The sequence below is a fragment of the Streptomyces sp. NPDC029836 genome, from assembly GCF_055574495.1.
This window is the reverse complement of the sequence record NZ_JBVHZI010000006.1, coordinates 1-57,671: the sequence shown is the minus strand read 5'-3', so window position 1 is coordinate 57,671 and position 57,671 is coordinate 1. Positions and strand designations below refer to the sequence as shown.

The 57,671-nt window shown below is 73.2% G+C and carries 44 protein-coding genes (1 of these 44 running past the window's edge); 33 read left to right on the top strand and 11 right to left on the bottom strand.

Annotated features, from left to right (window positions below; translation table 11 throughout):
* The 11 genes from ACZ4XJ_RS18840 to ACZ4XJ_RS18790 form a co-directional block, all read left to right on the top strand.
* On the top strand, positions 1–675 hold the end of the coding sequence (locus ACZ4XJ_RS18840; RefSeq protein ID WP_468496782.1) for an ATP/GTP-binding protein. Its footprint begins 1,701 nt before the window's first position; 675 of the gene's 2,376 nt are visible here — the last part of the coding sequence; the start codon falls outside the window, past its left edge; its stop codon occupies positions 673–675.
* Between the two features lie 142 nt (positions 676–817).
* Entirely contained in the window at positions 818–2,398 is a 1,581-nt protein-coding gene (locus tag ACZ4XJ_RS18835) for a PucR family transcriptional regulator (protein ID WP_362875940.1), read from the top strand.
* Between the two features lie 206 nt (positions 2,399–2,604).
* Complete coding sequence (locus ACZ4XJ_RS18830) at positions 2,605–4,050, top strand: aldehyde dehydrogenase family protein (protein ID WP_362875941.1); 1,446 nt, start codon at positions 2,605–2,607, stop codon at positions 4,048–4,050.
* A 186-nt stretch (positions 4,051–4,236) separates the two neighbouring features.
* Positions 4,237–6,207 (top strand): acyl-CoA dehydrogenase family protein, encoded by a 1,971-nt coding sequence (locus tag ACZ4XJ_RS18825; RefSeq protein ID WP_468496781.1) that lies wholly within the window; start codon positions 4,237–4,239, stop codon positions 6,205–6,207.
* 75 nt (positions 6,208–6,282) lie between these two features.
* The gene (locus ACZ4XJ_RS18820; RefSeq protein ID WP_468496780.1) at positions 6,283–7,593 is read left to right on the top strand and encodes a hypothetical protein; all 1,311 of its coding nucleotides are present in this window, start codon (positions 6,283–6,285) and stop codon (positions 7,591–7,593) included.
* A gap of 12 nt (positions 7,594–7,605) precedes the next feature.
* Entirely contained in the window at positions 7,606–8,868 is a 1,263-nt protein-coding gene (dxr, locus tag ACZ4XJ_RS18815; protein ID WP_362875944.1) for a 1-deoxy-D-xylulose-5-phosphate reductoisomerase, read from the top strand.
* Positions 8,865–10,166, top strand: a complete 1,302-nt coding sequence (locus tag ACZ4XJ_RS18810) for a M50 family metallopeptidase (protein WP_362875945.1) — start codon at positions 8,865–8,867, stop codon at positions 10,164–10,166. Before dxr ends, ACZ4XJ_RS18810 begins: the two co-directional genes overlap by 4 nt.
* 174 nt (positions 10,167–10,340) lie before the next feature.
* Positions 10,341–11,498, top strand: a complete 1,158-nt coding sequence (gene ispG, locus ACZ4XJ_RS18805; protein ID WP_362875946.1) for a flavodoxin-dependent (E)-4-hydroxy-3-methylbut-2-enyl-diphosphate synthase — start codon at positions 10,341–10,343, stop codon at positions 11,496–11,498.
* Between the two features lie 138 nt (positions 11,499–11,636).
* Positions 11,637–12,482: a GNAT family N-acetyltransferase gene (locus ACZ4XJ_RS18800; protein WP_362875947.1), complete on the top strand. Its 846-nt coding sequence runs from the start codon at positions 11,637–11,639 to the stop codon at positions 12,480–12,482.
* Between the two features lie 83 nt (positions 12,483–12,565).
* Positions 12,566–13,150 carry a GNAT family N-acetyltransferase gene (locus ACZ4XJ_RS18795; protein WP_468496779.1) on the top strand — a complete coding sequence of 195 codons (585 nt, stop codon included), beginning with the start codon at positions 12,566–12,568 and terminating at the stop codon, positions 13,148–13,150.
* Between the two features lie 43 nt (positions 13,151–13,193).
* On the top strand, positions 13,194–14,894 hold the full coding sequence (locus tag ACZ4XJ_RS18790; protein WP_468496778.1) for a proline--tRNA ligase: 1,701 nt from the start codon (positions 13,194–13,196) through the stop codon (positions 14,892–14,894).
* Here ACZ4XJ_RS18790 and ACZ4XJ_RS18785 read toward each other — a convergent pair.
* From ACZ4XJ_RS18785 to ACZ4XJ_RS18770, 4 genes are read right to left on the bottom strand one after another with little or no spacing between them, the layout of a single operon-like run.
* Positions 14,891–15,751 (bottom strand): slipin family protein, encoded by an 861-nt coding sequence (locus ACZ4XJ_RS18785; RefSeq protein ID WP_468496968.1) that lies wholly within the window; start codon positions 15,749–15,751, stop codon positions 14,891–14,893. The two genes, ACZ4XJ_RS18790 and ACZ4XJ_RS18785, sit on opposite strands and share 4 nt — an antisense overlap.
* Positions 15,752–15,793: 42 nt before the next feature.
* Entirely contained in the window at positions 15,794–16,696 is a 903-nt protein-coding gene (locus ACZ4XJ_RS18780; protein ID WP_468496777.1) for an aminoglycoside phosphotransferase family protein, read from the bottom strand.
* A 45-nt stretch (positions 16,697–16,741) separates the two neighbouring features.
* Positions 16,742–17,182, bottom strand: coding sequence for a ferritin-like domain-containing protein (locus ACZ4XJ_RS18775; protein ID WP_362875951.1), 441 nt, complete (start codon positions 17,180–17,182; stop codon positions 16,742–16,744).
* Entirely contained in the window at positions 17,179–17,748 is a 570-nt protein-coding gene (locus tag ACZ4XJ_RS18770) for a hypothetical protein (protein WP_362875952.1), read from the bottom strand. The genes ACZ4XJ_RS18775 and ACZ4XJ_RS18770 overlap by 4 nt, the downstream gene beginning before the upstream one ends.
* 158 nt (positions 17,749–17,906) lie before the next feature.
* On the opposite strand from ACZ4XJ_RS18770, the gene rimP reads away from it, so the two are divergent.
* The 9 genes from rimP (at position 17,907) to ACZ4XJ_RS18725 (ending at position 31,001) form a co-directional block, all read left to right on the top strand.
* The gene (rimP, locus tag ACZ4XJ_RS18765; RefSeq protein WP_362875953.1) at positions 17,907–18,419 is read left to right on the top strand and encodes a ribosome maturation factor RimP; all 513 of its coding nucleotides are present in this window, start codon (positions 17,907–17,909) and stop codon (positions 18,417–18,419) included.
* Between the two features lie 2 nt (positions 18,420–18,421).
* On the top strand, positions 18,422–19,504 hold the full coding sequence (nusA, locus tag ACZ4XJ_RS18760) for a transcription termination factor NusA (protein ID WP_468496776.1): 1,083 nt from the start codon (positions 18,422–18,424) through the stop codon (positions 19,502–19,504).
* 134 nt (positions 19,505–19,638) lie between these two features.
* A complete protein-coding gene (locus ACZ4XJ_RS18755; protein WP_281209765.1) occupies positions 19,639–19,926 on the top strand; it encodes a YlxR family protein in 288 nt (95 codons plus the stop codon).
* Positions 19,927–20,080: 154 nt separating this feature from the next.
* Positions 20,081–23,212 (top strand): translation initiation factor IF-2, encoded by a 3,132-nt coding sequence (gene infB / locus ACZ4XJ_RS18750; protein ID WP_362875955.1) that lies wholly within the window; start codon positions 20,081–20,083, stop codon positions 23,210–23,212.
* Between the two features lie 228 nt (positions 23,213–23,440).
* Positions 23,441–23,734, top strand: a complete 294-nt coding sequence (locus ACZ4XJ_RS18745) for a DUF503 domain-containing protein (protein WP_362875956.1) — start codon at positions 23,441–23,443, stop codon at positions 23,732–23,734.
* A 41-nt stretch (positions 23,735–23,775) separates the two neighbouring features.
* The gene (gene rbfA, locus ACZ4XJ_RS18740; RefSeq protein ID WP_266842698.1) at positions 23,776–24,228 is read left to right on the top strand and encodes a 30S ribosome-binding factor RbfA; all 453 of its coding nucleotides are present in this window, start codon (positions 23,776–23,778) and stop codon (positions 24,226–24,228) included.
* Complete coding sequence (gene truB / locus ACZ4XJ_RS18735) at positions 24,225–25,136, top strand: tRNA pseudouridine(55) synthase TruB (protein WP_362875957.1); 912 nt, start codon at positions 24,225–24,227, stop codon at positions 25,134–25,136. The genes rbfA and truB overlap by 4 nt, the downstream gene beginning before the upstream one ends.
* Before the next feature lie 505 nt (positions 25,137–25,641).
* Positions 25,642–29,916: a hypothetical protein gene (locus ACZ4XJ_RS18730; protein ID WP_468496775.1), complete on the top strand. Its 4,275-nt coding sequence runs from the start codon at positions 25,642–25,644 to the stop codon at positions 29,914–29,916.
* 119 nt (positions 29,917–30,035) lie between these two features.
* The gene (locus ACZ4XJ_RS18725; RefSeq protein ID WP_468496774.1) at positions 30,036–31,001 is read left to right on the top strand and encodes a bifunctional riboflavin kinase/FAD synthetase; all 966 of its coding nucleotides are present in this window, start codon (positions 30,036–30,038) and stop codon (positions 30,999–31,001) included.
* Between the two features lie 103 nt (positions 31,002–31,104).
* On the opposite strand, the gene ACZ4XJ_RS18720 is transcribed toward ACZ4XJ_RS18725, so the two are convergent.
* From ACZ4XJ_RS18720 to eccE, 3 genes are all read right to left on the bottom strand, one after another.
* Positions 31,105–34,575 carry an SCO5717 family growth-regulating ATPase gene (locus tag ACZ4XJ_RS18720; RefSeq protein ID WP_468496773.1) on the bottom strand — a complete coding sequence of 1,157 codons (3,471 nt, stop codon included), beginning with the start codon at positions 34,573–34,575 and terminating at the stop codon, positions 31,105–31,107.
* A gap of 191 nt (positions 34,576–34,766) precedes the next feature.
* On the bottom strand, positions 34,767–35,498 hold the full coding sequence (locus ACZ4XJ_RS18715; RefSeq protein WP_362875961.1) for a hypothetical protein: 732 nt from the start codon (positions 35,496–35,498) through the stop codon (positions 34,767–34,769).
* A complete protein-coding gene (gene eccE / locus ACZ4XJ_RS18710) occupies positions 35,495–36,775 on the bottom strand; it encodes a type VII secretion protein EccE (RefSeq protein ID WP_468496967.1) in 1,281 nt (426 codons plus the stop codon). The genes ACZ4XJ_RS18715 and eccE overlap by 4 nt, the downstream gene beginning before the upstream one ends.
* Before the next feature lie 217 nt (positions 36,776–36,992).
* Here eccE and eccB point away from each other — a divergent pair, with 217 nt between their 5' ends.
* The 4 genes from eccB to ACZ4XJ_RS18690 all read left to right on the top strand — a co-directional run bounded on the left by eccB (position 36,993) and on the right by ACZ4XJ_RS18690 (position 40,647).
* Complete coding sequence (gene eccB / locus ACZ4XJ_RS18705) at positions 36,993–38,537, top strand: type VII secretion protein EccB (protein WP_468496772.1); 1,545 nt, start codon at positions 36,993–36,995, stop codon at positions 38,535–38,537.
* On the top strand, positions 38,534–39,838 hold the full coding sequence (mycP, locus tag ACZ4XJ_RS18700) for a type VII secretion-associated serine protease mycosin (RefSeq protein WP_468496771.1): 1,305 nt from the start codon (positions 38,534–38,536) through the stop codon (positions 39,836–39,838). The genes eccB and mycP overlap by 4 nt, the downstream gene beginning before the upstream one ends.
* Positions 39,839–39,962: 124 nt before the next feature.
* Complete coding sequence (locus tag ACZ4XJ_RS18695; RefSeq protein WP_362875963.1) at positions 39,963–40,289, top strand: WXG100 family type VII secretion target; 327 nt, start codon at positions 39,963–39,965, stop codon at positions 40,287–40,289.
* 49 nt (positions 40,290–40,338) lie between these two features.
* Complete coding sequence (locus tag ACZ4XJ_RS18690) at positions 40,339–40,647, top strand: WXG100 family type VII secretion target (RefSeq protein ID WP_362875964.1); 309 nt, start codon at positions 40,339–40,341, stop codon at positions 40,645–40,647.
* Positions 40,648–40,750: 103 nt separating this feature from the next.
* Here the strand turns inward: ACZ4XJ_RS18690 and ACZ4XJ_RS18685 are convergent, their stop codons facing one another.
* Together ACZ4XJ_RS18685 and eccCa are read right to left on the bottom strand one after the other, a co-directional pair.
* Entirely contained in the window at positions 40,751–40,984 is a 234-nt protein-coding gene (locus tag ACZ4XJ_RS18685) for a DUF397 domain-containing protein (RefSeq protein ID WP_266573624.1), read from the bottom strand.
* 200 nt (positions 40,985–41,184) lie between these two features.
* A complete protein-coding gene (gene eccCa / locus ACZ4XJ_RS18680; RefSeq protein WP_468496770.1) occupies positions 41,185–45,171 on the bottom strand; it encodes a type VII secretion protein EccCa in 3,987 nt (1,328 codons plus the stop codon).
* Positions 45,172–45,372: 201 nt separating this feature from the next.
* Here eccCa and eccD point away from each other — a divergent pair, with 201 nt between their 5' ends.
* The 6 genes from eccD to ACZ4XJ_RS18650 all read left to right on the top strand — a co-directional run bounded on the left by eccD (position 45,373) and on the right by ACZ4XJ_RS18650 (position 52,489).
* Positions 45,373–46,839, top strand: a complete 1,467-nt coding sequence (gene eccD / locus ACZ4XJ_RS18675) for a type VII secretion integral membrane protein EccD (RefSeq protein ID WP_468496769.1) — start codon at positions 45,373–45,375, stop codon at positions 46,837–46,839.
* A 184-nt stretch (positions 46,840–47,023) separates the two neighbouring features.
* Complete coding sequence (gene rpsO / locus ACZ4XJ_RS18670; RefSeq protein ID WP_267011887.1) at positions 47,024–47,311, top strand: 30S ribosomal protein S15; 288 nt, start codon at positions 47,024–47,026, stop codon at positions 47,309–47,311.
* A 284-nt stretch (positions 47,312–47,595) separates the two neighbouring features.
* A complete protein-coding gene (locus ACZ4XJ_RS18665; protein WP_362875987.1) occupies positions 47,596–49,818 on the top strand; it encodes a polyribonucleotide nucleotidyltransferase in 2,223 nt (740 codons plus the stop codon).
* Complete coding sequence (locus tag ACZ4XJ_RS18660; protein WP_468496768.1) at positions 49,815–51,194, top strand: M16 family metallopeptidase; 1,380 nt, start codon at positions 49,815–49,817, stop codon at positions 51,192–51,194. The genes ACZ4XJ_RS18665 and ACZ4XJ_RS18660 overlap by 4 nt, the downstream gene beginning before the upstream one ends.
* Before the next feature lie 74 nt (positions 51,195–51,268).
* Positions 51,269–52,021: a 4-hydroxy-tetrahydrodipicolinate reductase gene (dapB, locus tag ACZ4XJ_RS18655; protein WP_362875969.1), complete on the top strand. Its 753-nt coding sequence runs from the start codon at positions 51,269–51,271 to the stop codon at positions 52,019–52,021.
* A gap of 15 nt (positions 52,022–52,036) precedes the next feature.
* Complete coding sequence (locus ACZ4XJ_RS18650) at positions 52,037–52,489, top strand: tetratricopeptide repeat protein (RefSeq protein WP_388901780.1); 453 nt, start codon at positions 52,037–52,039, stop codon at positions 52,487–52,489.
* 37 nt (positions 52,490–52,526) lie between these two features.
* On the opposite strand, the gene ACZ4XJ_RS18645 is transcribed toward ACZ4XJ_RS18650, so the two are convergent.
* Together ACZ4XJ_RS18645 and ACZ4XJ_RS18640 are read right to left on the bottom strand one after the other, a co-directional pair.
* Positions 52,527–53,081: a PH domain-containing protein gene (locus ACZ4XJ_RS18645; protein ID WP_468496767.1), complete on the bottom strand. Its 555-nt coding sequence runs from the start codon at positions 53,079–53,081 to the stop codon at positions 52,527–52,529.
* 48 nt (positions 53,082–53,129) lie between these two features.
* Positions 53,130–53,369: a hypothetical protein gene (locus ACZ4XJ_RS18640; RefSeq protein ID WP_362875972.1), complete on the bottom strand. Its 240-nt coding sequence runs from the start codon at positions 53,367–53,369 to the stop codon at positions 53,130–53,132.
* A gap of 237 nt (positions 53,370–53,606) precedes the next feature.
* Between ACZ4XJ_RS18640 and thyX the strand changes: the two genes are divergently transcribed.
* The 3 genes from thyX to ACZ4XJ_RS18625 all read left to right on the top strand — a co-directional run bounded on the left by thyX (position 53,607) and on the right by ACZ4XJ_RS18625 (position 57,276).
* Positions 53,607–54,347 (top strand): FAD-dependent thymidylate synthase, encoded by a 741-nt coding sequence (gene thyX, locus ACZ4XJ_RS18635; protein WP_362875973.1) that lies wholly within the window; start codon positions 53,607–53,609, stop codon positions 54,345–54,347.
* Positions 54,348–54,575: 228 nt separating this feature from the next.
* On the top strand, positions 54,576–55,475 hold the full coding sequence (gene dapA / locus ACZ4XJ_RS18630) for a 4-hydroxy-tetrahydrodipicolinate synthase (protein ID WP_362875974.1): 900 nt from the start codon (positions 54,576–54,578) through the stop codon (positions 55,473–55,475).
* Positions 55,476–55,590: 115 nt separating this feature from the next.
* Positions 55,591–57,276: a ribonuclease J gene (locus ACZ4XJ_RS18625; RefSeq protein WP_362875975.1), complete on the top strand. Its 1,686-nt coding sequence runs from the start codon at positions 55,591–55,593 to the stop codon at positions 57,274–57,276.
* Positions 57,277–57,671 lie beyond the last annotated feature (395 nt).

Here is a 57,671-nt window from a genome sequence, read left to right as displayed (position 1 = left end):
TTCGCCGGGTTCTTCGACACCAGCGGCCAGAGCCGGCCCTTCTCCATGCGCGCCCTGGAGCACCCGGTCCGGGTCCGCGTCGACCTGCCCGAACGCGGGCACGCCGATGCCTCGCGAATGCTGTCCCGGCTGCTCCTCGCCCAGTTCAACGCGGCCGCCGCGGCCCGCGCCGACCGCTCGCTCTTCGCCTTCCTCGCCCTCGACGACGCCTCGCACACCCTGACCCCAGAGACCGTGCGCGGCGTCCAGCGGCTGCGGTCCGCGAACGCCGGGGTGCTGCTGACGCTGCGCACCCTGGACGACGTACCGGAGGCCCTGCGCACCCCGCTGCTCGGCGCCGTCGGCTGCCGGATGGCCTTCTCCGGGGTGACCACCTGGGACGGCAAGCGCTTCGCCGAGGCCTGGGGCACCGAGTGGGTCGAGACCCGCGACGTGACGCACCGGACGGTCTTCGCCGACCAGCCGCTGACCCGGGCCATCCACGCCTTCCGCAAGCTCGTCACCGGCAAGGCCGTCACCACGGACGCGGTGACCGTGCGCCATGTGGAGCGCGAACGCTGGTCGGCCTCCGACCTCGCGCACGCCGTACCGCCCGGCTGTGCGGTGCTGTCCTTGACCTCCGTACGCGGGGAACGGGCCGCTCCGTTGCTGCTGCGGTTGGCCGGGAGGGGCTGAGCGGACCCGTACGGGGTGGCAGAATCGAGTGGGGTGCTTCATACGACACGGCGAAAAACCCCGATGCCCGCCCCACCCCGCGGGCCCCGCTCCTCCCCCCGATCCCGCCCCTCCCCCTCCCGCGTAAGGCACCTGGTACCCGATGCCGCTCACCCTCGCCTCGCTCGTCCAGCACTCGGCGCTCAAGCTCAGCGTCCGGGCCGGGGAGACCCGTCTCGACACGCCCGTGCGCTGGGCCCACGTCAGCGAGCTGGCCGACCCCGTCCCCTACATGGAGGGCGGCGAGCTGCTGCTGGTCACCGCCATGAAGCTGGACGCGGACGACCCCGAGGAGATGCGCCGCTACGTACGCCGCCTCGCGGCCGCCGGCGTCGTCGGCATCGGCTTCGCCGTCGGGGTGAACTACGACGCCGTCCCCGACGCGCTCGTCGAGGCCGCCCGGGAAGAGGACCTGCCGCTGTTGGAGGTGCCGCGCCGGACCCCGTTCCTGGCCATCAGCAAGGCCGTCTCCGCCGCCCTCGCCGCCGACCAGTACCGGGCCGTCACCGCCGGCTTCGAGGCGCAGCGCGAACTGACCCGGGCCGCCCTGTCCGCCGACGGGCCCGCCGAACTGCTGACGAAGCTCGCCGCGCACGTCCACGGCTGGGCCGCGCTGTACGACACCTCCGGCGCGGTCGTGGCCGCCGCCCCCGACTGGGCCGCGCGCCGCGCCGCCCGGCTGACCCCCGACGTGGAGCGGCTGCGCGAGCGGCCCGCGCCCGCGAGCGCGGTCGTGGGCGGCTCCGACGACCGGGTGGAACTGCAGTCCCTGGGCACCGGACGCCGGGCCCGGGGCGCGCTCGCCGTCGGTACGGGCGCCCCGCTGGGCACCGCCGAGCGGTACGCGGTGCACTCCGCGGTCGCCCTGCTGACCCTGACCACGGAACGCTCCCGCTCGCTGCACGACGCGGAGTCCCGACTCGGCGCGGCCGTGCTGCGGATGCTGCTGGAGGGGCAGGCCGAGCACGCCCGGGCCGTGGCGGGGGACCTGTACGGGGCGCTGCTGGAAGCGCCGTTCCGGATCGTCACCGCCGAGCCGGCGCTGCCCGGGACCGCCCAGCCCGAGGGGCTCGCGCTGCTCGCCGACGCCGTGGAGTCGGCGGCGGCCCGGACCGGTGAGACGCTGCTCGTCGTTCCGGGGGACGGCCGCCTCGTGGTGCTCGCGGCCGACGGCGGATCCGCCGTACAGGCGTGCGTCGACCACGCGGAGGCGCTGGAGGCCCGGCGCGGCCGGGACACGACCGGCCCCGAGCCGGACGAGCTGGTGGTGGGCCTGTCCGCGCCGGCGGCCGCCACGGGCGTGGCCGCCGCCGTCAAGCAGGCCGACCAGGCCCTCGCCGTGGCCCGTCGCCGGGGACGGCCGATGGTGGAGCACGAGGACCTCGCGGCGGGCTCGGTCCTGCCGCTGCTCGCGGACGACGCCGTACGGGCCTTCGCGGACGGCATGCTGCGGGCCCTGCGGGAGCACGACGCGACCGGTCGCGGCGACCTGGTGGCCTCGCTCCAGGCGTGGCTCTCCCGGCACGGCCAGTGGGACGCCGCCGCGGCCGACCTGGGGGTCCACCGGCACACGCTGCGGTACCGGATGAAGCGGGTCGAGGAGATCCTCGGGCGCTCCCTGGACGACCCGGACGTCCGGATGGAACTCTGGCTCGCCCTGAAGGCGGCCACCCCGGCCGCCTGAGCCCGACCGACCTGCCCGACGACGGACCCGGCGCGCACGGGTCCGTCCGATCCGCGACACTGACAAACCGGCGAAGCCGGACAGGTCGCCGCTCCACGCCGGATAAACAACGAAACCCCGACGGCGTCCTACCGTGGTGGGGACAGGACCCGCCTCCGGCTGCCGCTGCGAGGTACCCCCCGCACAACCGAAGGGCCGGGATTCGCATGACCTCCACCCACGCCTTCTGGCTCGCCGGCCGCGAGGCCTCCGGCGAGGACAGCTTCGACGTCCACAACCCGTGGGACGGCCGGCTCGTCGGTACCGTCAGCGTGCCGACCGACGCCCAGGTCGAAGAGGCCGTGGCCGCGGCGCACGCCGTGACGGCGGAGTTCTCCGCCACCCCCGCCCACGTTCGCGCGGCGGCCCTGGACCACGTGTCGCGCCGGCTCGCCGAGCGCACCGAGGAGATCGCCCAGCTGATCTCCGCCGAGAACGGCAAGCCGGTCAAGTGGGCCCGCGGCGAGGTCGGCCGTGCGGTGTCCGTGTTCCGCTTCGCGGCCGAGGAAGCCCGTCGCTTCAACGGCGGAGAGGCCCAGCGCCTGGACACCGACGCCGGTGGCGTCGGCCGGCTGGCCCTGACCCGTCGCTTCGTCAAGGGTCCCGTCCTCGGCATCGCGCCGTTCAACTTCCCGCTGAACCTGTGCGCCCACAAGGTGGCCCCGGCCATCGCCGTCGGCGCGCCGATCATCCTGAAGCCGGCCCCGGCCACCCCGCTCTCCGGTCTGATCCTCGGCGAGCTGCTCGCCGAGACCGACCTGCCGGCCGGCTCCTGGTCGGTCCTGCCGGTCGCCAACGAGAAGATGCCGGCCCTGGTCAAGGACGAGCGGCTGCCCGTCATCTCCTTCACCGGTTCCGACACCGTCGGCTACGCCATCCAGCAGTCGGTGCCGCACAAGCACTGCACCCTGGAGCTCGGCGGCAACGCCGCGGCCGTCGTCCTCGCCGACTGGTCCTCCGAAGCCGACCTCGACTGGGCCGCGACCCGCATCGCGACCTTCTCGAACTACCAGGCCGGCCAGTCCTGCATCTCCGTGCAGCGCGTGATCGCCGACGCCTCCGTCTACGACCGCCTCGCCGAGAAGGTCGTCGCCAAGGTCCGCGAGCAGGTCACCGGTGACCCCTCCGACTCCGCCACCGACGTCGGCCCGCTGGTCTCCGAGGACGCCGCCAAGCGCGTCGAGACCTGGGTCGACGAGGCCGTCGCCGCCGGCGCGAAGCTGCTCACGGGCGGCAAGCGCGACGGCGCCACCGTCGAGCCGACCGTCATCGCGGACGTCCCGGCCGGCGTGAAGCTCGCCACCGAAGAGGTCTTCGGCCCCGTCCTGACCCTGCTGCGCGTCGAGAACACCGACGAGGCCTTCGCCGCCGTCAACGACTCGAAGTTCGGTCTCCAGACCGGCGTCTTCACCCGCGACATCCAGGTCGCCTTCCGCGCCCACCGCGAGCTGGAGGTCGGCGGCGTGATCATCGGCGACGCCCCCTCCTACCGGGCCGACCAGATGCCGTACGGCGGCGTCAAGCAGTCCGGCGTGGGCCGCGAGGGCGTCCGCTACGCGATGGACGACTACACCTACGAGCGCGTCCTGGTCCTCACCGGCCTCGACATCTGATCTCGTACGGTCCCAGACCGACGGCCGGAGCCTACTGTGCGGGGGCTCCGGCCGTCCCCTTTCTCCCGGGCGGCCCGCGCGGACGCCCGGACGGCCCACGCGGCCTTTTCCCCGGGCCCGGAACCGGGTACGACTCACAGGTAGCACCGATCGGTAGTGTCCCGATGCGGCGAGGTGAGTACCCGGATGTCCGCAACACAGCCCGTACAGCCCGTACAACCCGTACAGCCCAAGGTGACCGAGCGCGAGGCGCGGCGGGTCGCGGAAGCGGCCCGAGAGCAGGACTGGCGCAAGCCCAGTTTCGCCAAGGAGCTCTTCCTCGGCCGGTTCCGGATCGACCTGATCCACCCCCGTCCACTCCCCGCCGACGAGGACGTCCGGCGCGGCGAGGCCTTCCTGGCCCGGATGCGGGAGTTCTGCGAGGCGATGCTCGCCGACGGGACCGCCGCCCGCATCGAACGGGAGGCGCGGATCCCCGACGAGACGGTCCGCGGGCTCAAGGAGCTCGGCGCCCTCGGCATGAAGATCGACCCCCAGCACGGCGGCCTCGGCCTCACCCAGGTCTACTACAACAAGGCGCTCGCCCTCGTCGGTTCGGTCAGCCCGGCCATCGGGGCCCTGCTCTCCGCCCACCAGTCGATCGGCGTGCCCCAGCCGCTGAAGATGTTCGGGACGCGGGAGCAGAAGGACGCCTACCTGCCGCGCTGCGCCACCACCGCCATCAGCGCCTTCCTGCTCACCGAGCCCGACGTCGGCTCCGACCCGGCGCGCCTGGCCACCACGGCCGTCCCGGACGGGGAGGACGCGTACGTCCTCGACGGGGTGAAGCTGTGGACCACCAACGGGGTCGTCGCCGACCTGCTCGTGGTGATGGCCCGCGTCCCGAAGAGCGAGAACCACCGCGGCGGGATCACCGCCTTCGTCGTCGAGGCCGACTCGCCGGGCATCACCGTCGAGCACCGCAACGCCTTCATGGGCCTGCGCGGCCTGGAGAACGGCGTCACCCGGTTCCACGGCGTCCGGGTCCCGGCCGCCCAGCGGATCGGCGCCGAGGGCGCCGGCCTCAAGATCGCGCTGACCACGCTGAACACCGGCCGGCTGTCGCTGCCGGCGATGTGCGTCGGCGCCGGCAAGTGGTGCCTGAAGATCGCCCGGGAGTGGTCCGGGGTCCGTGAGCAGTGGGGCCGCCCGGTCGCCCGGCACGAGGCCGTCGGCGCCAAGATCTCCTTCATCGCCGCCACCACCTTCGCCCTCGAAGCGGTCGTCGACCTGGCCTCCCAAATGGCCGACGAGGACCGCAACGACATCCGCATCGAAGCGGCCCTCGCCAAGCTGTACGGATCCGAGATGGCCTGCCTGATGGCCGACGAACTCGTCCAGATCCGCGGCGGCCGCGGCTTCGAGACCGCCGAGTCGCTCGCCGCGCGCGGCGAACGCGCCGTCCCCGCCGAGCAGATGCTCCGCGACCTGCGGATCAACCGGATCTTCGAGGGCTCCACCGAGATCATGCACCTGCTCATCGCCCGCGAGGCCGTCGACGCCCACCTCGCCGTCGCGGGCGACATCATCGACCCCGAGAAGGACCTCGGCGACAAGGCCAGGGCGGGCGCCCGCGCGGCCGGCTTCTACGCCCGCTGGCTGCCCCAGCTGGCCACCGGCGCCGGTCAACTCCCGGGCACCTACCGCGCGTTCCATCCGCCCGGCCATCCCGACCTGGCGACCCACCTGCGGTACGTCGAACGCTGCTCCCGCAAACTCGCCCGCTCCACGTTCTGGGCGATGTCCCGCTGGCAGGGCCGGATGGAGACCAAGCAGAACTTCCTCGGCCGGATCGTCGACATCGGCGCCGAACTCTTCGCGATGAGCGCGGCCTGTGTGCGCGCCGAACACCTCAGGGCGGCCGACGAGCACGGCCGCGAGGCCTACCAGCTCGCCGACGCCTTCTGCCGGCAGTCCCGGATCCGCGTCGAGGAGCTCTTCGGCCGGCTCTGGTCCAACACCGACGACCTCGACCGCAAGGTCGTGGAGGGGGTCCTCGGCGGCGCCTACGCCTGGCTGGAGGAGGGCGTCCTCGACCCCTCCGGCGACGGACCCTGGATCGCGGATGCCACACCGGGCCCGTCGGTGCACGAAAACGTCCACCGCCCCCTACGCTGACCTGCCATCATCGGCAGTAGCCCGGACTGATGTGCGACCCCGGGCGCGGGTACGAGCGCGAGGCGGGCGAGGACGATGCCGACGGCCGAGGAGGACCGGGTCAGCAGACGGCTGGCCCGGTGCGTGGCGCACCTGGTGCGCCACGCACCGCAACAGGTGGTGGGCGAGCTGCTCGACCGGCTCGACGAACCCACGCGCAAGTACCTGTGCCGCGACCAGTGGCTGCCCGCCTCGGCCGTCACCCTGCTGTTGCGCGGGGGAGCCGAGGCGGACCGGCACTACATCGCCCGCAACCCCCACGTCGTCGGCCGCCCGCTGCCGGGTCTGCCCGGACCGGCCCGGTACGCCGCCCGCCCCGGCCCGTCCCCGGAACTGCTCCGGGCGGCAGGGCCGGGCCCCTTCGACTCCGCCGCGCTGATCGCCCTGCTGCGCCGGCACGCCCGCCGGCCCCGGGTCCCGCTCACCCTGCTCGGCATGCCGCACGAGCTCGACCCGGAGCAGCTGCTGCGCGAGCACGCCCGTGCTCCGCTGCCGCCGGGGGCCGTGGAGGCCCTGATGCTGGCGGCCGGGCTGCCCCGGGAGGCCTGCCGGGCGCTGCTCGACGCCCGCGCGGGGGACCCGTACGGGCGCCACTGGTACCGGCCCGCCGTGCGCGCGGTCCGGACCGGGCTGCTGACCTGCGACGAGCTCGTCGCCCATGTGGCCCCCGCCGCCCGGACGCTGCTGCTGGGGCACCTGCCCGTCACGCGCGGGCTGCGCTGGAGCCTGCCCGAGCAGGCCGAGATGCAGTCGGCGGTGCAGCGGGCCCTGCGGCCCGCGCTGGGGGAGGACCCGCGACTGTGGGCCGAACTGCCGCGCCGGGCCCCCGGATACCGCGGCACCCTGCCCGAGCTGGCGGCGGAGCTGGCCGCGAACTCACTGCCCCCGCTGGGCCTCGTACGGCACGACCCCGCGCTGGGCCGGGCCGTGCGCCGGCTCGCCCCCGACACGGCCACGTCCGAGCCGACCGGCGGTTGGGAGCGGGAGCTGGCCCTGGTGAGCCTGGCCGTCCCGATGGAGACCGTCGAGGAGGACGTCCGCTGGGTCCGGGACTGCCTGGACCGCGGCCTGATCACCGGCGCCGACGTGGTCCGGCACAAGGTCCCCGCCTGCTGGGCGCTGGACGAGGACCAGTGGCTCGGCGACATCGGCCACCCCGACCGTCACGACCGGCCCGCCGCCGTCCTCGCCGCCCGGGCGGAGGCCGACCGACTGTTCGACGCCGCGCTCGGAACCGACCCGCGGGCCTGGTGGCGGACGGCCCGGGCGCTCCCCGACTTCGCCGGGACGCTCCCCGAACTCCTCGCCCGCGTCACCGACGGGGACTCCGTGTCCAAGCGCTCCTGAGTTGCGGCCACAATGGGGGGCATGACCGACAGTCCAGCCCCCCTCGCCGACCCGCACCTCCTCTTCGACGCCTCGGCCGGCCGCCGGGACATCGTCATCCTCGGGTCGACCGGGTCCATCGGCACCCAGGCCATCGATCTCGCCCTGCGCCACCCGGACCGCTTCCGCGTCACGGCGCTGTCCGCCGCCGGTGGGCGCGTCGGGCTGCTCGCCGAGCAGGCGCGGCTGCTGCGGGTGCGGACGGTGGCCGTCGCCCGCGAGGACGTCGTACCGGCCCTGAAGGAGGCGCTCGGGGCCCAGTACGGACCGTCCGAGCCGCTGCCCGAAATCCTGGCCGGGCCCGACGCGGCCGCCGAGCTGGCCGCCTCGCCGTGCCACACCGTCCTCAACGGCATCACCGGATCCATCGGCCTCGCGCCCACCCTCGCCGCCCTGCGGGCGGGCCGGACCCTGGCCCTGGCCAACAAGGAGTCGCTGATCGTCGGCGGTCCGCTGGTCAAGGCCCTCGCGAAGCCCGGGCAGATCATCCCGGTGGACTCCGAGCACGCGGCGCTCTTCCAGGCCCTGGCCGGCGGCACCCGCGCCGACGTCCGCAAGCTCGTCGTCACCGCCTCCGGCGGCCCCTTCCGCGGCCGCACCCGCGCGGAACTGGCCGGGGTCACCGTCGAGGACGCGCTCGCGCACCCGACCTGGGCCATGGGCCCGGTGATCACCGTGAACTCGGCGACCCTGGTCAACAAGGGACTGGAGGTCATCGAGGCGCACCTGCTCTACGACATCCCCTTCGAGCGCATCGAGGTCGTCGTCCACCCGCAGTCCTACGTGCACTCCATGGTCGAGTTCACGGACGGCTCCACCCTCGCCCAGGCCACCCCGCCCGACATGCGCGGCCCCATCGCGATCGGCATCGGCTGGCCCGAACGGGTTCCGGACGCGGCCCCCGCCTTCGACTGGACCAAGGCGTCGACCTGGGAGTTCTTCCCCCTGGACACCGAGGCCTTCCCCGCGGTCGGCCTGGCCCGCCACGTGGGCACCCTGGGCGGCACGGCCCCCGCGGTGTTCAATGCGGCGAACGAGGAGTGCGTGGAGGCGTTCTTGGCCGGTCGGCTGCCGTTCACAGCAATCATGGATACGGTCTCTGCCGTGGTCGATGAACACGGCGTGCCGCGAGCGGGAACCTCGCTGAGCGTCGCGGACGTCCTGGAAGCGGAGACCTGGGCCAGGGCCCGGGCACGGGAGATGGCGGCTCGCGCCGCCGTGGAGGCGAGCGCATGACGATACTGCTGACCTTGATCGGTGTGGTCGTCTTCGTGGTCGGCCTGCTCTTCTCGATCGCCTGGCACGAGCTCGGTCACCTCTCCACGGCCAAGCTCTTCGGCATCCGCGTGCCCCAGTACATGGTCGGCTTCGGCCGGACCATCTGGTCGCGCCAGAAGGGCGACACCGAGTACGGGATCAAGGCCATCCCGATGGGCGGCTACATCCGCATGATCGGGATGTTCCCGCCCGGCGAGGACGGCAAGGTCACCGCCCGCTCCACGTCGCCGTTCCGGTCGATGATCGAGGACGCCCGTTCGGCGGCCTACGAGGAGCTCCAGCCCGGCGACGAATCGCGGCTCTTCTACACGCGCAAGCCGTGGAAGCGCGTGATCGTGATGTTCGCGGGCCCCTTCATGAACCTGGTGCTCGCCCTCGCGATCTTCTTCGGCGTCTGGATGACCTTCGGGATCAACCGCACCACCACCCAGGTCGCCACCGTCTCGCCCTGCGTGATCCAGCAGAGCGAGAACCGGGAGGTGTGCAAGGACAGCGACCCGGTCGCGCCGGCCAAGCTGGCCGGCCTCACGGCCGGTGACCGCATCGTCGCCTTCGACGGCCGCGAGGTCGCCGACTGGTCCGCCCTGCAACAGCGGATCCGCGACACCGTCGGACCCGCCACCGTCACCGTCGTGCGCGACGGCCGCGAACTGACCCTGCCGGTCAACCTGATCGAGAACAAGGTCGCCCGGACCGACGGGCACGGCGGCTACGTCAAGGGCGAGTACGTGACGGCGGGCTGGCTCGGCTTCAGCCCGAAGACGGAGGTCGCGGCCCTCGGTTTCGGCGAGTCCGTGGACCACATGGGCGAGATCGTCGAGGGCAGCGTGCAGGGCCTGATCCAGCTCCCCGCCAAGATCCCGGCCCTGTGGGACGCGGCCTTCGGCGGCGCCGAACGCGAGCAGGACTCCCCGATGGGCATCGTCGGAGCGGCCCGCATCAGCGGCGAGATCGCGACCCTGGACATCCCGGGCGAACAGCGCATGTCGATCATGCTGAACGTCCTGGGCATGTTCAACCTCTCGCTCTTCCTGTTCAACATGCTGCCCCTGCTGCCCCTGGACGGCGGGCACATCGCCGGCGCCCTGTGGGAGTCCCTGCGGCGCAACGTGGCACGGCTCCTGCGGCGCGCCGACCCCGGCCCGTTCGACGTGGCACGGCTGATGCCCGCCGCGTACGTGGTCGCCGGGCTCTTCGTCTGCTTCACGCTGCTGGTCCTCGTCGCGGACGTGGTGAACCCCATCAAGATCACCTAGCCGCCGCCGCACTACAGCAGGCCGGTCGGAGCCGGGCACGCATCGTGCCCGGCTCCCTACGTTCGGGTGGCACACCCCCTCGGATGCAAGGGGCGCGTGCTGCTTGGCGTAATCTCGAAGACTGGAGCCCGCCGATCTCGGGACCTCGATCCACACCTTGGGGTTGCACAGCAGATGACTGCCATCTCACTCGGAATGCCGGCCGTGCCGACGAAGCTTGCCGACCGCAGGGTCAGCCGCAAGATCCAGGTCGGTTCCGTGGCCGTCGGTGGCGACGCGCCCATCTCGGTGCAGTCGATGACCACCACCCGCACGTCCGACATCGGGGCCACGCTCCAGCAGATCGCCGAGCTGACCGCCTCCGGTTGCAACATCGTCCGCGTGGCCTGCCCGACGCAGGACGACGCCGACGCCCTCGCCGTCATCGCGAAGAAGTCGCAGATCCCGGTCATCGCGGACATCCACTTCCAGCCCAAGTACGTGTTCGCCGCCATCGACGCCGGCTGCGCCGCCGTCCGCGTGAACCCGGGCAACATCAAGCAGTTCGACGACAAGGTCAAGGAGATCGCGCGCGCCGCCAAGGACGCGGGCACCCCGATCCGGATCGGCGTCAACGCGGGCTCCCTGGACGCCCGACTGCTGAAGAAGTACGGCAAGGCCACCCCCGAGGCGCTCGTCGAGTCCGCGCTGTGGGAGGCCTCCCTCTTCGAGGAGCACGGCTTCAGCGACATCAAGATCTCGGTCAAGCACAACGACCCGGTCGTCATGGTCAACGCCTACCGCCAGCTCGCCGCCGCCTGCGACTACCCGCTCCACCTCGGCGTCACCGAGGCCGGCCCCGCCTTCCAGGGCACCATCAAGTCCGCCGTCGCCTTCGGCGCGCTCCTCTCCGAGGGCATCGGCGACACCATCCGCGTCTCCCTCTCCGCCCCGCCGGTCGAGGAGATCAAGGTCGGCATCCAGATCCTGGAGTCCCTGAACCTCAAGCCCCGCCGGCTGGAGATCGTTTCCTGCCCCTCCTGCGGTCGCGCCCAGGTCGACGTCTACAAGCTGGCCGAGGAGGTCACGGCGGGCCTGGAGGGGATGGAGGTCCCGCTGCGCGTCGCCGTCATGGGCTGCGTCGTCAACGGCCCCGGCGAGGCCCGCGAGGCCGACCTCGGCGTCGCCTCCGGCAACGGCAAGGGCCAGATCTTCGTCAAGGGCGAGGTCATCAAGACCGTCCCCGAGTCGAAGATCGTCGAGACGCTCATCGAAGAGGCGATGAAGATCGCCGAGCAGATGGAGAAGGACGGCATCCCCTCCGGCGAGCCCACCGTGGCCATCGGCGTGTAGCTCCCGCAGCTCCGGCCCCGGCCCCGTTCCCGCAGCTCGGGGCCGGGGCCGGGGCTCTTTCGTGACCGTGGGAGGCGGCATCCCGAGGCCCCGCCGGGTACAGTGCGGAGATCAGCAGACTTGCATGGTGAGGCCCCAGTGTTGACGCAGACCACCACCAGGGTCCTTGAGCCCAGTGATCTCGACGCCGCCCTCGAAGTCCTCGGGCGCGCGCCGGTCGAGAACGCCTTCGTCGCCTCCCGGGTCCAGGTCGCCGGCCTCGACCCCTGGCGGCTCGGCGGCGAGATGTGGGGCTGGTACACCGACGGCCGGCTGCGCTCCCTGTGCTACGCCGGCGCCAACCTGGTGCCCGTCTGCGCCGAACCCGACGCCGTCCGCGCCTTCGCCGAGCGCGCCCGCCGCACCGGCCGCCGCTGCTCCTCCATCGTCGGCCCCGCCGAAGCCACCCGGCTGCTGTGGCAACTCCTCGAACCCAGCTGGGGCCCCGCCCGCGACGTCCGCCCCCGCCAACCCCTGATGGTCATGGAACAGCCCTCCACCACGGTCACCGCCGATCCGCGCGTCCGCCGGGTCCGCAAGGACGAGATGGACCTGATCATGCCCGCCTGCGTCGCCATGTTCACCGAGGAGGTCGGCATCTCCCCGATGGCCGGGGACGGCGGACTCCTCTACCAGGCCCGCGTCGCCGAACTCGTCGGCACCGGCCGCTCCTTCGCCCGCATCGACGACGGCAAGGTCGTCTTCAAGGCCGAGATCGGCGCCGCCACCGCCCGCGCCTGCCAGATCCAGGGCGTGTGGGTCGACCCCGACCACCGGGGCCGCGGCCACTCCGAAGCCGGCATGGCGGCCGTCGTCGCCTACGCCCTGCGCGACGTCGCGCCCGTCGTCAGCCTCTACGTCAACGACTTCAACACCGCCGCGCGCGCCGCCTACCGCCGGGTCGGCTTCCGCGAGACCGGCGCGTTCATGAGCGTCCTGTTCTGACCCCGCCGGCGCCGCCCCGGCCGTGGCCGCTTCCGCCGCCCGAGCCGTACCGCACCGGCCCCACCCCGAAGTAAGGTCGCCGCATGCTGCCTACCCCCGGGGGCGACGACCCCGCACGGCCCGCCGGACTCCGCATCGGCCCCCTCGACCTCACCGAACGCGTGGACGAGGCCCTGCGCGTGCAGGCCGTGGCCTTCGGGCTCAGCGAGGAGGAGGTCGGCATCCGGCGCTACATCGTCCAGCGCCACATGACCAGCCGCGGCGCCCGCGCGCTCGGCGCCTTCACCGACGACGGCGCCCTCGCCGCCTTCGTCTACGGCATGCCCAACGACCGCGGCCACTGGTGGTCCACGATCGTCGAACCGTACCTGCGCGCCGGCGGCGCCGACGGCTGGCTCGACGACGCCTTCGTCATCACCGAACTGCACGTCCACCCCGGCTTCCAGGGCCGCGGCGTCGGCCGCGGCCTCATCACCCGGATCACCGACAGCGCCGAGGAACCCCGCTCGATCCTCTCCGCCATCGACACCGACAGCCCGGCCCGCGGCCTCTACGCCGCCCTCGGCTACCGGGACCTCGCCCGCCGCGTCCAGTTCCCGAGCGCGAGCCTCCCGTACGCCGTCATGGGCGCGCCCCTGCCGCTGCTGCGGCCCGACCCCCGGCCCTGAAACGGGTTGTCGGAGTTCCCGCCGGCCCCGGTAGCCTCCGAACATGTCCACCCCACACGTGCAGCGCATGTCCCGCCTCATGGCCAAGACCCTCCGCGAGGACCCGGCGGACGCCGAGACCCTCAGCCACCGACTCCTGGTCCGCGCCGGCTACGTACGGCGCAGCTCCGCGGGCGTCTGGACCTGGCTGCCGCTCGGCAAGCGGGTCCTGGACAACGTCACGCGCGTCGTCCGCGAGGAGATGGACGCCATCGGCGCCCAGGAGGTGCTGCTCCCCGCGCTGCTGCCGAAGGAACCGTACGAGGTCAGCGGCCGCTGGACGGAGTACGGCGACCTGCTGTTCCGGCTCAAGGACCGCAAGGGCGCCGACTACCTGCTCGGCCCCACCCACGAGGAAATCTTCACCCTCGTCGTGAAGGACCAGTGCACCTCCTACAAGGACCTGCCGGTCATGCTCTACCAGATCCAGACGAAGTACCGCGACGAGGCCCGCCCCCGCTCCGGGGTGCTGCGCGGACGCGAGTTCCAGATGAAGGACTCGTACTCCTTCGACGTCTCCGACGAGGGCCTCGCCGAGTCCTACCGGCTCCACCGCGAGGCGTACGTACGGATCTTCCGGCGGCTCGGGCTCGACCACCGCATCGTGTCGGCGGTGTCGGGAGCCATGGGCGGCTCGGCGTCCGAGGAGTTCCTCGCGCCCGCCGGCGCCGGCGAGGACACCTTCGTCGACTGCCCCTCCTGCGACTACGCGGCCAACACCGAGGCCGTCACCTTCGCCCTCACCGCGGCCGGGGGCGAGCACGGACCCGTCGAGGAACTGGACACCCCCGACACCCCGACCATCGAGTCCCTGGCGGCCTTCCTCGACGTCCCCGCGTCGGCGACCCTGAAGAACCTTCTGGTCAAGGTCGACGGAGAGATCGTGGCCGTCGGCGTCCCCGGCGACCGCGAGGTCGATCTCGGCAAGCTCGGCGAGCACCTGGCGCCCGCCGTCGTGGAACTCGTGACCGCCGAGGACTTCGCCGACCGCCCCGACCTGGTACGCGGCTACGTGGGCCCGCAGGGCCTGGAGAAGGTCCGCTACCTCGCCGACCCCCGCGTGGCGCCCGGCACGTCCTGGGTGACCGGCGCCAACCGGGCGGGCACCCACGCCCGGAACGTGGTCTGCGGCCGCGACTTCGAGGTGGACCGGTACCTCGACGTGGTCGTCGTCGAACCGGGCGACCCCTGCCCCGCCTGCGGCGCCGGCCTGCGGCTGGACCGGGCGATCGAGATCGGGCACATCTTCCAGCTCGGCCGCAAGTACGCGGACGCCTTCGGCCTCGACGTGCTCGGCCGCGAGGGCAAGCCCGTCCGGGTCACCATGGGCTCCTACGGCATCGGGGTCTCCCGCGCCGTCGCCGCCCTCGCGGAGCAGACCGCGGACGACCGCGGCCTGTGCTGGCCCGCCGAGGTGGCCCCGGCCGACGTGCACGTCGTCGCCGCGGGCAAGGCCGTCCCGCTCGCCCTGGCGGAACGTGCGGCCGGCGAACTGGCCGCGGCCGGCCGCCGGGTGCTGCTCGACGACCGGCCCGGACTGTCCCCCGGTGTGAAGCTCACCGACGCCGAACTGATCGGAGTCCCCCACATCCTGGTGGCGGGCCGCCGCTCGGCCGACGGCGTCGTCGAACTCCAGGACCGCGCCACCGGCACCCGCGAGGAACTCCCCCTGGAGGAGGCCCTGACCCGCCTCACGAACGGCTAGGCCGTCCCTTGGGGGCCCCGGTCGCCCGTTCCGTCGGCGTCCTGCGGCCCGGCCTCCACCCGCGGTGGAGCCGGCGGCGGTGGCGGGGGCTGGGCGGCCGGCGCGGCGCGTTCCAGGAAGCGCAGGAGCTCCACGGGGAACGGCAGCACCAGCGTGGAGTTCTTCTCCGCGGCGACCGCGACCACCGTCTGGAGCAGCCGCAACTGGAGGGCCGCCGGCTGCTCCGACATCACCGCCGCCGCCTCCGCCAGCTTCTTCGACGCCTGCAGCTCCGCGTCCGCGTTGATCACCCGGGCGCGACGCTCGCGGTCCGCCTCCGCCTGACGCGCCATCGACCGCTTCATCGTCTCCGGCAGCGACACGTCCTTGATCTCCACCCGGTCGATCTGCACGCCCCACCCGACGGCCGGGCTGTCGATCATCAGCTCCAGCCCCTGGTTCAGCTGCTCACGGTTCGACAGCAGGTCGTCCAGGTCCGATTTGCCGATGATCGACCGCAGGGAGGTCTGCGCCATCTGGGAGACCGCGAACCGGTAGTCCTCCACCTCCACGATCGCGTCGGCCGCGTTCACGACCTTGAAGTAGACGACCGCGTCCACCCGCACCGTGACGTTGTCCCGGGTGATGCCCTCCTGGGCCGGCACCGGCATCGTCACGATCTGCATGTTCACCTTGCGGAGCCGGTCGACCCCCGGCACCACCAGCGTGAACCCGGGCCCGCGAACGCCCCGGCGCAACCGACCGAAGCGGAACACCACGCCCCGCTCGTACTGCTTCACCACCCGGGCGGCGGTCACCGCGTACGCGACCACCCCGACACCCGCGGCGATCGCCGCAGTCAGCAGTTCCTCGACCATGACGGCCCCCTGCCGGACATACACCTTTACCTACGGTATGCCCTACAACCAGGCCGCGAACTCCAGCAACAGCTCCGCGTCCCGCCGCCGCCCGGCGGCCAGCGCCCGGTGACCGGACTCCACCGCCCGGAACACCGTCCAGCCCCGCAGCCGCTCGCGGTCCACCTCCAACGAATCCGCCAGCTTGTTCACCCGCCGGCGGGCCCCGGAGGCCCCCGTCGAGGAGGCGACCTGGTCCTCCAACCGGTCCCGGACCAGCCGGGCCAGGTCGTACGCCCGCTCGCCAACCAGCGGATCCGGACCCACCGTCAGCCACGGCGCCCGCTCCCCGGCCAGCACCTTGCCCTGCCGGAACGCGCCGTGCAGCAGGAGCTCCTCGGCCGGCGCGGCCGTCAGCTCCTCCCGTGCCGCCACCGCCGCGTCCGCGAGCGCCCGCAACTCCGGCGGCGCCGCGCGCAGGGCCTCGCACTGCGGGGCCGTGCGCTCGGCCACCGTCTCGAAGCGGTGCTCCGGCGGCGGCTCCACCCACAGCCGGCGCAGCGTGCCGCAGGCCTCCAGCAGCGCCTTCGCCTCGGGCAGCGACCGCAGCGACACCTCGGGGTGGAGCCGCTCCAGGAGCAGCCCGCCGTCGTCCTCGTGGTGGCGCGAGTCGAGGACCCGTACGGCTCCGAAGCCGCCCCAGTGCGCCAGCGCGGCGAGCTCCCGCTCCGGCCGGGCGGCCGGCGGGGCCAGCTTCAGGGCCGCCGGGGTGCCGTCGGCGTAGTGGACGAGGAGCACCAGACTGCTGCGGCCGCCGGGGGCCTGGACCCGCTGGGCCGACACGCCCCGCCGGGAGAGCGCCTCGTCGGCGAGCCGGGGCAACCGCTCCAGCCAGTCCGTGTCCTGAGCCGTCCCGGGCGTCTCGCCGAGCGCCCGTACAAGCCGCTGCGGCGGTTCGAAAGCCATGCGTGCGTGATCCCTTTCAGCCATACCGGGCCCCGTCGCGCCTCCTCAGCGCTTTTCCGTGAGCCCAGGGAAGGCTACGCCGACACCGCGCCACCGCGCCGCGCGGACGGCCGAGGCGCTCAGCGCGTCGGCGGCCTCGCGGCGCAACCGGCCGTCCGCCGCCCGCACCAGGTCCGAGTACGCGCCCGCCACCCGGTCCTCGATCTCGGCGGCCAGCCGCTCGGCGTCCGCCGGCGCGCGCAGCTCGAAGGGCAGGGCGTACGCCGCCTCCGACGGCCGGGGCGAGCCGCCCAGCTCCCGCACCGTGCGGGTCAGGGAATCCCGGCGGGCGAGGTGCTCGCCGTACGCCTCGCGGGCCTCGGCGGCCCGGGCGGCCGAGGCGCGGGCGCCGATCACCCCGTAGGCGTACGCCGCCGAGTGCTCGGCGGCCAGCGCGGCCTGGGCCGCCGCCAGCGGACGGCCGGCGGGGGAGGGTTCGGGCTTCACGAAGCGGCTCCCGGGGTGGGGGTGGCGGTCAGCAGGTAGGTGTGGACGGCCCCGCACGCGGCCACCGAGGCCAACAGTCGGGCCACCTCACCGGGCGCGCCGGCCAGCGACGCCGTGCGGGCCTCGGACAGGTCCCGTTCGGCGTCCGCCAGCGCGGCCAGGGCGTCGACCTCCTTCGGCGGGACCGGGTCGGGGCGCGCCGAGGGCGTTCCCGCGGGGGCGGCGGAGGCGCCGGCGGACAGCGGCTCGGTCGTGGCCGACGGCGTACGGCCGGCCGGGCCCGGCAGGGCCAGGGCCGCGACGTGCGCCGCGACGGCCGTCCGCATCGGCGCGAGGCGGGCGGCGAGGGCCGGATGGGCGGCGGCGGTGGCGTCGTAACGTTCCAGCAGCCGCTCGCTGTCCCGAACGGCGCCCTCCCGGATGCGCCGTTCGAGCGGCACGCCGGTATCGGCGTCCGACGGGTCGCCCCCGCCGGAACACCCGGGGAGCAGCGCGGCCCCGGCCGCGCCGGCGGCTCCGACGAGCAGGCGCCTTCGCGAGGGCCTCAAGGGCAGGGTCCAGGGCACGGGCGTCGTCCTCGGGGTGATGGCGGGACAGGGTGTGATCACGGTACCCGGGGGTCGCGTCCGCAGCGCGGACGGCAACACCCCTCGCGACCGGATACCCTTTGACCTGACACGCGACGGAAAACCACAACAGCACACGCGGCCGAGGAGTCACCCGGATGAGCACCACCCAGAGCGACAGGCTGCGCGGACTGCTGGAGCCGCTCGTCGCCGCCAAGGGCCTGGACCTCGAAGAGATCGAGCTGTCCAAGGCGGGCAAGCGCCGGATGCTGCGGGTCATCGTGGATTCCGACGAGGGTGTGGAACTCGACGCCTGTGCCGAGCTGAGTCGTGAGGTGTCCGACGCGCTCGACGCCTCCGACGCGATGGGCGAGGACGAGTACGTCCTCGAAGTCAGCTCCCCGGGTGCGGACCGCCCGCTCACCGAGCACCGTCACTACGTTCGGGCGACCGGCCGTCTCGTCAAGTTTCAGCTGACCGCCGACGGTGAAAAGGGTGCCGGGGAACTGATCGCCCGCATCCTCGACGTCGACGACGAGGGCATGGACCTCGAAGTTCCGGGTGTGAAGGGCCGCAAGGCGACCACCCGCCGCATCGCGTTCGCCGACATCGCCAGGGCGCGTGTCGAAATCGAGTTCAACCGCAAGGACAAGAAGGAAGAGGAGGCGTAGCCGTGGACATCGACATGAGTGCCCTGCGGGGTCTGGTCCGCGAGAAGGAGATCTCGTTCGACCTGCTCGTCGAAGCGATCGAGTCGGCCCTCCTCATCGCGTACCACCGCACCGAGGGCAGCTTCCGCCGCGCCCGCGTGGTGCTCGACCGCACCAACGGTCACGTGGTCGTGTGGGCGACGGAGGACCCGAGGGACCTCGAAGAGGGCCAGGAGCCCAAGGAGTTCGACGACACGCCGTCGGACTTCGGGCGCATCGCCGCGACGACCGCCAAGCAGGTGATCCTCCAGCGTCTGCGCGACGCCGAGGACGACCTGACCTTCGGCGAGTTCGCCGGCCGCGAGGGCGACGTCATCACCGGCGTCGTCCAGCAGGGCAAGGACCCCAAGAACGTCCTCGTCGACATCGGCAAGCTGGAAGCCATCCTGCCGGTGCAGGAGCAGGTGCCCGGCGAGGAGTACACGCACGGCCTGCGCCTGAAGGCGTACGTCGTGCGGGTGGCGAAGGGTGTCCGCGGTCCGTCCGTGACCCTGTCGCGCACCCACCCCAACCTGGTGAAGAAGCTCTTCTCCCTGGAGGTCCCGGAGATCGCCGACGGCAGCGTCGAGATCTCCGCGATCGCCCGTGAGGCCGGTCACCGCACCAAGATCGCCGTCCGGTCGACCCGCTCCGGCCTGAACCCCAAGGGCGCCTGCATCGGCCCGATGGGCAGCCGTGTGCGCAACGTCATGGCCGAGCTGCACGGCGAGAAGATCGACATCGTCGACTGGTCGGACGACCCGGCGGAGATGGTCGCGAACGCGCTGTCACCCGCCCGGGTGAGCGCGGTCGACGTCGTGGACTGGGACACCCGGTCCGCGCGCGTCACCGTGCCGGACTACCAGCTGTCGCTGGCCATCGGCAAGGAGGGCCAGAACGCCCGCCTCGCCGCGCGCCTCACCGGCTGGCGCATCGACATCCGCCCGGACACCGAGCCGGCCGCCGACGGGGACGACCGCGGGCGCGGCTCGGACCGTGACGGCGGGCGCGGCTCGGACCGTGACGGCGGGCGCGACGGCCGCGACCAGGGACGCGGCCGGGAATAAACCGGTACCGGTCGGGGGTTCCCCGCCGGTAGACAGGGGACTCCGAAACCTCGGAGTCCCCTGAGAAACAACACGATATCCGTTCGATTTTTCACCTGAAGGGGTGAGGTCGCTACGGGGAGGTAGACTTAGGCGTGTCTGGCCGGACGCAAGCCCGCGCATGCCCCGAACGAACCTGTGTGGGGTGTCGGGAGCGAGCGGCCAAGAGCGATCTGCTGCGCATCGTGGCGATCGGTGACCAATGCGTCGCCGATCCACGCGGTACGCTGCCCGGCCGGGGTGCCTACGTGCACCCCGCCGTGGTCTGTCTCGACCAGGCGGTCCGCCGCCGGGCGTTCCCCCGGGCCCTCCGGTCCGCCGGAGCGCTCGACACGGCGGAACTGCGTACGGCTTTGGCCGTACCGGCCGAGGCGACACCGTAAGAGCAAGAAGAACGGCACGGGTAACCCGTGCGGTCAGGTACCTCGCGAGTTGGAAGTAGGTCGAGATTGCGATGAGCACCACTCGATGAGTACGCGATGAGTACGCCCATGAAGTAGCGACGGTCCGGCGTAACCCGGACCTAAAAGGAGCGAAGTGGCTAAGGTCCGGGTATACGAACTCGCAAAGGAGTTCGGAGTTGAGAGCAAGGTCGTCATGGCCAAGCTCCAGGAACTCGGTGAGTTCGTCCGTTCGGCGTCCTCGACGATCGAGGCGCCGGTTGTACGCAAGTTGACCGACGCACTGCAGGGGCCCGGCGGCAACGCCGGCAAGTCCGCTGCGAAGCCGGGTGCGCCCCGCAGCGCCGCACCCGCCAAGCCCGGGGCTCCCGCCCCGGCGCGTCCCGCTGCCCCCAAGCCCGGCGCACCGGCCCCCAAGCCGGTCGTCGCCGAGGCTCCGGTCGCCCCCGCGGCGCCCGCCCCGGTGACTCCGGCCGCCTCCGGCCCGCGTCCCGGCCCGAAGGCTCCGGCCGCCCCGAAGCCCGCTCCGGCGGCGCCCGTGGCGACCGAGTTCTCCGCGCCCCCGGCGGCTCCGGCCGCCGCCCCGGCGCGCACCGAGCGTCCCGCCGCCGCTCCCGGCCCCCGTCCGGCGCAGCAGCGTCCGGCCCAGGGTCAGGGTGGCCAGGCCGGCGCCCGTCCCGGCGCCCCGCGTCCGGCCGGCAACGCCCCCGGTGGTCAGGGACAGCGTCCCGCCGCCGGTGGTGCCCAGTCCCCGCGCCCCCAGGGCGCCCGTCCGGCCGGTCCCCGTCCGGGCAACAACCCCTTCACCTCCGGTGGCTCGACCGGCATGGCGCGCCCGCAGGCGCCCCGTCCGGCCGGCGCCCCGCGTCCCGGTGCCCCCGGCGCCGGTGGCGGTCAGGGTGCTCCCCGTCCGCAGGGCGGCCCCGGTGGCGCCCCGCGTCCGCAGGGTGGTCCCGGCGGCGCTCGTCCGACCCCGGGCGGCATGCCGCGTCCGCAGGGCGGCGCACGTCCCGGTGGCCCCGGCGGTGCTCCCGGTGGTAACCGTCCCAACCCGGGCATGATGCCGCAGCGTCCCGCTGCCGGTGGTCCCGGTCCCCGTCCCGGCGGCGGCCCCGGTGGCCGTGGTCCCGGTGCGGGCGGTGCCCGTCCCGGTGGTGCCGGTCGTCCCGCGGGCGGCGGCTTCGCCGGTCGTCCGGCCGGTCCGGGCTCGCGTCCGGGTGGCGGCGGCTTCGGCGGCCCGCGTCCGGGTGGCGGCGGCTTCGGCGGCGGCCCGGCCGGTGCCGGTGGCGGCGGTCGTCCCGGCTTCGCCGGGCGTCCCGGTGGTCCCAATGCCCGTGGTGGCACGCAGGGTGCCTTCGGCCGTCCCGGTGGTCCCGCGCGTCGTGGACGCAAGTCCAAGCGTCAGAGGCGCCAGGAGTACGAGGCTATGCAGGCCCCGTCCGTCGGCGGCGTGATGCTGCCGCGCGGTGGCGGCGAGACCGTGCGCCTGTCGCGCGGTGCCTCCCTCACCGACTTCGCGGAGAAGATCAACGCCAACCCGGCGTCGCTCGTCGCCGTGATGATGAACCTCGGCGAGATGGTCACCGCCACGCAGTCCGTCTCCGACGAGACCCTCGAAATGCTGGCCGGCGAGATGAACTACGTCGTTCAGATCGTCAGCCCGGAGGAAGAGGACCGCGAGCTCCTCGAGGGCTTCGACATCGAGTTCGGCGAGGACGAGGGCGGCGAGGAATACCTCATGCCGCGTCCGCCGGTCGTCACCGTCATGGGTCACGTCGACCACGGTAAGACCCGCCTCCTCGACGCCATCCGCAAGACGAACGTCGTCGCGGGCGAAGCCGGTGGCATCACCCAGCACATCGGTGCCTACCAGGTGGGCACCGAGGTCAACGGTGAAGAGCGCAAGATCACCTTCATCGACACCCCCGGTCACGAGGCGTTCACCGCCATGCGTGCCCGTGGTGCCAAGTCGACCGACATCGCGATCCTCGTGGTCGCGGCCAACGACGGCGTCATGCCGCAGACGATCGAGGCGCTCAACCACGCCAAGGCCGCCGGCGTCCCGATCGTCGTCGCGGTCAACAAGATCGACGTCGAGGGTGCCGACCCGGTCAAGGTGCGCGGTCAGCTCACCGAGTTCGGTCTGGTCGCCGAGGAGTACGGCGGCGACACGATGTTCGTCGACATCTCCGCCAAGCAGGGTCTGCACATCGACTCCCTGCTGGAGGCCGTCGTCCTCACCGCCGACGCCTCGCTCGACCTGCGCGCCAACCCGGAGCAGGACGCGCAGGGTATTGCGATCGAGTCCCACCTCGACCGCGGCCGCGGTGCCGTCGCCACCGTCCTCGTCCAGCGCGGTACCCTCCGCGTCGGCGACACGATGGTCGTGGGCGACGCCTACGGCCGAGTGCGCGCCATGCTCGACGACAAGGGCAACAACGTCGAGGAAGCGGGTCCCTCGACCCCCGTCCTGGTCCTGGGTCTCACCAACGTCCCCGGCGCCGGCGACAACTTCCTCGTCGTCGACGAGGACCGCACCGCCCGTCAGATCGCCGAGAAGCGTGCTGCGCGTGAGCGCAACGCCAACTTCGCCAAGCGCGTCCGCCGGGTGTCCCTGGAAGACCTCGACTCGGTCCTCAAGGCCGGTCTGGTCCAGGAACTCAACCTCATCATCAAGGGCGACGCGTCCGGTGCGGTCGAGGCCCTCGAGTCCTCGCTGCTCCAGCTCGACGTCGGCGAAGAGGTCGACATCCGCGTCCTGCACCGCGGTGTGGGTGCGGTCACCGAGTCCGACATCTCGCTGGCGATGGGCTCCGACGCCATCGTCATCGGTTACAACGTCCGTGCGGCCGGTCGCGCCGCGCAGATGGCGGACCGCGAGGGTGTCGACGTCCGCTACTACTCGGTGATCTACCAGGCCATCGAGGAGATCGAGGCGGCCCTCAAGGGTCTGCTCAAGCCGGAGTACGAAGAGGTCGAGCTCGGTACGGCGGAGGTCCGCGAGATCTTCCGCTCGTCCAAGCTGGGCAACATCGCGGGTGTTCTCATCCGCTCCGGCGAGGTCAAGCGCAACACGAAGGCGCGGCTCCTGCGCGACGGCAAGGTCGTCGCCGAGAACCTCACCATCTCGGGTCTGCGCCGCTTCAAGGACGACGTCACCGAGATCCGCGAAGGCTTCGAGGGTGGTATCAACCTCGGTTCCTTCAACGACATCAAGATCGACGACGTCATCGCGACGTACGAGATGCGCGAGAAGCCCCGCGCGTAAGCGCGAGGCACATCGCACACGCTCGTAGCTCGTAGCACCGGGGCCGGTCGGCGGAATATCCGTCGATCGGCCCCGGCCGTTGCGTGTACGGTTCTGATGACCCAGCCGGGCGTGCGGTGATCCTGCCGTGCCACGGCCGGGTGAACCGCCGGGCGAGGCCCGGCGGCACCTGTCGGACGACGGCCCGGCAGGCCATCGAACCCGAACCGGCGGGACATCCGGAACTGCATGTACGTGGGGACTCTGTCCTTCGATCTGCTCCTCGGCGACGTCCACTCGCTGAAGGAGAAACGCTCCGTCGTACGGCCCATCGTCGCCGAGCTCCAACGCAAGTTCTCCGTGAGCGCGGCCGAGGTCGGCGACCAGGACCTGCACCGCAGGGCCCGTATCGGGGTGGCCCTGGTGAGCGGCGACGTGGGATTCGTGTCGGACGTACTGGACCGCTGCGAGCGGCTGGTCGCGGCGCGCCCCGAGGTGGAGCTGCTGTCGGTACGACGGCGTCTCCACGGTGATGAAGACTGAATTCATAGCTTGTCTGCACGACAGAAGAAGGAGACGGACCAGTGGCCGACAATGCGCGGGCGAAGAAGCTGGCGGACCTCATCCGGGAGGTGGTGGCCGAGAAGCTGCTGCGCGGCGTCAAGGACCCCCGCCTCGGTACGCACGTGACCATCACGGACACCAGGGTCACCGGCGACCTGCGGGAGGCCACGGTCTTCTACACGGTCTACGGTGACGACGAGGACCGGGCCAGTGCGGCAGCGGGACTGGAGAGCGCCAAGGGCGTGCTGCGTTCCGCGGTCGGCCGGGCGGCGGGGACCAAGTTCACGCCCACCCTGACCTTCGTGGCGGACGCCCTCCCCGAGAACGCGAAGACCATCGAGGACCTCCTCGACAAGGCGCGCTCCTCCGACGCCCAGGTGCGCGAGGTGTCCTCCGGCGCCCAGTACGCCGGCGAAGCCGACCCGTACAAGAAGCCGGGCGACGAGGACGACGAGGACGCAGCCGCGGAATGAGCACCGAAGCAGGACAGAAGACGCCGGACGGCCTGGTCATCGTCGACAAGCCGTCCGGCTTCACTTCGCACGACGTGGTCGCCAAGATGCGCGGGATCGCCAAGACCCGCCGCGTCGGCCACGCGGGCACCCTCGACCCGATGGCGACGGGCGTCCTCGTCCTCGGTGTCGAGAAGGCGACCAAGCTCCTCGGTCACCTCGCGCTGACGGAGAAGGAGTACCTCGGGACGATCCGTCTCGGGCAGGACACCCTCACGGACGACGCCGAGGGCGAGATCATCTCGTCCACCGATGCCTCCGCCGTCACCCGCGAGGGCGTGGACGCGGGCATCGCCAAGCTGAGCGGCGAGATCATGCAGGTCCCGTCGAAGGTCAGCGCGATCAAGATCAAGGGCGTGCGCTCGTACAAGCGCGCCCGCGACGGTGAGGACTTCGAGATCCCGGCCCGCCCGGTGACCATCTCGTCGTTCCACGTGTACGACATGCGGGAGGCGGAGGCCGAGGACGGCACGAAGGTCGTCGACCTGGTCGTCTCCGTCGTCTGCTCCAGCGGTACGTACATCCGGGCGCTCGCCCGTGACCTCGGTGCGGACCTGGGCGTGGGTGGACACCTGACGGCGCTGCGGCGCACGCGGGTCGGCCCGTACAAGCTCGACAAGGCCCGCACCCTGGACCAGCTCCAGGAGGAGCTGACCGTCATGCCGATCGGCGAGGCCGCGGCCGCCGCGTTCCCGCGCTGGGACCTGGACTCCCGCCGGGCGTCGCTGCTCGGCAACGGGGTGCGGATCGAGATGCCGGACGAGTACCGGGACGGCCGCACGGTCGCCGTGTACGGGCCGCAGGGCCAGCTGCTCGGGCTCGTGGAGAGCAAGGGCGGCAAGGCGAAGTCGCTGGCGGTCTTCGTCTGACGGATCGTGTGCCGGTGGTCTCGGCCGGGGTCGTGTGGACTTGGCCGGGCCGGATCGGGCCGGAGCGGGCCGGATGGGGTTGGGTGTTGACGTGGAGCGGTGAGCGCACGAGGTCTGCTGCTCACCGCTCCACGACCCCCCTCGGGTAAGTCTCTATCCACCCGGAGCCCCTTGTTCACCCGTCCGAGCAGGCGCTCGGAGTGAATGGAGGGAGCGTATGGGGGCGCGTTCGCCCTGCGTTCTTTTGGTGCTGATCTTCACTTGCCTACCGTCATGAGCACGGAGCTCGCGGCGGGGGAGTGGTGCGGCGATGACGGACGAGGTCACGGCGGGCGTGGGGGCGGCGTTCGGCGCCGCCGCGAGGAGCCCGGTTCCCCCGGTTCCCCCGGGGACGGCGCGGGGTGGGGCACCCGGGGGGGTGTCGGGGGTCGAGGGGCTCGTCAGGATCTGTGATCCGGGCGGGCGGCCGCTCGGTACGGGGTTCCTGGCCGACGATCGCGGCACGGTGATCACCAGCCACGAGGCCGTCGACGGACCGGGCCGGATCGTGGTGCACGCACCCGGCGGGCGGACCTGGCTCGCGGAACCGGCCGACGTGACGCCGCTGCCCGAGGTGGCGTTGGCCCTGGTGCGGACCGATGGCCTCGGGCTACGGCCGCTGCCGGTGGCGATGCGGGAGGAGCTTCCCGTGGGGACGTACGTACGGCTCCTCGCCCGGGGCTGGCGACAGGCGCGGGTGCTCGGGGCGGGTGCGGGGGTCACGTACAGCGCGGCGGGGTGGTCCCGCGTGCTGCCCGTCACGGTCGAGCTCGCGATCGGCACCGCCGGTCGGGACGCCCTCGGACCGGGCGGTGGGGCCGGCGGGGGGCCGGTCCTGGACGCGGCGACGGGAGCGGTGCTCGCGGTACTGGGCACCGCTCTGGAAGCGGAGCACCGCTCCGGGGTGTTCGCCCTGCCGTTGCGGGCCGCCGCCGCAGCCGCTCCCGGCGGTCCCCTCGCGCTCCTGCTGGAACGTAACTCCGAGACCGTTCCCGGGTACGGAGCCGACTTGAACCTCGCGGGCGCCCTGGCGCTGTCGGCGGCCACCGTCGGCGCGGCCTTCCCGGTCGGGCCGACGCCGGCCGCCCCGGGGCCCGAACCCGAACCCGAGCCGGTGGCCCGGCCCGTGCTCGCCGCCGCGCTGGCGGCCTTCACCGTAGGGGACCGGTGCGTCCTCGGCCTGGTCGGAAACCCCGGTACCGGGCGCACCACGGCACTCGCCACCCTGACCACCGCACGGGCGCGCGGCCCCCGCCCCGCCCCGACCGTGTGGCTCCGGGGCGCGGACCTGCGCGCCGACGACGGCTCCTTGGCCGACGCGATCTCCCGAGTCCTGGGCGGCGCCCGGGGGTTGGCCGGGGTGGCGGCGGGTCCCGGGTCGGGACCCGGGCCAGGACCCGGGTTCGGATTCGACGCGGGGGCGCGGGCTTGGGCGGAGGCCGCCGGTTGGGGTGCGGGGACGGAGACCTGGGTCGGGCCGGAGGTGGGGGTCGGGGTCGGGTCGGGGGCTTGGGCGGATCCACGGGTGGCGGTGGGGCCGGGGGCGGGGTGGGACGCCACGGAGGGTGGCTGGGCCGGGCCGGACGCCGGGGTGGGTGCGGCGGCGGGTACGGCAGGTGCACCGGGGGCGGAAGCGGGACCGGCGCCGGGAACGAGTACGGCGACGGGCTCGGGGACGCGGGTCGGGGCGGGTGCGTGGGCGGGGCTGGATGCCTGGTCGGGACGCAGGTCAGGGGTGTCGGCCGGGTTCGGGGCCGGGGAATTTCCCGAGGGTGCCGGGTCGGGGGCGGTGTGGAAGTCCGGATTCGGCGTAGCGGTGGGGGGAACCGGGGTTCGGACGGACAGCGGGTCCGTGGCGGCTGCGCGGGGCGGTGCTACCGGTGCGGGTGAGGCGGGTGGCGTGGACCGGCCGGGAGGTGCGGGGCAGGGGGGAGGGCTTGACGGTCCGGCGGGTTGCGCAGGCGAGAGCTTCCCGGCCACCGTCCCGACGGCCAGGACCGGCGGGGCCACCCCGATCAACCGCCCCATCGTGGCGCACGGACGCCCGAAGGAAGGGGCCTCACCGCCCGCTGAGGCCCCTTCCTTCGCCGGGGCCCCTTCACCCCCCGGAGCCTCCTCGCCCCCCGGAGCCTCCTCAGCGCCCGAACCCCGCCCACGCGCCGGAGCCCGACCCGCCACCGCCTTCGGCGGGGAGGGCGTGGCCGCGAGCGTGGCCCGGGTGGCGGCACGGGCCGGGCGGCCGCTGCTGGTGGTGCTGGACACGCCCGAGGAGATGCCGCCGCAGCTCTCACACCGCCTCGCGGCCTGGACCGGAGCCACCGCCACCTGGCTGCGTGCGACCGGCGTCCGACTCGTCGTGGCCACCCGGCCCGAGTATTGGGAGCGGGCCGGCGCCCTGTACCCGGCCGGGGCGCTGCACACCCCGGCCCGCCCGGTCCGGCGACTGCCGGCCGCGCTTGCCGTCGGCGACCTGGAGCCGGACGAGGCCGAGTGCGCCCGCGCCCGCTACGGGATCCCCGCCGACGGCGTTCAGGAGGCCGATGCGCGGCACCCGCTCACCCTGTGCCTGCTCGCCGCGATCCGTGCCGCCGGAGTGAGCGCCGGGTGCCCCGGCCGGGACGAGGTGTTCGCCGCGCACCTGGACCTGGTGGCCCTGCGGGTGGCGGTCCGCGTCGCCACCTCGGGCGCGTTCCCGCCGTCGGGCGGCCCCCCGGGCGCCCCGCTCGCGTCCGGGGCTCCCCGTACCGGTTCGGCCGACCCTGCCGGGGACCACCCCATCGCCCCCGTCGGGGCCCGTGGTGCTTCGGCTCCGTCCGGACCGGCGGGCGCCGCCCGGGCCGTCGACCGGGCGGGAACCGCCGGCCCGGGCGTCCACGGCTCGGGCTCCGACGTCGCCGAGAACTCGGGGCCCGGGGTGCGGCGGCTCGCGGCGCGGGTGGCCGGGCGGGTGCACGAGGCGGCCCGGCGGTGCGTGGGGCAGGGGCGGCTGGACCGGGCCGACTTCGACGAGCTGTTCCCCCGCCGCACCGGCTGGGCCCGCGCCGTCCTCGCCGAGGGGCTGTTCGTCCCGGCCGGCCCCGACGGCTACCGCTTCGCGCACGAGGAGCTGTCCGACTGGATCCAGGCCGGCCACCTCGACGTGCCGACCGCCCTGGACGCCCTGGTGCACTCGGGCCCCGCCGAGCCCGGCCCGCCGGTGCCCCGGCACCGGATCGGGCCCGTCCTGGAGGCGTTGCGCCGGCTGCCCGCGCCCGAGATCCGGGTCCGGCTGACCCGGCTGGTCGGCGCGCTCAACGCCTTCGCTGAGGAAACCCCGGACGTCGACCCCGAGCGGGTCTGGTGGGCCGGCCGGCTGCTGCGCGAGTCCTTGTTGCGCGCCGCCGACGCCACCGCGCACCTGCCCGTCCTGCACGCCCTCGCCGAGCACGTGGCGCGGGCCGGCTCCGAGGAGTTCGGCGGCTGGTTCTGGAACCGGCTCCGGCTGCCCGAGTCCGACCGGCTCGACCTGCTCCGCCGTCTGTTGCCCGCCGACCACCGCTACCTCGACGCCGCCGCACGCCGCCTCCTGTCGGCCCCGCGGCAGGTCCAGCCCCTGCTCTGCGCCTGGTTCACCGACGAACGCCGGCTACGCGACCGTCCGGGAGCCACCGTCGCCACCGCGGCCCAGGCCCTCCTGCACACCCACCGGGGCGCCGCCGTCGACGACCTCGCGGAGGCCCTGGTGAGCGCGGCGCACCCGCGCGCCGACGAGCTGCTCGCCGCCCTCGCCGAGGACGAGCCCTCCGCCCTGTGCCGGGCCGTCGACCGCTGGGCCCACGACGAACGGCCCGGGCGCCGGGTCGCCGCCGCCGCGTACGGGCTCGCCACCGCCCCGCACGTGCGGACCCCGGCCGACAGGGAGCTGCTGCGCCGCGCCGCCCGGGCGCTGCTCGCCCGGCCCACCGACGGCGCCCTGCACGGAAGCGCCCTCGGGATCCTGCTCCGCGATCCCCGGGTCCGGGCCCGCTACCTCCCCGACGCCCTGGCCTGCTTCCGCGACCCCGGGTGCGGTACCCGGCTGCCGGCGTCCGCGCTGGTCGCGGCGCTGCCGGTGCTGCCCGACCCGGACGAGGTGTTCGCCGCGCTGCGCGTTCGGGCCGACGGGGAGGTGCTCCGCGCCCTCGCCGCGCTGACCACGCCCGGGCTGGCCCGCCGCGCGGGTGACCTCGTACGGGACCACCTGACGTGCCGGCCCGAGGACGCCCCGCACGCCGCCGCCTTCGTGGACCGGCGGCTGGAGCAGGGGCCGGCGGCGGCGTCCTTGGTGCGGCCCCTCGTACTGGACCTGCTGCGGACCGGGCCGGCGTCCGTACGGGCCGAGCTGGCGCGGGTGCTGGGGGCGCCCGGCTCGGCGCCCCCGTACGGGCTCCGGGGCGAGCTGGCCGACACGCTGCTGCGCGAGGAGGGCGATCCGGCGGTGTTGGGGGCCTTCCTCGAAGCCCTCGCCGCAGGCACCCGCGCCCGCGCCGAGGAACGCACCCGTGAGCTGCTCCGACGGGCCGGGCGGCAGCTGCTCAGGATTCCGGGCGGCCCCACCGTGTTCGAGCACCGCACGGTGGAGCTGGCCCGGACCGACCCGGCCTTCGGCGCGCTCGTCGCGCGCTGGCTCGCCCAGGCCGGGGCGGAGGCCGCCGCGCTGCTCGGACCGGGCGCGCGGCGCACGGTGGAGACGCTCAGCAGAAATGCCCCGGACATCACGTGAGGCGGCAGCGGGCCGACGCCGACGCCGATGCGGGGCCCCGGCCACCGGCATGGCAGTCTTAGACCTGCAATCGGCAATCGGTACAAGGACTACACGGGTTCGGGCGAGGAGCGGTCACAGTGCAGCGCTGGCGTGGCTTGGAGGACATCCCCCAGGACTGGGGACGCAGCGTCGTCACCATCGGCTCCTACGACGGTGTGCACCGGGGACATCAGCTGATCATCGGACGGGCCGTCGCGAGGGCCCGCGAGCTCGGCGTCCCGTCGGTCGTCGTCACGTTCAGCCCGCACCCGAGCGAGGTCGTACGGCCGGGCAGTCACCCGCCGATCCTGGCCTCGTACGACCGCCGGGCCGAACTGATGGCCGGCCTCGGGGTCGACGCGCTGTTGATCCTGCCGTTCACGGCGGAGTTCTCGCAGCTGTCCCCGGCCGACTTCATCGTCAAGGTGCTGGCCGACAAGCTGCACGCGAAGGCCGTCATCGAGGGCCCGAACTTCCGCTTCGGCCACCGGGCCGCCGGCAACGTCGACTTCCTGCGCGAGCTGGGCGCCACGTACGACTACGAGGTCGAGGTCGTGGACCTGGTCGTGCGCGGCGAGGCGGGCGGCGGCGTGCCGTTCTCGTCCACGCTGGCCCGCCGGTTGGTCTCCGAGGGCGACGTCGAGGGCGCCGGCGAGATCCTGGGCCGCCCGCACCGCGTCGAGGGCGTCGTCGTGCGCGGCGCGCAGCGCGGGCGCGAGCTGGGCTACCCGACGGCGAACGTCGAGACGCAGCCGCACACCGCGATCCCGGCCGACGGCGTGTACGCGGGCTGGCTGACGGCGGACGGCGAGCGGATGCCGGCGGCGATCTCGGTCGGTACGAACGTGCAGTTCGACGCCACCGAGCGGACCGTCGAGGCGTACGCGATCGACCGGATCGGCCTGGACCTGTACGGGATGCACGTCGGCGTGGACTTCCTCGCGTACGTGCGGGGCATGGCGAAGTTCGAGTCGCTGGACGGGCTGTTGGAGGCCATCGCGGACGATGTGAAGCGCTCCCGGGTGCTCACCGAGGCGTACGACGGCGAGCGCGCCGGGCGCTGAGCCCGCCCCACCCCGAACGTGCCGGAGGGCCCGTTCCGTCCCGGGTTGTCCGGGACGGAACGGGCCCTCCGTGCGTCTGCGTTCGCGTGTGCGTACGGGGACCTCAGCCGAGGCGCGGGTCGCGCGGGGGCTGACCGGGCTGCTGGGGCTGCTGCCAGGGTTGGCCGGGCTGCGGGTACGGCTGACCGTACGGCTGTTGCTGCGGCTGCTGGTACGGATCCGGCTGTTGGGGCGCCTGGGGCTGCTGGGGGTGCGGCGGCTGGGCGTGCTGTCCGTGCTGTCCGTGCTGGGGTGCGCCCCAGTGGGCCTGCGCCGCCTGCTGCTGCGCCCGGGTGAAGTCCTCGGCGACCAGCGCGGAGAGGGTGAAGTACGCCTCCCGGGTCTTGGGCCGCATCAGGTCGAGGTCCACCTCGGCGCCGGCCGCGAGGTGCTCGTCGAACGGCACCACGACGACGCCGCGGCAGCGGGTCTCGAAGTGCTGCACGATGTCCTCGACCTTGATCATCTTGGCGGTCTCGCGGACCCCGGAGATGACGGTGAGGGAGCGTGCGACGAGGTCGGCGTAGCCGTGCGCGGAGAGCCAGTCGAGGGTGGTGCTGGCGCTGCTCGCGCCGTCCACGGACGGGGTCGAGATGATGATCAGCTGATCGGCCAGGTCCAGGACGCCGCGCATGGCGGAGTAGAGGAGACCGGTGCCAGAGTCGGTGAGGATGATCGGGTACTGCCGGCCGACGGTCTCGATGACGCGGCGGTAGTCCTCGTCGTTGAAGGTCGTCGAGACGGCCGGGTCCACGTCGTTCGCGATGATCTCCAGGCCGGAGGGGGCCTGCGAGGTGAAGCGTCGGATGTCCATGTACGAGTGCAGGTACGGGATCGCCTGCACGAGGTCGCGGATCGTCGCCCCGGTCTCGCGGCGCACGCGGCGGCCGAGGGTGCCGGCGTCCGGGTTCGCGTCGATGGCCAGGATCTTGTCCTGCCGCTCGGTGGCGAGGGTGGCGCCGAGGGCGGTGGTGGTCGTGGTCTTGCCGACGCCGCCCTTGAGGCTGATGACGGCGATGCGGTAGCAGGACATCACCGGCGTGCGGATCAGCTCCAGCTTCCGCTGACGGTCCGCCTCCGCGGCCTTGCCGCCGAAGCGGAAGCCGGAACGGCCGGTCTTCGGCTTCTGCTTGGCGCGCAGCAGCCGGTCCGACGACAGCTCGACGGCCGCGGTGTAGCCGAGCGGCGCGCCGTGGCCCTGGCCGGGCTGCTGGTACGGAGCGGCGTGCTGCGGGTGCGGCTGCTGGGCCTGAGGGGGCACGGGCGGGAAGCCGTAGCCCTGCGGGGGCTGCGGCTGTGCTTGTGCCTGGCCCGGCGGGAACCCGTAACCCTGCGGCGGCTGTTGCTGACCGGCGGGCGGGAACCCGTAGCCCTGTGGTGCGCCGGGGGACTCGAACGGGGGCTGCGGGGCCGGCGGTTCGGCTGCGGGTCCCCCGAACGGGGCTTCTGCGGCGGAGTGTCGGCCCTCCGCAGGGGTGACGGGCTGCGCGTACGGGCCCTGTTCGGCGGGAGCGGTCGACCACCCGGCGCCGGGCGGCGTCGGAAGCCCCGGAACCGGCGCGGGGGGCGCGTCCGCGACGGGTGCTCCCGCCTCACCTGCGGCAGCCGCAGGCGGGTACGGGGCGTGCGGTGCGGTCGGCGCCTGCGCGGCGGGGTGACCGGGAGCTCCGGCCGGCGGGACCGGCTGCGCGTAGGGGGAAGGCGGAACCTCCGCGAACGGCGCCCCACCCGCCCCCGCAGCGTCGGGCGCCGCCTGCGCCCAGGGTGCGGCGGGAGCGGTGGCGACGGGGGCTCCGGCGTGGGGTGCGTCGGGGGGCGTGGCCGGGGCGGCGGCGGGGGTCTCGCTGCGGTGCGCCTCCGCGGCGGGTGCCGTCGGGTGGACGGGCGGGACCTCGGCGCGGGGCGCGGCGGGGTGGGCAGGCGGGGTGTCCGCGAGGGGGGCGTCGGTCCGGAGGGCTTCGGCAGGCGCGCCCGGGATCGGGTACCCCTGCGGGTCCTCGGCGACCGGGTCCCCGGGGCGCGGTGCGTCGACGGGCGCCTCGGTGGGCGTGGCCGGGTACGGGGGCGGGGCGTCCGCGATGCGGGTTTCGGCGCGAGGCGCGCCCGTGACGGGCGCGGCGGGGTATGCGGGCGGCGCCTCGGCGCGGTGTGCCTCGGGGCCGGGTGCGGCCGGGTACGGGGGCGGGGTGTCGGCGACTCGATCCTCGGCGCGCGGTGCGTCGAGGGGCGTGGCCGGGTACGGGGGCGGGGCGTCCGCGATGCGGGTTTCGGCGCGGGGGGCGTCGGCGAAGGGGGCGTTGGGGTACCCGGACGCTACGGGCGGCGCCTCCGTGACGGGGGCCTCGCCGCGGTGTGTCCCCGGGGCGGTTGCTGCCGGGTACGCGGGCGGGGCGTCCGTGACGGGGGCTTCGGCGTACGGCGCCGCTGTGATGGGCGGGGCGGGGTACGCGGGAGCTGCGGGCGGGGCGTCCACGACGCCCGCTTCGGCGCGCGGTGCCTCGTTGGGTGCGGTCGGGTACGCGGGCGGGGCGACGGGAGCCTCGGCGCGGGGCGCCTCCGCAGGGGGTGTTGCCGGGAACGCCGGTGCGGGCGCCGGGTGGGGCGCGGGCGGCGCGTCCTCGACGCGGGGCTCCGTACGGGGTGCCTCGGGTGTCGGGGGCGCGACCGGGAAACTCGGCACGGCCGGGGCTTCGGTAGGCGCCGGGGCGTGGAAGGAGGCCGGCGCCACCGGGACACCAGCGGGAACCGGGACGTCGGACGCGGCGGGGGCATGGGCGGTGTCCGCGAAGTTGCCCACACCGGGGATGTTCGCTGCGGCCGGGCGCTCGCCGGGCGCAGCGCCCCCACCCGTGACCGGACCTTCGCCCTCGACCGGAGCGTTCGCGCTGCCCGCGCTGCCCGCGCTGCCCGCGCTGCCCGCGCTGCCCGGCGGGAACGGCGCGACCTGCGGGTTCGGGATGCCCGGCGGGAACGGCGCGACCTGCGGGTTCGGGATGCCCGGCGGGAACGGCGGGACCGACGCGCCGGGCGGGTTCGGGATGCCCGGCGCGACCGGCGCGACCGCCGCGCCCGGCGCGGCCGGGGTGTGCGGCGGGGTCGGGGCGTGGGTCGGGGCCGCCGGGAACACCGGGGCCGTGAAGGGCGGCGGGATCTCGACCGGCGTCGGGTCGAACTCCACGGGCTGCGCGCCCGCCACGCCCGCCACGCCCGCCACGCCCGCCAGAGGCTCCCCGGGCTTCCCGGCCTCCGCACCCTTCACCCCGTCCCCCTCCTCCGGCGCCTGCGGCTGTCGGGGGATCGCCGACGGCGCGATCCGCATCGTCGGGGGTGACGCCACGTCCGACGGGCGGTGCGGTTCGAAGCCGCTGCCCTCGGGGAGGTCGGGGACGTCATGCGCGGGCGCGCCCTGGGTGTACCAGGCCGGCGGGGTGTAGTCGATGGTGAACTCGCCCGTTCCCTCGGGCTCCGCGTCGGACTGATCGTCCGTCGGGACGTCCCACGTCCCGCCGCGCCTCTCGTTCCGATCGCCGGTCACTGGTCCTCCTGGTCTGTCCAACACGGTCGGGGCGGCGCCCGACTCGACGCTCGACACTCGACGCCGCGCCCCGCACCCAGCCTAATCGCGGCCCGCCCGCGATATCCCGCGAGGTGGCGCCCCCGTACTCCTGCCTACAGGCCCCCCGGCCCCTGAGCAACCGTCACCGGCCGCCGGAGGCTCGGGGCGGGTCAGTCGACGCGCCGGGCCGCCCCGAACAGGGCCGTCTCCTCCTCCGTTCCACGGGTCAGGACGAACTTCCGGTCCCGGGGCGTGCACCACAGCGTCACCCCGTCCCCCAGCGTGGGCAGCGCCTCCTCCGCCGATCGCGGCAGCCGCATCAGATCGCCGATCCGCGTCGCCTCGTCCGGAGACACCCGCTGCACGCCCACCAGCGCGGAACTCCGCAGCAGCCGGGGCGCGGTCGGGCTCAGGTACGGCAGCAGGGTCAGCACGCACTGCCAGGGGCCCGCCACCACCCGCCCCCGCGGCGGCCGCATCCCGCAGTCGCGGACCACCAGGACGGGACCGCCCGCCGACCCGGCCTGCGGCGGTACGCGGCCCACCTCGTGCACCGTGACGCACTGCTGCCCGGCGCCCGCCTCCCGGGCCAGGTCCGCCCACGCCGGCCCGCGTCCGCTCTCCACCACGACCCGGGCCCCCGTGGCGGCCGTGCGCAGCGCCAGCACCTGCGCCGTCCACAGGCCGCCGATCAGCGTGATCTCGTACGGGGAGGGGCGGTTGACGCCCAGCACCGCCGGACGGCCCTCGGCGTCCACGCCGATGACGACCCCGTCGTCCCCGACGGGCACCGCCAGCCGGTCCAGCTCCGCCGCCGTGACGACGTGCCGTCCCCGGCGCGGGCCGAGCAGCCCGGAGCCGCCCCGCGACGTTTCCCCGAACAGTCCCGATCCGCGCCTCACCGCGCACCACCCAGCGGCAGCGAGGCGAGCAGCCCCGGCACCTGCTCGCGGTCAAGCCGCACCACCCCGGCCCGTACACCGCGCGCGTTCCGCTCCAACTCGTGGCACGCCGCGACCAGTTCAGCGCCGTTGCGGCCCGTCACCCGGACGTGCCCGGTCAGCGCCACGCCGCGGCGCCCGGCCGGAGCCATCGTGAGGCTGAAGTTGACGGCGAGGGCGGGGAGCGCGGTCAGCAGCGCGACGAACTGCGGCAACTGCGCTTCCGAGCCGCCCAGTCGGGGCCAACGGCGGATCCAGTACGTGGTGTGCTGCCGGTCGTCGCAGCGCCAGGCGCGGGAGGTTTCCTCCGTGCGAAGGCCCGTGCCCGCCGGGCGGTCGGCCCGGGCGGGCGTCAGCGGGTGCGCGCAGGCGGAGGTGGCCAGCGCGGACGTCAACTCCTGTTCCGTCAGGACCGTGGTCCCGAAGCCGCAGCCGTCCAACCGGCTCGCCAACTGGTCGGCCACCCGTACCAGGCAGCGCCGCGCCCCCTCGGAACCGCCGCCGCGCGCGGCGACCGCCTCGGGGCACAGTTCCGGGTCGAGCTTGAGGGCGATCCAGGTCAGCCGTACGGCAGGGGTGCCCGCCAGGGCCTGGAGCGGGGCGTAGGAGCGGGCCGCCACCGACCCGGCCGGCAGGTGCGGCGCCGGGGCCGGCTGGGTGTACAGCACCAACTGCGCCGATTCCAACCGGATCCCGTCCACTTCGAGGACGTCCCGTACGACGGACAGCGGCAGCGGGTGCGCCGCCCGGTCCGGCCGCAGCGCGGCGGCGTCCGCGTCCACCCGCAGCACCGCCGTCAGGAAGGTGCCGTCGCCGACCATGCCGACGGGCCGCCGGTCGCGACCGCCGTACGTCAGCGTCCGCAGCGTCGGATCGGCCGCCCGCAGCGGCGCCGCCCCAGGGTCGGCGCGGGCCCGGCGTTGCCGGCCCCGTAGCGCGAGGGCGCTGCCGAGCCACTCGGCGAGGGGGAGCCGGTGGCGGCGTACGACCGCGAGGGCCACCAGAACCACGGCCACACCGCCGGCGGGCACCAGCAGCAGCGGCTCCAGGGCCCACGCCGCGAGCGGGACCGCGCCCGCCAGCTGGAGGAGTACGAGCTGTTGCAATCGAAACGGACCGCGCGCGCCGAGCCCCGGTGCCGGACGCGGTGTCACCCCTTCGTGCGAGGGCGCGGCCACGTCCTCACGCGGTTCCCTCACCTCGGAGTCCACACGCGTACCTCCCCCTCCGCGACGGATGGAACAGGCAACTTCCGGTGGGGCGCGGCCCCGGCCGCTCCACCCGCCCCTGCACCGATCCACCCTGACAGCAGCCGACTTGGCCGGCCGGAGGGACGCCGCGACGGTCGTCGCGGGCAGGTCGCCTCCCCGGCAAGGGGCATAGTAGGGGCCCGGTCCGGGAAGCGGGACCCGGGCCGGACGCGCGGACCGGGTGGTGCGGGGGAAGCAGGCGGTCTTGGCATCGCGACGCGATGAGCTCAATGCGTACACGTTTGCGAAGCGGCGTACGGTGGCCGCGTTCCTCCAACCCTCCGCCACCGGCAGCGAGGAGGGCGCCCCCAGGCCGCTGCGCGCGATCCTTCCCACGCTGATCGTCGGCGCCCTCGTCCTCGTCGGCTCCGGCGCCTGGGGCATGTTCAGACCGCAGGCGCCCAAGGGCTGGAACGAGCCCGGCGCCCGGGTCATCGTCGGGAGCCGGTCGACCACGCGCTACGTGATCCTCTCCACGGAGGAGGCCGGCTCGCACCGGAGCCGACTGCACCCGGTGCTGAACCTGGCCTCGGCCCGACTCCTCCTCGATCCACGGAAGTTCAAGGTCGTCCACGTCAAGGACGAGGTGCTGGACGCGGGCCGCCCGCCGCGCGGGCCCATCATCGGCATCCCCTACGCCCCCGACCGGCTGCCCGAGCCGAAGGACGCGGGGAAGCCCAAACGGTGGGCCGTCTGCCAGCGGCCCGGTGGCAACGGCCTCGGCGTGCAGAGCGCCGTCTTCGTCCTCGCCGACCGCGAGGCCGGCCCGCTCGACGGCACGCTCCGCACCACCGACCGACAGGTGCTGTACGTCCGTAGCACCGGCGCCGGGCGGCAGCGGTACCTGGTCGACGCGACGGGCACCAAGTACGCGTTCCCCGAGGGCGGGCCGGCGGCCGGCACCCTCACCACCGCCCTGGTCGGCGCCGACGCCACCCCGCAACCCGTCACCGAGCAGTGGCTGGCCACCCTCGACCCCGGCGACGACCTCGCCTTCCCGCGCCTGCCCGGCTCCCCCGGCGCGCACGCCGGCGTCCGGGGCCTGGCCGCCGCGGACAACCGGGTCGGCACGGTCCTGAGCGCCCAGACCGGCGCGGGCACCCAGTACTACGTCGTGTTGCCGGGCCGGGTCGCGCCCGTCACCGAGTTCATGGCCCGGTTGCTGATCGCCGCGCCCACCGCCGACGCCCTCGACCTGCACGGCAGGGCCCGTGAGGTCGACCTCCAGTCGCTGAGCCAGGACGTCCCGCCCTTCGGCGCGGACATCAAGTGGCCGCGCCGGCGCGGCGTCCGGATCAACGGGGTCGACGCCGCCGGCGGGGAGCCTGCGGGCACGCGGCGCGACACCGTCTGCAACGTCCTGCGCGCCGTCGACGCCGCCGGCGTCCCGACCCTGAGCACCTGGGCCGGCTCCGGTTTCCCCGTCGACATCACCGCGAGCGGCGCCGGCTCCTACGTCACCCCCGGCTCCGGCCTCCTCTACACCCAGGTCCAGGGCCGCCAGACCGCCGCCGGCGGCTCCCTGTTCCTGGTCACCGACACGGGCCTGCGCTACGCCGTCCCGGCGGACGGCAGCGGGAGCGACGGTGGGGGCGGCGGCGGGCGTGGCCGGCTCGGGGTCGGTGAGGCGCAGACGCGGTTGGGCTACGCCGACGTGGTTCCGCCCCCGGTGCCCATCGCCTGGTCGGAGTTCCTCTCCAAGGGGCCGCGTCTGGACACCGAATCCGCCCGCCGAACCCAGGGCTCATGAGCACGCCGCCCCGGAACCCGCGCGGTCTGCCGGCCTTCCCGTCGCGCGCCGCCCGGCTGGTGGCCGCCGCCGGCCTCCTCGCGGCCTGCGGGACGGCGGGAGCGCCCGCGCCGCAGTCCCCGTACGCCCGTGCCCCCGGGCTCGGGTTCGCCTCCGGGCTCGGGTTCGCCTCCGGGCTCGGGCTCGGGTTCGAGGGGACGGGCGAGTGCGCCTTCCCCATGAAGCGGCAGATCGCCGAGCGGCCCTGGGCCCTCCAACGGCTCCTCCTCGACGAACTGTGGGCCGGTACGAAGGGCAAGGGCGTGCGCGTCGCCGTCATCGACTCCGGGGTGGACCGCGCCAATCCGCAACTCGCCGGCGCCCTCGACACCGCCGCCGGGCGGGACTTCGTCGACCCGAAGGGCGGCGACGGCACGAACGACACCGTCGGGCACGGCACCAAGGTCGCCGGCATCATCGCGGCCCGCCCGCAGGCGGGCACCGGCTTCGTCGGCCTCGCCCCCGAGGCCACCCTCATCCCCATCCGGCACAACGACGGACAGGGCAGTGGCCTGGCCGCCCCCCTCGCCCGGGCCGTCGACCACGCCGTGGCCGCGGGCGCCCACGTCATCAACATCTCCCAGGACACCGACGCCCCGCTCGGCCCCGACTCCGACCTGGCCCGGGCCGTCCGACGGGCCCTGGCCCAGGACGTCGTCGTCGTCGCCTCGGCGGGCAACGACGGCCGGGCCGGACACCACCGCCGGACCTACCCGGCCGCCTTCCCCGGCGTCCTCGCGGTGGCCGCGTCCGACCGCAACAACGAACGCGCCGCGTTCTCCCAACCCGGCGACTTCATCGGGGTGGCCGCCCCCGGCGTCGACGTGGTCTCCACCGTCCCCGGCTTCGGGCAGTGCGTCGACAGCGGCACCAGCTTCTCCGCGCCCCACGTCGCCGGCGTCGCCGCCCTGCTGCGGGCGGAGCACCCCGGATGGAGCGCCCACGACGTGGTCCGGCAGATCCAGCACACGGCCGAACGCGGCATCAACGGCCGTGACGACCAGCTCGGTTGGGGAGTCGTCGACCCGGTGCGCGCCGTCACCCGGGACCTCGCGCCACCCGGACCCCCCGTCCCCGACCCGGGCCCGCCGCCGGCCATCGCCCCGCGAGCGGCCCCGCTGCACCTGTCCGAGACGGCGCAGGAACGCGAGGTACGGCTCGGTACGTACGCGCTCGGCGCGGGCGGGCTGCTCGTCGCCGTCATCGCCGGGACGGCGAACGTGCTGCGCGCGGCCCGCACCCGCCGAAACCGTTCGCGGTGAACCACACGAACGGGAACCGGACCGAGAACCGAACCGGAACCGAACCGGGAACCGGACCGAGAACCGGACCGAAACCGAACCGGGAACCGGACCAGGAACCGAACCGAGAAGCGAGGAGCTTCGGATGACGAACACCTTCGGACTTGCCGACGATCCGGTCGTCAGGGCCGCCCACAAGATCTCCGAGACGGCGAACGCCGTGACCACCCAGGCCCGGGAACTGGCCGACATCCTCGCCACCGCCGGCGCGGGCTGGACCGGCGCGGGCGCCGAGGGCTTCAAGAAGGCGCAGGCCGACCTGAACATCGACCACGACGAGATCCGTCGCCTGCTCGGCGTCCTGCACCACGCCGTCTCGCAGACCAAGAACCTCAGCAACGCGCAGGACGAGGAGGTCCGTTCGGCGTTCCGCACGATCACCCCGGGCCCGTCCGGCCTCGACGGCGTCTGACCCGAAGCCCTTTGCCCCCGCCCCACCCCCACCGCTGAAGGAGAACACCATGTCCGGCACCGACGGCTACACCCGCGTCCGGTACGAGAGCGTCCAGCAGATGGCCGACCGCATCCGGACCGTCTCCAACAACATCGTCAAGGACCTCGCCGAGATGGAGCAGGCCGTCAAGGTGGTCACCGACACCTGGGACGGCGAGGCGCACCTGGAGTACGTCGGCCTCCAGACGAAGTACCACCGCAGGGCCGACCACATGCGCCGACAGTTGGAGTCCGTCGCCCGGCTCATCGAACAGGGCAAGGGCGACTACCGCGCCACCGACATGAAGGCCTCGCGCCTGTTCACCGAGGCCTACTGAACCCCGTACGCGGCGCGGCGAAGGGGCGCGCCCGCATCGGGCACGCCCCTTCGTGAGCACCGGGACGCGCGGGTCCCCGCGGACGTCCGGTCCGGACCGGGCCTCAGGTGAGGTCGAACTCCCCGTCCCTCGCGCCGAGTACGAAGGCCTCCCACTCGGCGGCCGTGTACCGCAGCACGGTCTCCCGGTCCAGCGAGGACCGCATGGCCACCGCGCCCTCGGGCAGCTTGGCGATCTCGACCCGCTCCTCGTCGGGGCTGGTCCCGGGCGGGCCCTGCCACTCGACGCCGCTGATGTCGAGCGCGTACAGCTCGTCCTTCTCCTGCTGAGTGCCCATGTGCGGCCTTTCCCTCGGTTCCCTCGGTGGTGCGGGTGCTGCTCGGCCCTTCGCTGCCGATTATCGGCGGAACGCGGCTCCGGGGTGCGGTTTTCCGGGTGATGCCCGCTACACCCTCCGCGTCCACCCCGTCACACCGCCCGCGTCCACCCCGTCACACCCTCCGCGTCCGCTCCGCCGCGCCCACCGCCCCCGCCCCGTCACCCCTGCGGCATCCGTCCCAACTGCACCAACGAGGTGCCGCGCCGGCGCGAGACGAAGTGGCCGCGACCGGGGGGCATCGGGCGGGGGCGGACCGTGCCGAGCAGGTCCCCCTCGGACGGGTCGCCGGACAGCACCACGCCCTGCGCGCCCAGCTCCTTGATCCGCTGCATGAACGGCTCGTACAGCGCCCGCGAGGCGCCCGCCGAACTGCGCGCGATGACGAACCGGACGCCGGTGTCCCGGGCGAACGGCAGGAACTCGGTGAGCGCCGCCAGCGGATTGCCCTGGCCGGTGGCCACCAGGTCGTAGTCGTCGACGATGACGAACACGTCCGGGCCCGTCCACCAACTGCGGTCCCGCAACTGCTGCGGGGTGACGTCCGCCGGCGGTTGGCGCCGCGAGAACACCCCGACCAGCGCCTCCATGTGCAGGTGCAGCGAGTTCGCCGTCGGCGCGTACTCCAGCAGGTGCTCCTCCGGGAGGGCTCCGAGCAGCCCCCGTCGGTAGTCGCCGACGACCAGCTTCGCCTCGTCCGGGGTCCAGCGCCGGGCGATCTGGTGGGCGATGAGCCGCAGCAGGTTCGTCCGGCCCGACTCGCTCTCGCCGAACACCAGGAAGAACGGGTCCGCCGCGAAGTCGACGAACACCGGTTCCAGGTCCGTCTCGGCGATGCCGAACGCGATCCCGCGTTCCGGGAACTCCCCGCCCTTCGGCAGCCGGTCAGCGTGCAGTGACCTCGGCAGCAGGCGTACGCCGGGCGCCGGCGGCCCCGTCCAACCCGACCGCACCGCCGCCACGAAGGCCGTCGTCGCCGCCCCCAGGTCGTCCGTGCCGTGGCCCCCGTCGACGCGCGGCAGCGCCCCCAGGAAGTGCAGTCCCTCCGGCACCTGACCGCGACCCGGCACGCCCGCCGGTACGTTCGCCGCGACCCGCCGGTCGAACTCGGAGTCCATGACGTCGCCGAGCCGCAGTTCCAGTCGACCCGGCATCTGGTCCTTCAGCGCCGACCGGACCTCCATGTACCGGGACGCGGTGACCACCACGTGGATGCCGTATCCCAACCCCCGGGACGCGATGTCCGTGACCACCGGCTCCAGGCCCTCGTACTCGCCTCGGAAGCCGCCCCAGCCGTCGATCACGAGGAACACGTCGCCCCAGGCATCGCCGGGCAGCTCGCCCGCCGCCCGCCGCCGCCGGTACCCGTCCACGGAGTCGACGCCGTTCGCACGGAAGAACTCCTCGCGCCGGCCGAGGACGCCCGCCACCTCCGCGACCGTGCGCCGCACCCGTTCCGGGTCCAGCCGCGAGGCGATCCCGCCGACGTGCGGCAGCTCCGCCACCGACGCCAGGGCGCCACCGCCGAAGTCCAGCCCGTAGAACTGCACCTCGCGCGGGGTGTGCGTGAGCGCGAACGCGGAGATCAGCGTCCGCAACAGCGTCGACTTGCCCGACCGCGGACCGCCCACCACCAACAGGTGACCCGCCGCCCCCGAGAAGTCCCGGAGCAGCACCTCGCGCCGCTGCTCGAACGGCTTGTCGACCAACCCCAGCGGCACCACCAGGGCGCCGAGCCGCTCGTAAGCGGACGCGTGCAGCCCCCGCACGTCGTCCACCACCAGGGCGGGCAGTAGCCGGTCCAGCGGGGGAGCCTCGTCCAGCGGCGGCAACCACACCTGGTGCGCGGGCACCCCCTGCCCCTCCAACCGCCCCACGATCACGTCCAGCACCGTGTCGGCGAGCGCGTCGTCCCGGACCGGACGCGCGGGGTCCGCCCGGTCCACCGCGTCGGCGACCTCGGCCTCCGCGACCTGCGCCTCCGGGTGCGCCACCGCCACCGGCGCCGCCGTGAACAGCGCGGCCCGCCGCCGCGCCGGGCCCGGCCCGGCCACCGGTTCCGGGCCGCCCTCGCGGTGGGCGCCCGAGACGTACGCCGCCTTGAAGCGGGTCATCGCGTCCGTACCGGACTTCAGGTACCCCGAACCGGGCAGCGACGGAAGGTGGTAGGCGTCCGGCACGCCGATCGCCGTCCGGGACTCCGCCGCCGAGAAGGTCCGCAGCCCGATCCGGTACGACAGGTACGTGTCCAGCCCGCGCAACCGGCCCTCCTCCAGCCGCTGCGAGGCCAACAGCAGGTGCACGCCCAACGAACGCCCGATGCGGCCGATCCGGACGAACATGTCGATGAAGTCGGGCTTCGCCGTGAGCAGTTCGGAGAACTCGTCGATCACCAGGACCAGCGAGGCCAGCGGCTCCAACGGCGCACCGGCCGCGCGGGCCCGCTCGTAGTCGTGCAGGTTCGCGTAGTTGCCCGCCGCCCGCAGCAGCTCCTGCCGGCGCTGGAGCTCACCGCCGATCGAGTCACCCATCCGGTCGACCAGCGTCAGATCGTCCGCCAGGTTCGTGATCACGGCCGCGACGTGCGGCAGACGCCCCATCCCGGTGAACGTGGCGCCACCCTTGAAGTCCGCCAGGACGAAGTTCAACGTCCGCGAGTCGTGCGTCACCGCCAGCCCCAGCACCAGCGTGCGCAGCAGCTCCGACTTGCCCGAACCCGTCGCCCCCACGCACAACCCGTGCGGGCCCATGCCCTCCTGCGCGGCCTCCTTCAGGTCCAGCATCACCGGGCCACCGTCCTCACCCACCCCGATCGGCACCCGCAGCCGCTCCCCGGCCGACCGGGGCCGCCAGGTCCGCGCCACGTCCACGGCGGCCGCGTCGCCCAGGTCCAGCAGATCGGTGAAGTCCAGGTTCGCCAGCAGCGGCTCGTCGTCGTCCCCGCCGCCCGTGCGCAGCGGCGCCAACTGGCGGGCCAGCGCCTCGGCCGCCGGCAGCGACAGGAGGTCCGGGACGCCCTCGTACGCGTCCCCCGGCCCCGCCTCCAGCCGCATCAGCCCGGGCCGCACCACGATCGACAACCCGCCGCGCGGCTCTGCCGCCCCGCCCGCGACCACCTCCACGACGGTCACCCCCTGCAAGCCCTCCGGCGCCGCGAACACCGACTCCGGGGCCACCGTCGCCCCGTCGAGGACCAACACCAGGTGCGGCCGGTCCAGGAGCGGCGCCGCGTCCCGGCCGAACCGCGGCCGCCCCTCCAGCCGGGACGCCAACAACCCCTCCAACTCACCCAACTCGTCGCCGAACAGCCGCCGCGTACCGGCCCCGTCGAAGTGCCCCGGCAGCTGCGCGTGCGGCAGCCACTTCGTCCAGTCCCACGCCGGCGCCGCATCCGGCCCGACCGCCACCGCCACCAACAAGTCCTCGGGGGAGTGCAGCGTCACCAGCTGCGCCAGGAGCGCCCGTACCGCACCCCGCGCCGACGCCGCCTCGCCCGACACCGTCAGGTGGTAGAACGCCCGCACCGACACCGCCACCGGCAACCCGTCCAGGCAGGAGTGCACCTGGAGGAAGCGCTGCATCGCGCCCGCCGCCAACGGCTCCAGGTTCTCCACCGGCGCCGTCGGCGGCGCCACCGGCGCGGACGCGAGGCGCTGCGGACCCAGCCCCAACCGGGCCTGCCCGAAGTCCGTGTCACCGGAGCGCCGTTCCCACAGCCGGGACGGGTCCGCCGCCACCGCCCACAACTGCTCCGGCGCCGGATGCAGGTACCACTGCGCGTCGCGCTGCGCCCGCGCGGCGCGCCGCACCCGACGGCGCGTCCGCGCCAGATACGCCAGGTAGTCCCGGCGCACGTCCGCCATCTGCCCCTGCGTGCCCCGCCGGTGGCGGACCAGCTGCGCGACGACCATCGTCACCGTGGACATCAGCATCAGCACGCCCATGACGCGCATGAACGGGTGCGCCCCGGCCGACGGCAGGAAGAAGAACGCGGCCGACGACCCCATGCCGAGCATCGGCAGCAACTGCATCAGGACGCCCTCCTGCTGCCCCCGCGGCAGGGCCGGTGGCGGCTCCAACCGCACCTCTTCCGAGGGAACTTCCGGCGGCAGCGACCGGGGCGGGCGTTTGACGACGATCTGGCTCACCGGAGCACCAGTCCCTAGACGACGGCCGGGCCGCCACGGCCGGCGCCCCCCAACTCCCGCGTACGGAAGGGGAAAACCGTCGCGGGCCGGTGATCCTAGTGGCCGACCGGCCGCCCCCCGGCCCGGCTACGGTGACGCCCCGCGGCCCGCGCGCGACCGAACCGGAGGCCGCCGCGGGGCGCCGACAAGGAGGTCACACAGGTGAACACGGCCGGATCGACGGGATTTCGCAGGGTCACCGTCGTGGCCCCCGACAGCCGCGTCGACGTCGCCCTTCCGGAGGACCTCGCCGTCGCCGACGTGTACCCCGAACTGCTGCGCCTGACCCGCCCGCCGCAGCCCGTCGGCGCCCCCGCCGGCTTCCACCTCGTACGCCGCACCGGCGCCGTCCTCGACGGCGCCCGCACCCTGGCCGCCCAGCAGGTCCTCGACGGCGAGGTGCTCAACCTGCGGCCCTTCGCCGAGTCCCTGCCGCCCGCCGTGTTCGACGACGTCTGCGACGCCGTCGCCTCCGCCGTCGTCCGCGACCGCCGCCGCTGGGACGACGGCATGCTGCGCGGCGCGGGCCTGGCGGGCGCCGCCCTCCTCCTCGCCCTGCTCGCCGTCGTGCTGTGGTGCGCCGACCCGGTCCGCCACGACGTGCACGGCCTGCCCGGCGTCATCGCCGCCGCTCTCGGCCTCGCCCTGACCGCCGCCGCCGGGGCGCGCGCCCGCGTCCACCACGACCGGGCCTGCGCCGCCGCCCTCGGCCTCGGCGCCCTCCCGCTCCTGATGATCGCGGGCGCCGGCCTCGTCGCCCCCGCACCCGGCGCCGGACCGGGCCGCCTCCAGTTCCTCCTCGGCAGCGTCTGCGTCCTCGTCGCCTCCGTCGCCCTGATCGCCCTCAGCCCGCAGGGCGACGCCCCCTTCGTCGCCGCCGCCCTCCTCGCCTGCGCCGGCGCCCTCGCCGGCTTCGCCGCCCTCACCACCGGAGCCTCCGCGACCGGAGTCGCCGCCGTCTGCGCCCCCGTCGCCATCGGGCTGGTCGCCTTCCTCCCCGGCCTCGCGGCCCGCGGCGCCCGGCTGCCCATCGGCTACGCGTCCCCCCGCGACGCGACCGAGGACGCCTCGTACGCCACCACCCCCGACCCCGATCCGTACGGTGACGGCCCCGACCCCGGCCCGGCCCGCCTCCTCGACGCCGACCTCATCGCCGCCCGGGCCCGCCGGGGCCACGAACTGCTCCTCGGCCTGCTGGGCGGCTGCGCGGCCGTCGCCGTCGGCTCCGCCGCCGTCCTCGGCGCCTCGGACGACTCGTGGGCCCGGCTGCTCGCCCTCGCCACCGGACTGGCGATGCTCCTGCGGGCCCGCCTCTTCCGCCGCACCGCGCAGGTTGCCGTCGCCCTCACCGCCGGCATCGCCGCGATCGCCCTGCTCGCCCTGGCCCTGGCGGTCGCCGCCGACCCCCAGGGCGCCGGCCGGGACCTCCGTACGCTCTGGCTCTGCGCCGGCCTCGCCGCCGGTGCGGCCCTCCTCACGGGAATTGCGCTTGTCATCCCCCGCACGGGCCTGTCACCCTTCTGGGGACGGCTGCTCGACCTCACCGAGGCCGCCGTACTGCTCGGTCTGGTCCCGCTGACCCTGGCCGTGCTCGACATCCACGGCCGCGTCCGCTCGCTCACCGGCTGAGACGGCGGGACCCGCACGCCTGGTACGCTGTGTTACGGCCGTTTGTGTACGCGTCCGCCGGACTCCTCGACAGAGGGTCTGTGGACTGCGCTCAGCGGACCCCGCCTCCCGAGTCACGGAAGATCCCCAGAGAATTCGACCTGGGGCACTCGATGGCAACGAAGACCTATTACGAGGAGTACGCGTGCCGCTCGACGCCGCAGTGAAGAAGCAGCTCATCGCAGAGTTTGGTGCCAAGGAGGGCGACACCGGCTCCCCCGAGGTCCAGGTCGCGATGCTGTCCCGCCGCATCTCGGACCTGACCGAGCACCTCAAGACCCACAAGCACGACCACCACTCCCGTCGTGGTCTGCTGATCCTGGTCGGCCAGCGTCGCCGCCTGCTGCAGTACCTGGCCAAGAAGGACATCCAGCGCTTCCGCGCGCTGGTCGAGCGCCTCGGCATCCGTCGCGGTGCGGCCGGCGCCAAGTAAAGACGCTGTGAGGGGAGCGGTGCCCACGACGATGGGGCCGCTCCCTTTGCTGTACGTGCGCGAGGTACCGGACGCTTTGTAGTCTGGGGACAGCGCACAAGAGGAAGAGGAGGAGCGCCCTCCCTACGCCGCCGGTCCTCGGTAGTGGCATCCGGAAAGCCCCAGGAGGGCAGAGAACCGGGTGCTTCGATCGAAGACCGGCCCGCACGCCAGGAGCGCTTCTCCGCAACCGTCCACCACCACACGGGTGGCGGACGGAGACGACGAAAATGGAGATATCGCTAGTGGAGAACGAGACCCACTACGCCGAGGCCGTCATTGACAACGGTTCCTTCGGCACCCGCACCATCCGCTTCGAGACGGGCCGTCTGGCCCGCCAGGCCGCCGGCTCCGCCGTTGCCTACCTGGACGACGACACGATGGTGCTGTCCGCCACCACCGCGTCGAAGAAGCCCAAGGACCAGCTCGACTTCTTCCCCCTCACGGTGGACGTCGAGGAGCGGCAGTACGCGGCCGGCAAGATCCCCGGCTCCTTCTTCCGTCGTGAGGGCCGGCCCTCCGAGGACGCGATCCTCACCTGCCGCCTGATCGACCGCCCGCTGCGCCCGTCCTTCAAGAAGGGCCTGCGCAACGAGATCCAGGTCGTCGCGACGATCATGGCGCTCAACCCCGACCACCTGTACGACGTCGTCGCGATCAACGCCGCGTCCGCGTCCACCCAGCTGGCCGGCCTGCCCTTCTCCGGCCCGATCGGCGGCGTCCGCGTCGCGCTGATCCGCGGCCAGTGGGTCGCCTTCCCGACGCACACCGAGCTCGAGGACGCCGTCTTCGACATGGTCGTCGCGGGTCGCACCCTCGAAGACGGCGACGTCGCGATCATGATGGTCGAGGCCGAGGCCACCGAGAAGACCATCGCCCTCGTCAAGGGCGGCGCCGAGGCGCCGACCGAGGAGATCGTCGCCTCCGGTCTGGACGCCGCGAAGCCCTTCATCAAGGTCCTCTGCAAGGCCCAGGCCGACCTGGCCGCCAAGGCCGCCAAGCCCGAGGGCGAGTTCCCGGTCTTCCTGGACTACCAGGACGACGTGTTCGAGGCCCTCTCGGCCGCGGTCAAGGGCGAGCTCACCCAGGCGCTGACCATCGCGGGCAAGCAGGAGCGCGAGGCCGAGCTGGACCGCGTCAAGGAGATCGCCGCCGCGAAGCTCCTCCCGGCCTTCGAGGGCCGCGAGAAGGAGATCTCCGCCGCCTACCGCAGCCTGACCAAGGCCGTGGTCCGCGAGCGCGTCATCAAGGACAAGGTCCGCATCGACGGCCGCGGGCTCACGGACATCCGTACCCTCGCCGCCGAGGTCGAGGCCATCCCGCGCGTGCACGGCTCGGCGCTGTTCGAGCGTGGCGAGACCCAGATCCTGGGCGTCACCACCCTCAACATGCTCCGCATGGAGCAGCAGCTGGACACCCTCTCCCCGGTGACCCGCAAGCGCTACATGCACAACTACAACTTCCCGCCGTACTCCGTCGGCGAGACCGGCCGCGTCGGTTCGCCGAAGCGCCGCGAGATCGGCCACGGCGCGCTCGCCGAGCGCGCGATCGTGCCGGTCCTGCCGACCCGCGAGGAGTTCCCCTACGCGATCCGTCAGGTGTCCGAGGCCCTCGGCTCCAACGGTTCGACGTCCATGGGTTCGGTCTGCGCCTCCACCATGTCGCTGCTGAACGCCGGTGTGCCCCTCAAGGCCCCCGTCGCCGGCATCGCCATGGGCCTGATCTCCCAGGAGATCGACGGCAAGACCCACTACGTCGCCCTCACCGACATCCTCGGTGCGGAGGACGCGTTCGGCGACATGGACTTCAAGGTCGCCGGCACCAAGGAGTTCGTCACCGCGCTCCAGCTCGACACCAAGCTCGACGGCATCCCCGCCTCCGTCCTGGCCGCGGCCCTGACGCAGGCCCGTGACGCCCGCCTCCACATCCTCGACGTGATGATGGAAGCGATCGACACGCCGGACGAGATGTCCCCGAACGCCCCGCGGATCATCACGGTCAAGATCCCCGTGGACAAGATCGGTGAGGTCATCGGCCCCAAGGGCAAGATGATCAACCAGATCCAGGAGGACACCGGCGCCGAGATCACGATCGAGGACGACGGCACCATCTACATCGGTGCCTCCGACGGCCCGGCCGCCGAGGCCGCCCGCGCCACGATCAACGCGATCGCCAACCCGACCATGCCGGAGGTCGGCGAGCGGTACCTGGGTACGGTCGTCAAGACCACCACCTTCGGTGCCTTCGTCTCCCTCATGCCCGGCAAGGACGGCCTGCTGCACATCTCGCAGATCCGCAAGCTCGCCGGTGGCAAGCGCGTGGAGAACGTCGAGGACGTGCTCGCGGTCGGCGCCAAGGTGCAGGTCGAGATCGCCGAGATCGACCAGCGCGGCAAGCTGTCCCTGATCCCCGTGATCGACGGCGAGGCCGCCGGTGACGACGCTGACAAGGACGACTCCGACAAGTGACGTCGCGTAGTTCCCGTGTGACGGCCCGCCCCTCTTCGGAGGGGCGGGCCGTCGCCCGTACCCAAACCCTGCTCAAGGGGCAGAACGGCATCGGCACCGTCCGACGCACCGTCCTGCCCGGCGGACTGCGCATCGTCACCGAGACGCTGCCCTCCGTCCGCTCCGCCACCTTCGGCATCTGGGCGAACGTGGGCTCCCGGGACGAGACGCCCACGCTCAACGGAGCCACCCACTACCTGGAGCACCTCCTCTTCAAGGGCACCGACAAGCGCAGTGCCCTCGACATCTCCTCCGCGATCGACGCGGTCGGCGGGGAGATGAACGCCTTCACGGCGAAGGAGTACACCTGCTACTACGCCCGGGTGCTCGACACCGACCTGCCGCTGGCCATCGACGTGGTCTGCGACATGCTCACCGGCTCGCTGATCCGCGAGGAGGACGTCGTCGCCGAACGCGGCGTCATCCTCGAAGAGATCGCGATGACCGAGGACGATCCGGGCGACGTGGTCCACGACCTGTTCGCCCGGACCATGTACGGGGACTCGCCGCTCGGCCGCCCCGTCCTCGGCACCGTCGACACGATCAACGCCCTCGGCGCCGACCGGATCCGCCGCTTCTACAAGAAGCACTACGATCCGACCCGCCTGGTCGTCGCCGCGGCCGGCAACGTCGACCACGACAAGGTCGTACGCCAGGTCCGCGCGGCCTTCGAGAAGGCCGGCGCGCTCACCCGCACCGACGCCGAGCCCGTGGGCCCCCGTACCGGCACCAAGCGGATCCGCACCGCCGGCCGGGTCGAACTCGTCAACCGCAGGACCGAGCAGGCGCACGTCGTCCTCGGCATGCCGGGCCTCGCCCGCACCGACGAACGCCGCTGGGCCCTGGGCGTCCTGAACACCGCCCTCGGCGGAGGCATGTCCTCCCGCCTCTTCCAGGAGGTCCGCGAGAAGCGCGGACTGGCCTACAGCGTGTACTCGTACACCTCGGGTTTCGCCGACACCGGCCTGTTCGGCGTCTACGCCGGCTGCCGGCCCAACCAGGTCCACGACGTGCTGCGGATCTGCCGCGACGAACTGGACAAGGTCGCCACCGACGGCCTCGACGACGACGAGATCCGCCGCGCCATCGGCCAGCTCTCCGGCTCCACCGTCCTCGGCCTGGAGGACACCGGCGCGATCATGAACCGCATCGGCAAGAGCGAGCTCTGCTGGGGCGACCAGATGTCCGTCGACGACATGCTGGCCCGGATCGCCGCCGTGACCCCGGACGACGTCCGCGCGGTCGCCCGGGACGTACTCGCCCGGCGCCCCTCCCTCGCGGTGATCGGCCCGCTGAAGGAGAAGCAGGCCGCCCGCCTCGACGAAGCGGTCGCCTAGCTCCGTACGGGCTCCGGCCCGTACCCGTAACAAGGCTGCACACACTTGAGGCCGCACACACTTAAGGACGGAACATGAGCAAGCTGCGCGTGGCGGTCCTCGGCGCCCGGGGCCGCATCGGCTCCGAGGCGGTCAAGGCCGTCGAGGCCGCCGAGGACATGGAGCTGGTGGCGGCCCTCGGCCGCGGCGACAAGCTGGAGACGCTGGCCGAGGCCGGCGCCCAGGTCGTGGTCGAGCTGACCACGCCCGACTCCGTGATGGAGAACCTGGACTTCCTCGTCCGCCACGGCATCCACGGCGTCGTCGGCACCACCGGCTGGACCGAGGACCGCCTCGGGCAGCTGAACACCTGGCTGGCCGGCTCGCCGGAGACCGGGGTGCTCATCGCCCCGAACTTCTCCATCGGCGCCGTCCTCACCATGAAGTTCGCCGTCCAGGCCGCCCGCTACTTCGAATCCGTCGAAGTGGTCGAACTGCACCACCCGAAGAAGGTCGACGCGCCCTCCGGCACCGCGACCCGCACGGCGCAGCTCATCGCGGCCGCCCGCGCCGAGGCCGGTCTCGGCGCGCAGCCCGACGCCACCACCACCGCCCTCGACGGCGCCCGCGGCGCGGACGTCGACGGGGTCCCGGTGCACGCCGTCCGCCTCCGGGGCCTGCTGGCCCACCAGGAGGTGCTGCTCGGCAGCGAGGGCGAGACCCTCACCATCCGACACGACTCCCTGCACCACAGCAGCTTCATGCCGGGCATCCTGCTCGGCGTGCGCCGCGTGACGCAGACCCCGGGCCTCACCTTCGGCCTGGAAAACTTCCTCGACCTCGGCTGATGAGGCAGTAGTCCCATGCGCGCGAAGATCACCTACTTCATCACGGCCGCCGTCCTGGTCGTCTACTTCGTCCTGGTCGGCAGCCGGGGGCTGATGCTGCTCCGGCAGGGCACCTGGATCACCGTCACCTTCGGCGTGGCCGTGCTGATCCTCCCCGTCATCGGCGTGTGGTTCCTCTGGAAGAACACCCAGTTCGTCACCCGGGCCAACCAGCTCGCGACCGAACTGGAGGCCGAGGGCGGCCTGCCCGAGGACGAGTTGGAGCGCGACGAGTACGGCCGGATCCTGCGGGACTCCGCCGACGAGGTCTTCGCGCGCCGCAAGGCCGAGACCGAGGACGCGCCGGGGGACTGGCGCAGTTGGTTCCGCCTCGCCGTCGCCTACCACGACGCCCGCGACACCCCGCGCGCCCGCAAGGCGATGCAGCGCGCCATCGCCCTGCACGCGGGAAAGCCCGTACGGGTCTGATTCCCCGTACGGGCTTTCCGGCGGCGTCCGCGGCGCGTCAGGCCGGTACGGGGCGGTACTCCCGCGCCCACGCCTCCAGCGTCCCGGCGGCCCGGTCGAAGGCCTCGCCCCGGGACAGGAAGTCGGCGTTGTGGTCGGTCAGCAGGACCGGCAGCCCCGGACCGGAACTGCCGGCCACCGTCAGGGCCTGACCCTGGACGGTCCGGGGCAGCCCCAGCCAGCGCACCGGCTGCTGCACCGTACGGATGGCGTCGATCTGGCTCCATGCGACGGAACGGGTCCGGAAGAACCCGACCCGTCGCAGCCCGTACGGGCTCACCCAGACGCCCGTACGGAGGATCCGCAGCGCGGAGCCGACGACGAGGAGCGAGGCGGCCAGGCCGACGCCCGCGCCCAGCCAGGTGCCCGCGAAGGCGATGATCATCGTGGCCAGCAGCATGAAGGCCGCCAGCAGGAGCAGTACGGCCGCTCCGGCCACGCGCCAGGGACCGGGTCGGTAGGGCCGGCGCCAGCGCTCCGGATCCGCGTGGGGGAGGGCTTCGTCCTCATGTACGTCGAAAACGCCGTCGGCCGTCAAGAAGGGCAGGGGCACGGCAGGACCTCACTCACGTGCACGTTCGATTGGGCAGTGCCCGTGAGGCTACCGTCCTTCGGACGCCTCGGACTGCTGCGCCTTCCCGGTCGCCTCGTACGGCTGCAGTGCGGGCATCCCGAGGAGCAACGAGCCGACGAGCCCCGCCACCACGGTCAGTCCGACCAGACTACGGGCGGCGATCTGAGTCCTGCTCAGACTCTCGCGCGGCGGCGGAGTGACGTTACTGCGGAAACGGTCGGCCTCGGCGACGAAGGCGAACGGGACGGGTTCGCGCCGGCGAAACACAGGAGCGACTCTCCTCACGATCAGGGCCCGGAGGCCGTGGGGGCGGGACGGAAGAAGTTCTCCCTGTAGGACGTACGAACGCCCCGATCGGTGCCTGAAATCGGGACATCAACCAAAAAACTTGGCACCCCGTCAGCTGTACGGGGGACCCCGGCGCCCTCCGCGGCTGCGCGGGGACCCACCGTGCGCGCCGTAGAGTGGGCGCGCCCCAGGTAAGACCGTTCGGAAGGACCCCGTGTGAGCGAGACCGCTGCTTCAGACCTGAAACCCAGCTTCCGTAGCGAGGTGACGGTGGAGCTGGTGAAGCACTCCGCCGCCGACTCCGACGTGCTGTGGGCAGCCCGCGTCTCCACGGCCGGCGAGCAGTCCCTGGAGGAGCTCCAGAAGGACCCCGAGCGTTCCAAGGGCCTCATCAACTACCTGATGCGCGACCGCCACGGCAGTCCCTTCGAGCACAACTCGATGACGTTCTTCATCAGCGCCCCGATCTTCGTCTTCCGCGAGTTCATGCGGCACCGCGTGGGTTGGTCCTACAACGAGGAGTCCGGCCGCTACAGGGAGCTCCAGCCGGTCTTCTACGTCCCCGACGCCGAGCGCAAGCTCGTCCAGGAGGGCCGCCCGGGCAAGTACGTCTTCGTCGAGGGCACCGAGGCGCAGCAGGAGCTGACGGGTCGGGTCATGGAGGACTCGTACCGCCAGGCCTACGAGGCGTACCAGGAGATGCTGGCGGCGGGCGTGGCCCGCGAGGTCGCCCGTTCGGTCCTGCCGGTCGGTCTCTTCTCCTCGATGTACGCCACCTGCAACGCGCGCTCGCTCATGCACTTCCTCGGTCTGCGCACCCAGCACGAGCTGGCGGCGGTCCCGTCCTTCCCGCAGCGGGAGATCGAGATGGTCGGCGAGAAGATGGAGCAGCACTGGGCGGGGCTCATGCCGCTGACCTACGCCGCCTTCAACGGCAACGGCCGCGTTGCCCCGTAAGGCTCGACGCACGTGCGGCGTACACATGTACGGAGACAAGTCCCAAGTGTCCGTATTGCGGCGTTTCGCAAAGTTCATCTAGGCTGATCAAACGGACCCGGCACTGCTTGAACCCCCGAGCAGGCAGTGCCGGGATCCAACAACCTCCGAGGCCACGACTCGGAGGTTCCCCCTGTTGACGTCACCCGAGGGGACATCGCGAGCGTGGCAGCGAGTAGCGTGTTACCCATGGCTCCGATCTCGACTCCGCAGACCCCCTTCGGGCGGGTCCTCACCGCCATGATCACGCCGTTCACGGCGGATGGCGCACTTGACCTCGACGGCGCGCAGCGTCTCGCCGTCCATCTGGTGGACGCAGGCAACGACGGCCTGATCATCAACGGCACCACCGGTGAGTCGCCCACGACCACCGACGCGGAGAAAAACGACCTGGTACGAGCCGTACTGGAGGCGGTCGGCGACCGCGCCCACGTCGTCGCCGGCATCGGTACGAACGACACCCGCCACACCCTGGAGCTGGCCCGCCAGGCCGAGCGCACCGGCGCCCACGGCCTGCTCGCCGTCACCCCGTACTACAGCAAGCCGCCGCAGGAGGGCCTCTACCGGCACTTCACGGCCATCGCCGACGCGACCGGGCTTCCGGTCATGCTCTACGACATCCCCGGCCGCAGCGGCGTCCCGATCGATACCGAAACCCTGGTCCGGCTCGCCGAGCACCCCCGTATCGTTGCCAACAAGGACGCCAAGGGTGACCTCGGCCGCGCCGGCTGGGCCATCGCCCAGAGCGGCCTGGCCTGGTACTCGGGTGACGACATGCTGAACCTGCCGCTCCTGTCGATCGGCGCGGTCGGCTTCGTCTCGGTGGTCGGCCACGTGGTCACCCCCGAGCTGCGCGCCATGCTCGAAGCCCACCTCGGCGGCGACGTGCAGAAGGCCACCGAGATCCACCAGAAGCTGCTCCCCGTCTTCACCGGCATGTTCCGCACCCAGGGCGTGATGACCACCAAGGGCGCGCTGAACCTGCAGGGCCTGCCCGCGGGCCCGCTGCGACTCCCGCTGGTCGAGCTGTCCGCCGAAGAGACGGCGCAGCTCAAGATCGATCTTGCCGCGGGTGGGGTACAGCTCTGACAACAGACTTCACAACTGAACACGCAAGACCACAACAGACGAACGCAAGTGCACGAATGACATGCGCGCCACGTGCCTTCAGGGGTACGTGGCGCGCGTGGTGAAGGAGAAACTTTTGAGCCACCCGCACCCTGAACTCGGTCCGCCGCCGAAGCTCCCGAAGGGCGGCCTCCGGGTCACCCCGCTGGGCGGTCTCGGCGAGATCGGCCGAAACATGACCGTCTTCGAGTTCGACGGTCGCCTGCTGATCGTTGACTGCGGCGTCCTCTTCCCCGAGGAGGAGCAGCCCGGCATCGACCTGATCCTGCCGGACTTCTCGTCCATCCGGGATCGCCTCGACGACATCGAGGGCATCGTCCTCACGCACGGCCACGAGGACCACATCGGCGCCGTCCCGTACCTCCTGCGGGAGAAGCCGGACATCCCGCTGATCGGCTCCAAGCTGACCCTCGCCCTCATCGAGGCGAAGCTCCAGGAGCACCGCATCCGCCCCTACACCCTTGAGGTGAAGGAGGGCGAGCGCGAGGGCCTGGGCCCGTTCGACTGCGAGTTCATCGCCGTCAACCACTCCATCCCGGACGCCCTGGCCGTGGCCATCCGCACCGGCGCCGGCATGGTCGTCTGCACGGGCGACTTCAAGATGGACCAGCTCCCGCTGGACAACCGACTGACCGACCTCCACGCGTTCGCGCGGCTGAGCGAGGAGGGCATCGACCTCCTCCTCTCCGACTCGACGAACGCCGAGGTCCCGGGCTTCGTCCCGCCGGAGCGCGACATCTCGAACGCCATCCGCGGCGTCTTCGCGAGCGCCCAGAAGCGGATCATCGTGGCCTCGTTCGCGAGCCACGTGCACCGCATCCAGCAGATCCTGGACGCCGCCCACGAGTACGGCCGTCGGGTCGCCTTCGTCGGCCGTTCCATGGTCCGCAACATGGGCATCGCCCGTGACCTGGGCTACCTCCGGGTCCCGGCCGGTCTCGTCGTCGACGTCAAGACCCTCGACGACCTGCCGGACGACGAGGTCGTGCTGGTCTGCACGGGCTCGCAGGGCGAGCCGATGGCGGCCCTGTCCCGCATGGCCAACCGCGACCACCAGATCAGGATCGTCCCCGGCGACACCGTGATCCTGGCGTCGTCCCTGATCCCGGGCAACGAGAACGCGGTCTACCGCGTGATCAACGGCCTGACCCGCTGGGGCGCCAACGTCGTGCACAAGGGCAACGCCAAGGTGCACGTCTCCGGTCATGCCTCCGCGGGCGAGCTGTTGTACTTCTACAACATCTGCAAGCCGCGGAACCTCATGCCGGTGCACGGCGAATGGCGCCACCTGCGCGCCAACGCCGAGCTCGGCGCGATGACGGGTGTCCCCAAGGACCGCATCGTCATCGCCGAGGACGGCGTGGTCGTCGACCTGATCGACGGCAAGGCCCGCATCGCGGGCAAGGTCCAGGCCGGTTACGTCTACGTCGACGGCCTCTCGGTCGGCGACGTGACCGAGGCCTCGCTCAAGGACCGTCGCATCCTCGGGGACGAGGGCATCGTCTCGGTCTTCGTCGTGGTGGACAGCACCACGGGCAAGGTCGTGAGCGGTCCGACCGTGCAGGCCCGCGGCTCCGGCATCGAGGACTCCGCCTTCACGGCGATCCTGCCGAAGATCGAGGAAGCCATCGCACGCGCCGCCGCCGACGGCGTGGCCGAGCCGCACCAGATCCAGCAGCTGATCCGCCGCATCATGGGCAAGTGGGTCTCCGACGGCTACCGCCGGCGCCCGATGATCCTGCCGGTCGTGGTCGAGGTCTGACCTCGCCCGTAGCGACCACACCGGAGCGGGGCAACCGGATTTGCATCCGGGGGCCCCGCTCCAGTACGTTTACGTCTCCACCTCGCAGGGCCCCGAGCACATACGTGCGCCCGGACGGTTCGCGAGCGGGTGGGATCGATGGCCCAGGGAGACCTGATAAAGTCTGATCCGCCCGAAAGGGAAAGGCCCCCCGAAGGCCATCGGAATTCAAACCCTCGTCGGAAACGACACGGAAATGAATCTGATAGAGTCGGAATCGCCGGAAAGGGAAAAGCGCGAAAGCGCAGGACCTGGAAAGCACCGAGGAAATCGGGCCCGAGAGAGTCTGATAGAGTCGGAAACGCAAGAACAGAACAACACAGAACGAAAGCCCGGAGGAAAGCCCGAGAGGGTGA

Excerpts from the sequence above, each read along its gene's own strand:
- ACZ4XJ_RS18695 (WP_362875963.1), top strand. The coding sequence starts at position 39,963 with ATGACGAACACCTTCGGACTTGCCGACGATCCGGTCGTCAGGGCCGCC.
- ispG (WP_362875946.1), top strand. The coding sequence starts at position 10,341 with ATGACTGCCATCTCACTCGGAATGCCGGCCGTGCCGACGAAGCTTGCC.
- ACZ4XJ_RS18795 (WP_468496779.1), top strand. The coding sequence starts at position 12,566 with ATGCTGCCTACCCCCGGGGGCGACGACCCCGCACGGCCCGCCGGACTC.
- dapB (WP_362875969.1), top strand. The coding sequence starts at position 51,269 with ATGAGCAAGCTGCGCGTGGCGGTCCTCGGCGCCCGGGGCCGCATCGGC.
- ACZ4XJ_RS18690 (WP_362875964.1), top strand. The coding sequence starts at position 40,339 with ATGTCCGGCACCGACGGCTACACCCGCGTCCGGTACGAGAGCGTCCAG.
- ACZ4XJ_RS18810 (WP_362875945.1), top strand. The coding sequence starts at position 8,865 with ATGACGATACTGCTGACCTTGATCGGTGTGGTCGTCTTCGTGGTCGGC.
- mycP (WP_468496771.1), top strand. The coding sequence starts at position 38,534 with ATGAGCACGCCGCCCCGGAACCCGCGCGGTCTGCCGGCCTTCCCGTCG.
- ACZ4XJ_RS18820 (WP_468496780.1), top strand. The coding sequence starts at position 6,283 with ATGCCGACGGCCGAGGAGGACCGGGTCAGCAGACGGCTGGCCCGGTGC.
- ACZ4XJ_RS18780 (WP_468496777.1), bottom strand. The coding sequence starts at position 16,696 with ATGGCTTTCGAACCGCCGCAGCGGCTTGTACGGGCGCTCGGCGAGACG.
- ACZ4XJ_RS18835 (WP_362875940.1), top strand. The coding sequence starts at position 818 with ATGCCGCTCACCCTCGCCTCGCTCGTCCAGCACTCGGCGCTCAAGCTC.
- dapA (WP_362875974.1), top strand. The coding sequence starts at position 54,576 with ATGGCTCCGATCTCGACTCCGCAGACCCCCTTCGGGCGGGTCCTCACC.
- ACZ4XJ_RS18685 (WP_266573624.1), bottom strand. The coding sequence starts at position 40,984 with ATGGGCACTCAGCAGGAGAAGGACGAGCTGTACGCGCTCGACATCAGC.
- ACZ4XJ_RS18790 (WP_468496778.1), top strand. The coding sequence starts at position 13,194 with ATGTCCACCCCACACGTGCAGCGCATGTCCCGCCTCATGGCCAAGACC.
- rimP (WP_362875953.1), top strand. The coding sequence starts at position 17,907 with ATGAGCACCACCCAGAGCGACAGGCTGCGCGGACTGCTGGAGCCGCTC.
- ACZ4XJ_RS18785 (WP_468496968.1), bottom strand. The coding sequence starts at position 15,751 with ATGGTCGAGGAACTGCTGACTGCGGCGATCGCCGCGGGTGTCGGGGTG.
- ACZ4XJ_RS18745 (WP_362875956.1), top strand. The coding sequence starts at position 23,441 with ATGTACGTGGGGACTCTGTCCTTCGATCTGCTCCTCGGCGACGTCCAC.
- ACZ4XJ_RS18825 (WP_468496781.1), top strand. The coding sequence starts at position 4,237 with ATGTCCGCAACACAGCCCGTACAGCCCGTACAACCCGTACAGCCCAAG.
- ACZ4XJ_RS18650 (WP_388901780.1), top strand. The coding sequence starts at position 52,037 with ATGCGCGCGAAGATCACCTACTTCATCACGGCCGCCGTCCTGGTCGTC.
- dxr (WP_362875944.1), top strand. The coding sequence starts at position 7,606 with ATGGGGGGCATGACCGACAGTCCAGCCCCCCTCGCCGACCCGCACCTC.
- ACZ4XJ_RS18830 (WP_362875941.1), top strand. The coding sequence starts at position 2,605 with ATGACCTCCACCCACGCCTTCTGGCTCGCCGGCCGCGAGGCCTCCGGC.
- truB (WP_362875957.1), top strand. The coding sequence starts at position 24,225 with ATGAGCACCGAAGCAGGACAGAAGACGCCGGACGGCCTGGTCATCGTC.